Consider the following 57671-nt stretch of genomic DNA (forward strand, 5'->3'; position numbering starts at 1 on the left):
CCATTTATATCAGCGAGCTTACCCGCGCCGCCCGCTTCGCGCAGGATAACGGCCATGACCGGCTGGCGATCGACCTTGTCGACGGACGGCACATCGACCTCGATTCGCATCTGTTCGATGCGGCCGAGCTGCGCGGCCTGTTCACGGCGAGCCTAATGCCCGTCGAGACGGTCGGGCTCGATCTCTTCCACGATCGCTTCGCGCCGCGCGCCAACTGGAATCCGCCTTCGGTCTCCAGCGCGCCGATCGGCGAATGGCTCGAACGGCTCGAGCATCTCTGCGCGCATGATCCGGCATTCATCGATTTTGCGGCTCATATCCTCGTTCATGCGCGTTCGGCGTCTTGCCAGTTGCGCGATAAAACCTAATCTGCGCGCAAACAGATTCGAAACGCAGGAGCGGACCCCATGCAGAGCTACAAGCAACATTACATCGCCGGCGCTTGGGTCGACAGCGACGGGGGCACGCCGCACAACGTCATCAATCCCGCGACCGAGGAAGCCTGCACCGAGATCGTTCTCGGTAGCCGCGCCGATGCGGACAAGGCCGTCGCCGCCGCCAAGTCCGCCTTCGCCAGCTGGTCGCAGACCAGCGTCGAGGAGCGCGCGGCGCTGCTCGAGAAGATCATCGCGGTCTACAAGACGCGCATCCCCGATCTCGCCAAGGCGATGTCGCTCGAAATGGGCGCGCCGATCAGCTTCGCGGGCGGCGCGCAGGCGCCGTCGGGCCTCGGCCATTTCGCCTCGACGCTCCGTGCGCTGAAGGAATTCCAGTTCGAGGAGAAGGTCGGCAAGGCGAAGGTCGTGCACGAACCGGTCGGCGTCGTCGCGATGATCACGCCGTGGAACTGGCCGCTCAACCAGATCGCGGCCAAGGTCGCCCCGGCGCTGGCGGCGGGCAACACGATGATCCTCAAGCCTTCGGAAGAAGCGCCCACCTGCGCGGCGATCTTTACCGAGATCCTGCATGAGGCGGGCGTGCCCGCGGGCGTGTTCAACCTCGTCCAGGGCGATGGCCCGACCGTGGGCGCAACGCTGTCCTCGCACCCCGATGTCGATATGGTGAGCTTCACCGGCTCGACGCGCGCCGGCACCGCCGTCGCCGCCGCTGCCGCCCCGACCGTCAAGCGCGTGCATCAGGAACTGGGCGGCAAGGCGCCCAACCTTGTTCTCGAAGGCGCGGATCTGGGCGCGGTGCTGCCGCCGACCGTCATGGGCGTCGTCGCCAATTCGGGGCAGAGCTGCATCGCCCCCACGCGCATCCTCGTCCACAAGTCGCAGGCCGAAGGCGCGACCCAGGTGATCAAGTCGATCCTCGAGGCGACCAAGGTCGGCGATCCCGCGCAGGAAGGCGGGCATATCGGCCCGGTGGTCAACAAGGCGCAGTATGAGAAGATCCAGGGTCTGATCGACAGCGCGATCGAGCAGGGCGCGACGCTCGTCACCGGCGGCCCCGGCCGTCCAGAAGGCATGAACCGCGGCTATTATATCCGCCCCACCCTCTTCACCGACGTGACGCCCGACATGCGCATCGCGCAGGAGGAGATTTTCGGCCCGGTCGCGACGCTGACCACCTACGATAATGACGAGGAAGGGGTCGAGCTGGCCAACGCCACCGTCTACGGCCTGTCGGCGACGGTCTCGGGCGATCCGCACAAGGCTGCCGAGGTCGCGCCGCGCCTGCGCGCGGGCATGGTAACGATCAACAGCTGGGCGCCCGACGGCATCGCGCCGTTCGGCGGCTACAAGCAGTCGGGCAATGGCCGAGAGAACGGCAAGTTCGGCCTCGCCGACTTCATGGAAGTGAAGGCGATCCTCGGCGCGCCCGAGTGAGCGGCCCGACCGTCGACATCATCACGCCCCCGCCGGGCACGGCCTATGCGGGGATGACGGGCGAGGCGTTCGACGTTCTCGCCCGCCTCTTCGCGCGCCACGGGATAAGCGCGTCGGCGCGCGACTGGACCGATGCCGGCCTTGGCACCGCCGACGCGACATTGCCGCTGCTCGCCTGGGGCTATCATCTCGATCCCGTGGGCTGGGATGCGCTGCTCGATCGCTGGCCTGCCGATGCGCGGCTGATGAACTCGGCGCGGCTGCTTCGCTGGAACGGGCGCAAGACCTATCTGTCCGAACTCGCGGCGGCAGGCGTCCCGATCGTCCCCACCCATTTCGTACCGCTCGCAGACGAAACCGCGCTGGCCAGCGCCTTCGCCGATTTCGACGGCAGCGAGATCGTGGTGAAGCCGCAGGTCTCGGCGGGTAGCCACGATACGTTCCGCCTGCACCGCGGCGATCCGCCCCCCCGCACGCGCGACGCGATGATCCAGCCCTTTCTCTCCGCCGTTGCCGGCGAAGGCGAACTGGCCGTCTTCCTGATCGGCGGGCAGCTGAGCCATGGCGGCGTCAAGCGTGCAGCGGCGGGTGACTTCCGCGTCCAGCCGCAGTTCGGCGGCCGGATCGACGCCTGGCAACCCGACGCCGAAGCGCTGGCGGTGGCGCGCGCTGCGGTCGCGGCGCTGCCCGAAGCGCCTTTCTACGTCCGTGTGGACCTGATCCGCCTGCCCGAGGGCCGGCTCGCCGTCATGGAAGTCGAGGCGATCGAGCCCGATCTCTATCTGCACCTCGCGCCCGACGGCGGCGACATGCTCGCCCTCGCGCTGCGCGAGGCGATCGCCTTCGCTCAATAATCCTTCGAGACGCGGACGTTGGCGCTCGACCGTCCCATGGTCGAGATCGTCGCGAGCAGCGACAGCCAGCGGGTGAACTGGAACTCGACGCGCGTCGCCGAATAGCCCTGCCCGTCGGTGATCACCTCGACATAGATTTTGCGCGTAACATATTTGCCCGCCGCGACCGAGGTGCCCTGATTCTGCGTCGGATCGGCTTGGATGATGCGTAGCCGGTCCAGCCCGATCGCGCTGCGCACCTTGTTGATCGGGTCGAGACCACCGCCGCTCTGCAGCCCCGCGACGGCGGCGGCGAGTTGCAGCGCCTCGGGCGCCGACAGGTTGGTGATCGACGTGCCGAACAGCAGGCGCGACAGCAGCTCGTCCTCGGGCAAGGCGGGCGTGCTGGTAAAGCTGATCTCGGGATGCAGGCCGGTGCCGCTGACGCGGATCGTGGCGCTCAGGCTGTCCATCGTTGCCGAGGCCTGGATGTCGAGCGTCGGGTCGATCGGCGTACTGCCGGTGAAACGGATCGTGCCGCGATCGAGCTCGAAACTACGCCCCGCGAAATCATAATTGCCGCGCAGCAAGGTCGCCTGCCCGACGATCACCGGCGCATCGAGCGTGCCGCTGAGATTGAGCGTCGCCCGCCATTCGCTGTCGAGGCCAAGCCCCGTTACCATCATCCGGTTGCGCGCATTGGCCTTCAGCGCGAGCCGCCAGGGCGCCGGCGGTGCCTGCTCCTCATCGTCGCCGCGCTGATTGATCTCGATGACCGACAGATAAGGCACGGCGGCGGCGGCCTGTGCCATGCCCAGCTTGTAGCGGCTCCGGTTCAGCTGGACGTCTCCACCGATCACGCCGCCATTGCCTTCGGACTTGACGGTGATCGGGCCGCTGACCGTCGCGCCGATATCGTCGCGATTGATGAGTTCGGCATTATCGGCCTGGAGCGCGAGATCGATGCCAATGCCCTTGTCCGACGAGAACTCGAATGTCCCGCGCCCGCTGAGGCTGCCATCGCCGGCGCGCGCGGCGAAACTGTCGATGACGAGGCGCGATCCGTCGAAGCGCCCGCCCACCTTCATGCCCGTGAGCACGGTGCCGCTGACCGCGCTCTGCAACCGCGTGCCGTCGCTCCGCAGCGATCCCCTGATCTCGGGGTCGGCCAGCGTTCCCGTCACGTCCGCACCGATCGCAAGCGGGCCCGAAAGATCGAACAGTTCGGTTCCGGCGAGCCGCCAAAGCGTATCGGCCGGGCCGTCATAGCGAAGCTGGGCGAACAGCGGGGCGCGGCTCAGCCGGTCAAACAGGGCGCCTTCGCCAAGCGGAGCGATCCGTGCCTGCGCCCGCCCGATCGTCTTGCCGCCGCTCACCGCGATCGCGCGCACCGCCGCGCTGTCGCCCGCGAGCGCCGCCTTGACGCCGACGTCGATCGGCGTCGAGGAGAGGACCAGGCCCGATCGGCTCAGCCCGCGAATGACGATGTCGGCCTGCCCCGAAGGCGTGCCGCCGACCGGTGCGTTGTAGGAGAATTTGCCGCTCGCCAGGCCGGCAAGCCCTAGATTGGGCGCAGCGAGATCGAGCACCGCCAGCGGCAGTTTCTGCACCGTCGCCTGTGCGCTGTTCTCGCCATCGCCATAGCGGCCCGAAACCGTCGCCGCGCCACCCGCATAGGAAAGCGCGGTCGGCGACAGCCGCCATGCCTCGCCCTCGCGCGTCAGCACCGCCGGCGAAGTGAGTTTGATCGGCTTCTGGTCGACCGTGCCGCCGCCCGTCAGGCTGATCCGATCCGGGGTCACCTGCGCCGCCAGTTTGACGTCGAAGGCGCGTCCTCGTTGGCCGGTCAGCGCGGCATTGACGGTGCCGCTGCCTCCCTTCATCGAAACGTCTGCGGTCAGCGAGGACAGGGCAAGCGACCCCCGCCGCAGCCCCAGCGCGCGCACCTTGGCCTCCACGTCCAGCCCCGCCGGATCCAGCATCAGCGTGGCGTCGACCGAAAGCCGCCCGGCCGCGATCGGCGGCGGCCCGGCAAGGCGCACGCGCCGCCCGTCAATATCCATCACGATGCGCTGGATGTCGCCGACGGGATCGAATTTCAGCGATCCGGTGATCCCCGCGCCGCTCAGCGCCAGGCTCCCCTCGAACCCGCCGGGCATCGAGACCAGATCACCCTCGGCGCGCATCCCCGAAACCTCGATCGGGGAGACGCGGATCCGCGTCGGCTGGCCCGGCGGCATCAGGATCGCGCCCGTCGCGGTGAACGGCCCCAGCGTCGATCCGCCGTCGGCGCGATAGACGAAGCCCACGGCATTGGGATCGAGATGCGCACGCACGTCGGTCAGCCCTAGCGCGTCGAGCGGGCGCGGCAGGAACAGGTCGACCGTAGGCTTGTCGATCTCTCCGTCGAGCGTCAGCTTCAGCGCGCCATACTGCGCCTGCTTGCCCTGCCCTTCGAAATGGAAGCTGCCGTCGAGCCGGCGATAACCATTGCCCGCCAGCGTCATATCGGGCGCGACGATCTTCAGCCCGGCGAAATGGATGATGCCGTCGGGCGTGCGCTCCAACCGCGTCTCGAGGCGTGGTAGCCCGCCGGCCAGTCCCTTCAGGAACTCGTTGTCGAAGCGCCGCACCCAGGCCTGCCCCGCGCCGACGATGCGCGTACCCTTGCCGTTCGCGCCGGGGACGATCTTCAGGTTGCTCTTCACGTCGACGATGCCGAGGCCGGGGATCAGATAGCGCATCAGCTGCGCCTGCAACCCCACGTCGTAACGCCCCGTCGCCAGATCGACATAAAGGCTGATCAGGCTGTTGAGCTTGTTGGAGTGGAAGCGCAGCGCATCGGCCATGATCGCCTTGCCGGTCACGCGCAACTGCCCGTCGATCACCATGTTGGCGAGGATGCCGCCGGCAATGTCGCCGGCCCCGGTCACGCGCGCCGCCTTGATCTGGATGGGCACGATGACGGGCGAGGGTGACAGCCGGCCACGCCCGGAAATCTGCACCAGATCGAAGCCCGTCTGGTCGAAGGCGATGTGCGGCGAGGCCAGCAGATACTGGAACCCCGCCGTCGCGAACGGCCCGTCGAGGATGATCCGCCCCCGCACGTCGCGCCCGGTCATGTCGGGGAACAGCGCCTTGGGCTTCAGCAGGTCCAGGCTGATCCGCATGTCGTCGAACGCGCTGTGCGCAAGGTCGGCGACGCCCTTAGCGCCCACCACCAGCTCGGACGTCGCAAGCCTCAGGTCGGTATCGAGCCTGCGGTCGGCAAGCCGCGCCGCCCCCTTCACATCGACACCGCCTGCGGTCAGCCGGCCGACGATCCCCTGCATCAGCACGGCGGGATAGAGCTTGCCCTGCAACGCATAGAGCCCGTCATTAGCCGACAGGCCGAGATTGGCGACGGGACGCCCGCCGACGATCAGCCGCCCCCCGCCCTTCCAGCCATGCCATTTGCCGTCGCCCGCAACCGCAAGGGTCAGCGGCTGCTGCGTGCCCAGCAGCGCCCCGATGACGCCGCCGGCCGCCGAACGGACGTCGGCGGTCATGTCGAACCGATCGCCATCGGGCTCGGCGTCGAGATCGATCAGCGCATGGTCGGTCGTCCCGGCATCCGCCGTCAGCCGGATCATCGCGCGCCCGCGGTGAATGTCGGCCGATCCCTTGAGCGTCGCCATGCGCGCCGTCCCGGCGATCTTCTCATCAATGCGCAGCCGGTCGATACGCAGCTCGCCGATCCGGATGTCGAAGCCGGGCAGCATCGGGCCGGGCTTGCCGGGCCGCGTCTCAGGCTTCTTGCGCAACGTCGCGGCCGGCGCGGTGACGCTGTTGATGTCGAGCCGGTTGGCGAGCCACGCGAGCGGCCGCCAGTCGAGCGAGACCTCAGGCGCCTCGAACAACAGCCCCTTTATGTCATAGACGCGCACGTCGCGCAGCCGCGCCCGGTTGTAGATCGATCCGTCGATGCGCCCGACATGGAAGCGCAGCCCGGTGGCGGTCTCGATCCGGCTGATACGATCGGCGATGAAGCGATGCCCCGCGCCGGTATCGATGCCCCACAGCGCGCCGACGATCAGCAGCACCGGCAGGGCAGCGAACACCACCAGCCATTTGAGCCAGCGGCGGCGCGGCCGCGGCGCAGCGACGGCCGCCTGCTCTTCGGGCACGTCCGCGCTCAAAAGGCCTGCCCCAGCGAGACATAGACGGTGACGCGCGGATCGCCCGGTTGCGGGTTGATCGGCGTGCCGACATCAAGGCGGATCGGCCCGAAGCTGGTATAATAACGGACGCCCAGCCCGGTGCCGTAACGCATGCCCGAGAATTTGGGATAGGCGCTGCGATAGATGTTGCCCGCATCGAGGAAGGGGACGACGCCGAACGCACCGAAGCGGACGCGCGATTCGATCGAGAACTCCGCCAGGCTGCGCCCGCCGATCGGATCGTTATTGGCGTCGCGCGGGCCGATATCCTGATAGCCATAGCCGCGCACCGATCCGCCGCCACCGGCATAGAAGCGCCGAGACGGCGCGATGCGGTCGGCCGAGGCACCGACGATCGTGCCCAGCCGCACGCGCCCCGCGATCACCAAGCGATCGCCAAAGGGCTGATAGGCGCTGCCGTCGATCTGCGCGCGGCCATAACCGAAGGTGCCCGACTGGAAAGACAGTTCAGGCGACAATTGCCCGCTCAGGCGGAAGCCGCTCTTGGGATCGAGCAGATCGTCGGTGCCGTCATAGCCGAGCGTGCCCGGAACCGAGGCAATGAAGAATGTGCGTCGGCGTGGCGTCGCTTCCGGTCCGACCGTGTCGCGTTCGTCGGACAACGAGAGATTGCCGCCGACCGACCAGGTCCATTTCTTCTGGAAGATGATGTTCGTCTGGCGTTCGATCCCGGCGCCAACCGAGAATGTCTTGGCGTCATAGGCCGACCGGTCGACATGGCTGGCGATCACTTGCGCGGTCAGCACATGATCGCGCTCGTAGAAATTATTCTGCCGCAGCGTGGCGCTCAGCGACTGTTCCTGCGTGCCCGCCACGCCCTTGAAAGTCACCGCTCCCTCGGGCTTCAGCAGGTTGCGATGCTGCCAGCTCACCGCGAAGCGCGCGCCTTCGCCCGTGCCATAGCCCAACTCGGCGGCGACGGTGCGCGGCGGCGCGCGATCGAGATTGACCGAAATGTCGACTGTATCGGGCGTAGCGCCCGGCACCGGCTCGATCTTCACCGTCGAGACCAGCCCGGTCTGGATCAGCGCACGGCGCAGATCGGTCAGCCGGCTCGCTTCGTATGGCTCGCCCGGTTTGAAGCGCGCGATCGTTTGGACATGCTCGGCATTGAAGATCGATCCGTCGGGAACGATGATTCGCCCGAAATTGCGCGCGCCGCCCGTATCGACATGCAGGGCATAAGTGCCGCTGCGCGCGTCATGATCGACGACGATCCGGGGCTCGTCGAGCTTGGCGAAGGGATAGCCTTCCTCGCCCAGGCTCGTCTTCAGCGCATCCTGCCCGCTCTGCACGGCGGTGGCGTCGATCGCGTCGCCGCTCTTCAGGCCCAGCGCCGCCATCAGCCGCTGCTGCTTGGCGCCGGTGCTTTCGAGGCCGGTCACATCGACGCTGGTGAAATGATAAAGCTGCCCCGGCCGCGCGGTGAGTACGACCTTCAGTTCGCGATTGGCCTCCAGCGTGACCTCGGTCGAGACGCGCGCATCATAATAGCCCTCGGCGCGCAGCAGGCTGTCGAGCAGCTTGGCGTCTTCCTGCGCGCGCCGGTCGATCTGCGCGACGTTGGCAGCCTTCTTCTGGCCTGCCTTCAACGCCGACAGTCCGTTGAAGCGGCTTTGGATGCGCTCGACCTGCTCGGGCGGCAGCCCGGCCAGCTCGGTGCGATAATGATAATTGGCCGCCGCATCGGCCTCGATCGCGGGTTTGGCATTGCCGGAATCCTGCTCCGCCGCTCCTGCCTGGGTGGTATCGGCGGCGACGGGCGGCGCGGCGGGCGCAGGCTCGGATGGCGGCGTCTCCGCAGGCGTCGGCCCGGGCGCAGCCTGTTCGACGGGGTCGGGCGTGTTGAGATCGGGCCAGTCGACGCCCAGGTCGGTCATCGGGGCCAGTGGCGATTCGGGATCGAGCGAGGGTGCGCCCGACTGCGCCGGGGTCGGCGCTGGAACGGGCGCTGGCGCCTCGACAACGGGCGTTGTCTGCGCGCGCGCAAGCGTCGCCGGGATCGGGCATCCGATCACGGCGAGCCCGCAGAGACTATGCCGCAACCCTCTCGACCCCATGCCCCTGCTCTATAGAGACTTGTCCGGAGCCGCCAGCGCTGAAAATGGCTGAGACGCGTAGCTGCGTCGCCCTGTCGCAAGCCGGCGCCTCATTGCGGCCGCGACAGCATCTCGAACAGCCAGACGCGGATCGCGCTGGCAAGGTTGGGGGGATCGATTCCCGCTATCCGGTCGGCGTCGATCCGGGCGACCAGCGCCGACAGCGGCAAGGCCTGCCGAACCGCCTCGGCCTCGAGCGCGGTCCAGAAAACCGGCTCGAGGCTGATCGACGTCTGGTGCCCCGCGATGGTGATCGATCGCTTGACCGGCCCGCTCAATACATGTGCTGCCCGCCGTTGATCGACAGCGTTGATCCGGTGATGAACCCGCCATCCTCCGAGCAGAGGAAGGCGACGCCGCGCGCAATCTCATGCGCATGGCCGAGGCGACCGACAGGCACCTTGGCGACGATCTTCTCCAGCACTTCGGGCGGCACCGCCGCGACCATGTCGGTATCGATATAGCCCGGCGCGATCGCATTGACCGTCACGCCGAATTTCGCGCCTTCCTGCGCCAGCGCCTTGGTGAAGCCATGAATGCCCGATTTGGCGGCGGCATAGTTGACCTGACCATATTGGCCCGCCTGCCCGTTGATCGATCCGATGTTGACGATGCGCCCCCATTTGCGGTCGCGCATGCCCGCGAACACCGCCTTAGCCATATTGAAGCAGCCGCCCAGATTGGTGCGGATCACATCGTCCCACATTGCGTGCGTCATCTTCAGCATGGTGCCGTCGCGCGTGATGCCGGCATTGTTCACCAGCACCGCGACCTCGCCCAGATCCTTCTCGATCTGCTTCACGCTCTCGTCGCATGCCTCGTGCTCGGCGACGTCCCATTTGTAGGATCGGATGCCGGTGCGATCGGTGAAGGCCTTCGCCTTCTCGTCATTCCCGCAATAGTTGGCGGCAACGACGAAGCCCATATTGTTGAGCGCGATGCTGATCGCCTCGCCGATGCCACGCGTACCACCCGTCACGATCGCCACTTTAGACATCATGCTCTCCTGCCCTTTGGTTGATTGAGCCTAGGGCCGGGCGACCCAGCCTTCAAGCTGGCGGCCGATCAGTTCGCGCAGAAATTCCATGCCTTCGCCACTGTCGTTGAGGCAGGGGATGTAAGAAAATGTTGCGCCCCCGGCCGCAACAAAAGTGTCGCGCCCGCGGATCGCGATTTCCTCCAGCGTCTCGAGGCAATCCGCGGAGAAACCCGGCGCGATCACCGCGACATGCTTGACGCCGCGCCCCGGCAACGCCGCCAGTGTCGTATCGGTCGCGGGCTCCAGCCATTTGGCGCGCCCGAAACGCGACTGGAAACTGATTTCGACCGGACGACCAAGCGCTTCCCCGAGCAGGCGCGCAGTCTTCTGGCACTGGCAATGATAGGGATCGCCAAGCCTCAGCGTGCGTTCGGGCATGCCGTGGAAGCTGGCAAGGATCATCTCCGGCGGCACGTCCATCGCCGCCAGCGCCGCCTCGACGCTGGTCTTGAGCGCGGCGATATAGCCGGGATCGTCATGATAGGGCGGCAGCGTGCGCACCGCCGGCTGCCAGCGCATCGTCGCCAGTTCGGCAAAGGCCGCGTCATTGGCGGTCGCCGTCGTCGCCCCGCTATATTGCGGATAGAGCGGCGCCAGCAGGATGCGGTCGCACCCTGCCGCCTTCAGTGCCCTTACCCGGTCGCCGATCGCCGGATTGCCGTAGCGCATGGCATGGTCGACGATCACGTCGGCGCCGAATGTGCCCTCGAGCGCGCGCGCCTGCGCCCGCGTGATCGCGGCGAGCGGCGATCCATCCTCGCGCCACACCAGCCCATAGGCATGCGCCGACTTGGCCGGGCGCGTGCGCAGGATGATCCCGTGCAGGATCGGCTGCCACAGCAAGGCCGGCAGCTCGACGACGCGACGGTCGGACAGGAACTGCTTCAGGTAGCGCTGCACCGAAGGCGCATCGGGCGCATCGGGCGTGCCGAGATTGACGATCAGCACGCCGACCTTGCGCGGCGCGACGGGCGGATGATCGGCGGGGTGCTGCACCTCAGCCGACCTTCAGCGGCAGGCTGCGGAAACGCCGCCCGGTTGCGGCGAACAGCGCGTTGGCGATCGCGGGCGCGACCGGCGGCACCGCGACTTCGCTTGCCCCGCCGGGCGCCGCCGTGCTGCGCAGCAATTCGACATTGATCTCGGGGCTGTCGGCAAGGCGCGGCAGGCCAAGCTCGCCCAGCCGGCGCTCCACCGTCATGCCGCCCTCGATCCGCGCGCCTCCGCCGACGGCCCCGGCGAGGCCGAAGATCAGCCCGCCCTCGATCTGCTGCTTCACAATGTCCTGGTTCACCGCCCGCCCGACGTCCGCGACCGCGAACAGCCGGTCGACCGCGATCCGGTCGCCCTCGATCCGCGCCTCGGCCATCACCGCGACATAGGATCCGCGCGATCCGTGGCAGGCGATACCCTGCCCCGATCCTGCCGCGCCGCCCTGCCAGCCGCCGAGCGCGGTCACCGTCGTCAGGCAGCGCGCGAGGCGCGGCTGGCCCGAGAGCATCGCCATGCGGAAGGAAAAGCCATCCATCCCCGCCGCCTGCGCCAGCTCGTCGACGAAGCACTCGGTGAAGAAGGCCGAGGTGAAATCCCCCGCCGAACGCCAATAGCCCGTCGGCAGGCCGACGTCGGCCGGATGATGATCGATGGCGAGCGCCGGGATCGCGTAGAGCGGCATCGCCCCCGATGCCGCCAGCCCGTCGCCCCGCTCGGCAAGGTCCAGCCCCAGTCCGGCCAGCCCGCCACCGACCAGCCTGTCGGCCAGCGCCGTGCCCCATGCCGGCGAAGCGATCTTGGCCTGCCATCCCTCGACGCGCCCGGCGGGACCCAGCTTCGCCGCCATATGCGCGCGCGCAGGGGCGCGGAAACGATCGTGGATCAGATCCTCGACACGCGACCAGACGAGCTGGACGGGCTTGTCGATCGATCGCGCGATGATCGCGGCCTGCGCCGCCGCGTCATTCTCGATCACGCGACCGAAGCCGCCGGCCACCAATGTCGGGTGCACGACCACTTGCGATTCCGACACATTGATCGCCTCCGCCGCCGCGCGTCGCGCCAGCCCCGGCGCCTGCGTCGGCAGCCAAAGCTCCAATATGTCGCGATCCCAGCGCGCGGTCGCGGTCAGCGGCTCGGGCGCAGCATGATAGCCGGGCGCCGCCTGATAGTCGGCGACGCGGATCGCCTGCCCCTTGAACACGGCAGACAGGTCACCGCGCTTCGCCAGCCTGTGGCCCTTGCCGTCGAGCGCCGCCAGCAGCGCAGCATCGATCCGCGCATCGTCGACCAGCCCGCCCTTCGTCTCGAAGCGCGGTGCCATCGCGTCGAGCGCCCGGTTGGCGGCCCACCAGTTGACGCCGACCGCCGCCAGCCAACGCTCATTCTCGACGACTGACATCACGCCCCATATGGCGCGCGCCGCATCCTTGTTCGCCCCGACCAGCCGGCTGTCGCCGATCGGCCCCTGCCGGATCGCGGCGAAGACCATGCCCGGCAGGCGAATGTCCGACGCGAACATCGCGCTGCCGTCGATCTTGCCGGGCAAGTCGAGCCGCAGCGGGGATTGGCCGCTCAGCCGTCCTTCCTCGTCATCCTCGCGATATTGCGGTTTTGCCGGCGGCTTGAAGCCCGCCGCCTCCGCAGCAATCTCGCCGAAGCGCAGCCTGCGCTCCTCGGCGACGACGAAGCCCCCTTGCGTGTCGCAGGTCCGCCAGTCGATCCCCCAGCGCTTCGCCGCCGCCATCGACAACAAAGCGCGCGCAATGGCGCCCGCCTCGCGCAACACGGGCTCGAACCCGCGCAGCGACGTCGATCCCGCCGTCACCATCATCGCCTCGCGCGTTGCAAAATCGGCGGCCATGTCGATCGCGGATGGCGCGACCGCACCCGCCAGTTCGCGGGCGAATAGCCGGTTGGCGTAGATGGGATTGATCGGCGCAGGCTCCACCGCGATCGTCCGCCAGTCCGCGCCCAGCTCGTCGGCGACGATCTGGGGCAGCGTCGTCATCACGCCCTGCCCGGTTTCAGCCTGCGGCACGACGATGGTGACGTGCCCGTCCTCGCCGATCTTGACCCAGCCGTTGAGCACGCTCTCGCCAGGCGCCGCGACCAGATTGGGATCATAGCGGCGCGGCCAGGCGGTCCACGCGACGATCAGCCCCAGCCCCGCGCCACCGCCGACCAGCAGGCCGCGCCGGGATATGCGGCCGCTGAGATCGGGAAGGCGAAGGCTCATGCACCGGGCTTTAGCCGCCGCCTTGCCGCGAGGCCAGAGGCTGATTCCGCCGCCGCGTCGCATCGGCTCGTCGGATAGGTCGCGATCTGGACCCAGTTCGACTCGCCAAAGGTAAACACCCCGATAACCATCATATATGACCAATTTCGGTCATCAGGGGAAAGCAACATGCGACAACTTATTGGTTTTGCTGCCGTCCTATCGGCCCTCGGCCTCGCGGGCGCCGCCGATGCCGCCGATGTCACCAGCGTGTCGCAGTTGCATGGCTGGATCAACAGCGCGGGCGGGCAGGTTCTGCCGACGCCCGACCATAATATGTTCACCGGCAACGAATTTGGCATGCGCTTCAACAGCTATGCCATCTTCTACATTCCGACCGGCACCTACAGCAGCGCGACGCTCTCGGTCTCGCCGACGCCCTTCGGCAATGTCCCGCCCAGCGTGATCGGCCTCTACGACGTCTCGACCGATCTCGAGACGCTGGTGAACGACTATCACCCCGGCACCGATGCCTTCGCCGATCTCGGCAGCGGCAGCCTCTACGCCCAGCAGAGCATGTATGACACGCCGCTCAGCTTCGCGCTCGGTGGCAATTTCATCGCCGACGCCAATGCCGCTGCGGGCAGCTATCTGGTGATCGGCTTCACCAACCTCACGCTCAACGCCACGCCTTCGGGCGACGACCAGGATGACGGCATCTACATCAGCGGCGTGGGGCGCGGCTTCACCCCGCTCACCCTCACCCTGTCGACGGGCCCCGCCGGCGTGCCGGAGCCGGCGACCTGGGCGATGCTGATCGCGGGCTTCGGCATGGCCGGCGGCGCGATGCGCGTCCGCCGCCGCACCGTGGTGATGAACTGACGAAAAGGGGCCGGCCGCGCCGGCGGCCGGCCCCGATCGATCAGGCCGCTTCGGTCGCCGCCAGCGCGCGGAAGCGTGCGCGCAGCCCGACCTTGTCGATCTTCTCGGTGCCGAGGCGCGGCAGCGGATCGGGCGCGATCCAGATGCGCTGCGGAATCTTGAACGCCGCAATATGCTGCGACAGATATTCGCACAGCTCGAGCGGGGTCAGCGCGACACCCTCGGCCGGATGCACCACCGCGCCCGGCACCTCGCCGAAACGCTCGTCGGGCAGCCCGAAGACGGCAGCCTCGGCGACGCCCGGATGCTCGTAGAGCGCATCCTCGACTTCCTGGCAGCTGATATTCTCGCCGCCGCGGATGATGATGTCCTTCTTGCGGTCGACGATGAACAGATAGTCATCCTCGTCAAGATAGCCGATGTCGCCAGTGCGGAAATAGCCGTCGGCGGTATAGGCCGCAGCCGTCGCCTCGGGGTTGTTCCAATAACCCTTGAAGTTGCAGATGCTGCGGATGCAGACCTCGCCTCGCTCGCCCTTCGCCACCGGCTTTCCGGCATCGTCGAGGATGGCGAGATCGACGAGGGGCAGCGAGGCGCGGCCCGTGCTGTTGGGCTTGGCGAGATAATTCTCGCGGAAATTGCCGCAGCCCACGGCATTGGTCTCGGTCAGGCCATAGCCGATCAGCGGCTTTGAATCGCCCATCTCCTCCGACAGGCGGCGAACATGCTCGACCGGGCGTGGCGCGCCGCCGGCCGCGAAATCCTTGCAGCTCGAAAGGTCGAACTGGGCGCGGTCGGGGTGCGTCAATATCTCGAAGCTCATCAACGGTACGCCGACGAAATAGGTGATCTTCTCCTTCTCGATCAGCCGCATCGCCTCGCGCGCATCCCATTTGGGCATCAGCACCAGCTTGCGCCCCATCGCGAAGCTCTGCAGCATCACCGGGATTTCGGCGGTGACGTGGAACAGCGGCACGTTGAGCAGGGTCGAGGGCTGCAGCCCGGTCAGCTTGCCTTCCTCGGTCAGCAGCTGGAGCCCCATCAGCGAATAGGCGAGATAGTTGAAGATCGCCTGCATGATCGCGCGATGATCGGAAATCGCGCCCTTCGACCGCCCGGTCGATCCCGAGGTGAAGAGGATGGTCGCATCGTCGTCCGGCCCGATCTGCGGCAGCTCCGTCTCGCTGCCCCCGCCGTTCGCGAAGATTGGCGCAAGCGCGGCTTCGGTCGGCTGGTCGAGGTTGATCGCGATGATCTCGGCGGTGATCGCCTCGCCCGATTCCGCGATGCGCTTCACGCGCGGCAGGTCCGCGATCAGCAGGCGGGTGTCGCTGTCCCTGATCCCTTCGACCAGTTCCTCGCCCTGCCACCAGCCGTTGAACAGCGTCGCGACGCCGCCCGCCATCACGATGCCCATATAGGCGATGATCCAGGCCGGCGCGTTGCGCGTCGCGATGCCGACATGCTCGCCCGGGCGCAGCTTCCAGCCCTCGACCAGCGCGCCCGCCACCTTGCGCGCCAGCGCATAGGTCTGCGCGAAGCTCAGCCGCTCGTCGCCGTCGACAAGAAAGGTCGCATCGCCATGCTGCGCGCAGAAATGTGCGAAATAATGCGGCAGCGCCGGTGGCGCTGCGGCGATCACCGGCCAGCTGCGGCCATCCTTCTCGATGCTGCTCGTCGCCAGCGGTCCCGAAGGCCCCGTCAGGTGATTGATGATCGCTTCGATTTTAAGGTCGAGCGCAGTCGGCATATCTCTCTCTTCCGCTTGGTCTTGTCGTTTCGCGACACTATGAAGGCGCAAAGCCGAAGGGAAAAGCCTTGATCTTGCCGTTTTTCGCGGACGCTACGTCCGCCTTGCATTTCTCGTCGCTCGGCCTGTCGCCGGTGGCGCTCGATCTCGGGTTTCTCCAGATTCGCTGGTATTCGCTCGCCTATATCGCGGGAATCATTGTCGGCTGGTGGTATCTGCTGAAGCTGCTGGCCCAGCCCGGCGCGCCGATGGCCCGCCGCCATGCCGACGACTTCGTTTTCTACGCGACGCTGGGCATCATCCTCGGCGGGCGCATCGCCTATATCCTTTTCTACAAGCCCGAGATGATCGCCGATCCGATCCAGATGGTGAAGCTGTGGGAAGGCGGCATGTCCTTCCATGGCGGCGTGCTGGGCGTCACCTGCGCGATCATCTATCTCGCGCGCAAGAACGGCCTCAACTGGCTGCGCATCCACGATTACGTCGCCTGCTGCGTCCCCTTCGGCCTGTTCTTCGGCCGCCTCGCCAATTTCGTGAACGGCGAACTCTGGGGCCGCCCGACGACCGCGCCCTGGGGCATCGTCTTCCCCCGCGCGGGCGATCTGCCGCGCCATCCCAGCCAGCTTTACGAGGCGGGCTGGGAAGGCATTCTGCTCTTTTCGATCCTCTGGTTCATGTTCTGGAAGACCGACGCCCGCTACCAGCCCGGCAAGCTCGTCGGCACCTTCCTGCTCGTCTATGGCGCTGGCCGCTTCATTCTCGAGAAGTTCCGCCAGCCCGACGAAGGGCTCGAGCATCTCTGGTGGGGGCTCACCATGGGCCAGACGCTGTGTGCGCCGATGATCATCGGCGGCCTTTACCTGATCCTCACCGCCAAGGGCCGCCGCGTCCGCGTCGAGCCTGTGGCGGGCAGCGAAAGCGTCGCCTGAGGTCCGGCGATGAGCGAACTGAGCTGCGCCGACGTCCTGCGCGCCGCGATTCTGCTCGAAGGGCCGGTCTCGATCGCGCACTTCATGGCGGCCGCCAACGGGCATTATTACGCGACGCGCGATCCGCTGGGCGCTGAGGGCGATTTCGTCACCGCGCCCGAGGTCAGCCAGATGTTCGGCGAGATGATCGGGCTGTGGCTCGCCGATCTGTGGACGCGCGCCGGCCGTCCCGCCTGCCACTATGTCGAACTCGGCCCGGGCCGGGGCACGCTCGCCGCCGATGCCCTGCGCGCGACGAAGGCGGCGGGCCTCGCCCCGCCCGTGCATTTCGTCGAGACCAGCCCGGTGCTCCGCGCGCTCCAGGCCGATCGCGTTCCCGGCGCCCATTGGCACGACGACATCTCGACGCTGCCCGCCGACGCGCCCCTCCTCATCGTCGCCAACGAGTTTTTCGATGCGCTGCCGATCCGCCAGCTGATCCGTGCCGGCGGCGAATGGCGCGAACGCCATGTCGGGATGGTCGAGGGGATTTTCCTGCCGACGGTCGGCGGTCCCCTGCTCGACGCCATCGTGCCCGATGCGCTGCGCGACTCCCCGCCCGGCAGCATCATCGAAACGAGCCCCGCAGGCGTGGCGCTCGCCCGCGCCCTCGGCGAGCGGCTGGCGGCGCAGGGCGGCGCCGCGATCGTCATCGACTATGGCTATGAAGGCCCGGCGGTCGGCGACACGCTGCAGGCAGTGAAGGCGCATGCCAGTACGAACCCCTTCGAGGAGCCCGGCGAGCGCGACATCACCGCGCATGTCGACTTCGCGACGCTCGCCGAGGCCGCGCGCGCTGGCGGCGCCCGGACACACGGCCCCGTTGCGCAGGGCGACTGGCTGGCCCGGCTGGGCATCGGCACGCGCGCCCAGGCGCTGTCGAAGCAGAGCGGGCGCGGGCCGGAAATCGCCGCCGCGCTCGTCCGCCTCACCGCCCCGGCGCAGATGGGCACGCTGTTCAATGCGCTCGCGCTGACCGCGCCCGACTGGCCAGATCCCGAAGGTTTCCAATGATGATCGACTATCGCGATGCCCGGCCAGAGGATGGCGAGCCGCTCGCCGCAATGGCGCGCACCGCCTTCCTCGACACGTTCGGGCCGCTCTACGCGCCGGGCGATCTTGATGCCTTTCTGGAAACCACGTTCGGCCCTGCCGGCCTGCCCGCGCAGATCGGCGACCCCGCCTACCGTATCCGCCTCGCCGTCGACGCCGGGGGCCGGATCGCGGGCTTTGCGAAGGTCTCGGCGATGACCCAGCCAGTCGATCATGCCGAAGGCGCGATGGAGCTGAAGCAGCTCTACGTCCTCAAGGATCATCACGGCGCAGGCATCGGCCCCGCGCTGATGGGCTGGGCGATCGAAACTGCGCGCGCGCAGCAGGCCCCCGCCCTCTACCTCAGCGTCTATGCCGAGAATTGGCGGGCGCTTGCCTTTTACAGGCGCGTCGGCTTCGTCCAGGTCGGCGTCGCCCCCTTCCACGTCGGCGACAAGATCGACATGGACCCGGTGATGATGCTCGATCTGGCGGAGACGATGGCATGACCGTCGAGGTAATCCGCGCTGCGGCGCTCGATGGCGTCGCGCACGGTTTCCTCGGCCGGCGCGGCGGCGTTTCGCAGGGCCTCCACGCCGGGCTGAACGTCGGGCTCGGCTCCGACGACGATCGTGCCGCGATCGAGGCCAATCGCGCGCTTGCGGTCGATGCCGTGCTCCCCGGCGCGACGCTCGTCACGCTCCATCAGGTCCACTCGGCGGATGTAGTGCGGATCAACGCCGCGCTTCCCGCCGACGAACGCCCCCGCGCCGACGCCGTTGTCACGGATCGGCCGGGCTTCCTGCTCGGCATCCTCACCGCCGATTGCGTCCCCGTGCTCGCCGCCGATGTCGAGGCCGGCGTGATCGGCGCGGCACACAGTGGCTGGAAAGGCGCGATCGGCGGCGTCAACGCGCGCATGATCGAGGCGATGGAACGGCTCGGCGCGCGCCGCGATCGTATCGCGGCGGCGATCGGTCCCTGCATCGGCCGCGCTTCCTACGAAGTCGACGACGGCTTCGCGCATCGTTTCGAGGCGGACGATCCCGCGAATGAGCGCTTCTTCACCCCGGGCCGGCCCGGCCACCACCAGTTCGATATCGAAGCCTATGTCGCCGCCCGCCTTGCCGAGGCCGGCATCCGCCGCATCGAGGCGCTGGGGCTCGATACCTATGCCGACGAGGCGCGCTTCTTCAGCTATCGCCGCAGCACGCATCGCGGCGAACCCGATTATGGTCGCCAGATCTCGCTGATCGGCCTCGCCTGATACTCCGGTGATCGCCGATCGGTAGAAGATCGGCGGATCATCGGCATTTCATCACCTCCTCATCCTCCAGCGCCGAAGCAGTCCGCGCCACGCTGAACTCCATCGAGCGCCCTTTCGGCTGCTCGCAACTGGAGGATGAAATCATGATCAAGTTTCTGGGACTCATCACCATCGTGCTGGCCTGCCTGCCATGGGCCGGGCTGCCGTCGTCCGCCGCCTTTGCCGGGGATGGCGCATGGCGCGTCGGCAACGATCAGGTCCACATCGTCGATCGCGGCGTCGACACGCGCACGCCGGAAGGCCGCGCGACACTACTCGCCCATGTCGAGCACGCCGCGCATCGGCTCTGCCGCGACCGGCTGGGCGAGGCCGATCAGTGCGAGGCGCGGACGATCGCCGAAACGGTCAGCGCCAATCGCAATCGCTGGGGCCACGCGCTTGCGCTGGCGCTCGATGAAGCGAAGGGGCGGCAGCTGGCCGCGCGCTGAAATGCGCGCGGCCTCGCGCCAGACCCGACCGGCGCGTCAGGCGGCGCGATAATCCGGCCGGGTGCCCGATGCGGCCCAATAATCGTCCAGCCCGATCCTGCGGACCAGTTCCGCAAACCGGCTGTCGGCGCGCATCGGCCTCAGCGCGGGATTGAACAGAAACTCGGTCTCGCGATCGGCAAGCGGAAGATAGGTGCCCTGCTCGCGCGAGAAGCGGAGATCGGGCACCACGAAGCCGCGGCTGAAATAATAGGCGTCGGCAACCGCGAACGCCGCGTCCAGCCGCCCCAGCGCGGATGCGAACTGGATCGCATTCTCGGCATAGCCGCTGCCCTGATGCGCGCGCTCGGTCCACAGCGCCACCACGGCATCGACCCGCGCCTTCGTCGGATCGGCCATCGCGCGCGCGACCTCCGCGATCTTCTCGAACTCCCCAGCGGGCATGGCGAGCGGCCGGTTGTCGACATCCTCGATCATCGCGAGCGCCGCCGCCGGGCGGCCGCTGTACATCAGCATGTAGCATTGCTGGAACCACAGCGCGAAATGCGTCGGAAACAGCGAGCGCGCCTCGCGCGTCAGCCGATCGGCCTCGTCGAGCCGGCCCGCTTCCCACAGGTTCAGCACGCGCCGGTAATAATTGCCGGGATTGGGTGGATTGGGGACCGATTTCCGTTCGGTCAGTTCAGTCGCTTCCCGGATGCGCCCGACCGACGACAGCAGGATCGCCAGGCTGAATATCGCGAGATGATCGTTGGGATCGCTGACCAGCACGCGCCGGAACGCGCGCTCGCGCGTCAGCCAGTTGCCGCGCACCGGCTTTACCGAGGCTTCCGCCATCGCCGCATGCGGATTGTCCGGATCGAGCACCAGCGCGCGGCGCGCCGCCTCCACCGCCCTTTCGCGCAGCATCGCGGCTTCGGCCGGCGCCCGCCAGCGCGCCGTATAGGCATAGGTGATCGCCAGATAACCCAATGGCCGCGCGTCGCTCGGATCGAGCTCGACCGCGCGCCGGTAAAGGCCGATCGCCTGATTCTGCCCCTCGCGCGTTTCCTGCCGGACCGCGAAATCGGCCTGATCGAGCAATGTCTCGACTTCCGGATCATGGCGGCGGCGCATCATCCTCCAGCCGCCATAGCCGCCCACCGCCGCCAGCGCGCCGAGCGCTAGGCCGCCCACGACGAAGCGGCGGCGCGAACTGCCTTTCGATGGAGAGGCGGTGTCCGTCGCAGCCTCCCCCGCCGCCGCGTCGTCGCGCACCAGCCGATAACCGACCTTGGTCACCGTCTCGATGCGGAACAGTCCCTCGCCTATGCCTTCGGCGACACGGCGGAGCCGCGAAATCACGCGATTGATCGCGTCGTCGCCGACGATGCGACCTTCCCAGCAGGATTGGACGAGATCATCACGCGAGACGATCGCGCCATCCGCGCGCAGCAGGCAGACCAGCACCTGCATCACGCGCGGCTCGACAATTTCGGTAGCGTCGCCGCGCACGATCTCGCGCGTCGCGGGGCGCACGATCAGATCGCCCAGCTCGAAGGGTGGCGTATGCGCCAGATCGATCCGATCGCCTTCGCTCATGCCCCGTCCGTTCCCCGTCATCGCCACCATCCCGCAATTTGGCGCGGCAGGCCAGCCTCTCTCTTTCCGTGCAGGCGATCCTCGATCCGCTTCTGTCCTACAGGCGATGGCGGATGATAGAATGTCGCCGCATCCGCTCAGAGACGTTCCAGCCAAGGCAAGAACTCGGCCGGTTGAGACACGTTCCTGCGTGTCAACTTTGTCAACTTCGCATCAGGAAACCGCGCTTTTCCGCCATTCCCTACAAGGGCAGCGTGACGATGGGCTTCGCTTCCCGCATGGGCTAGACCGGAGTCATCCGCAGAATCAGCCAAAAGGCGAAACATCATGTCGAACGAAAACGAAGCCGATCTGACCGGCGCCACCCCCCGCCGCAAGCCCAAGCCACCGATCGAGGAAATCGGTGGCCGCAAGCTTCGGCCTTCGACGCTGATGATGGGGCATGGCTATGATCCGATGCTGTCGGAAGGTTCGCTCAAGCCGCCCATCTTCCTGACCTCGACCTTCGTTTTCGAAAATGCCGCCGCCGGCAAGCGCCATTTCGAGGGCGTGACGGGCAAGCGCCCGGGCGGCGCCGAAGGCCTCGTCTACTCGCGCTTCAACGGCCCCAATCAGGAGATTCTCGAGGATCGCCTCGGCGTCTGGGAAGAGGCGGAGGATGCGCTCACCTTCTCCTCGGGCATGTCGGCCATCGCCACGCTCTTCCTCGCGCTGGTCAAGCCCGGCGACACGATCGTCCATTCGGGCCCGCTCTACGCCGCGACCGAAACGCTCATCGCGCGCGTGCTCGGCAAGTTCGGCGTGAAATTCCTCGATTTTCCTGCGGGCGCCACGCGCGAGGAGATCGACGCGATCCTCGGCCGCGCCAGGGAAGGCGGCAATGTCGCGCTCATCTATCTCGAAAGCCCGGCCAACCCGACCAATGCGCTGGTCGATATCGAAGCGGTAGCCGCCAGCCGCAACGCCATCTTCGGCTCGGGCCCCGATGCGCCGCCGATCGCGATCGACAACACCTTCCTCGGCCCGCTGTGGCAGCAGCCGCTGAAGCACGGCGCGGACATGGTCGTCTATTCGCTCACAAAATATGCCGGCGGGCACAGCGATCTCGTCGCCGGCGGCGTGCTCGGGCGCAAGGGGCCGATCAACACCGTCCGCATGCTCCGCAACACGATCGGCACGATCACCGATCCCAACACCGCGTGGATGCTGCTCCGCAGCCTGGAAACGCTCGAGCTGCGGATGTCGCGGGCGGGCGAGAATGCGGCCAGGGTCTGCGCCTTCCTGCGCGATCACCCCAAAGTCGATCGCGTCGGCTATCTCGGCTTCCTCGAAGGCGACCGGCAGGCCGATATCTACAAGCGCCACTGCACAGGCGCGGGATCGACCTTCTCGCTGTTCATCAAGGGCGGCGAGGCCGAATCCTTCCGCTTCCTCGATGCGCTGCGCATCGCCAAGCTGGCGGTCAGCCTCGGCGGCACCGAGACACTGGCGTCGCACCCGGCCGCGATGACGCACCTGTCGGTTCCCGAGGAGCGCAAGGCCGCGCTCGGCATCACCGACAATCTCGTCCGCATCTCGATCGGCGTCGAGGATGCCGACGATCTTATCGCCGACTTCGATCAGGCGCTGAAGGCGGTCTGATCATTTCCAGTCGATGCGCTCCCAGCCCCGCTCGACGGCGAGGCTGCGGAGCGCATCATGGGCGTTGACGGCAAAGCCCTCGTCGGCCCAGGCCAGCGCCGGCTCGTCGGATGCATGGTCCGAATAAAAGCGGATATGGGCCGATCCGCGCTCGATCGCGTGGCGCGCCATCCATGCCTGGATCATGCGCAGCTTGGCCGGGCCGTAGCAATTCTCACCGTCGATCTTCGCGCTCACCCGCGAATCGAGCCCGATCATGCTGTCGGTCGCGATCACGTCGTCGAACCCCAGCTTGGCGGCGATCGCATCGACATAAAGGCGGTTCGACGCGGTCGCGAGCACCAGCCGGTATCCCGCCGCCCGGTCGGCCGCCAACCGCTCGATCGCTTGCGGATAAACATTCCCCCTCACCGTCTTTTCGGCGAAACCTTCAGCCAGCGGCACGAGTTTGGAACGGTCGATATGCGGGCCGAGCAACAACGACAGACTGATTTCCTTCAGCCGTCCCCGGTCGATGCGCTTCAGCGCATATCCGGCGCTCGCAAGGATAACGCCGGGGAGGAGCAAGGCGCGCCAGGGCGACAGCCGCACCACCGCATGGCGCAGGAACGGCCCGAAGGTCGCGACGCGCGTGATCGTCTTGTCCATGTCGTAGATTGCAATTCGGTCCATGCGCTGGTCCTAACGTCATATCGGCTTGCCGATCCAGCCAATATGCCGCAGGAGCGAAACTGATGGCCGCGACCGCAGACTTCGCCGAAGAACAAGAAGATGGCGCGAAGGCGCTACGCTTCACCGGCGCGCTCACCGTCGCGGCGCTGGGCGATCTGCCCGAACGGCTTCGCCTCGTTTCCGGCCCGCTCGCGCGGCTCGATCTCTCAGGCGTCGAGCGGATCGACACCGTAGGCGCCTGGCTAGTCTACCGCCTCGCCGCCGATCACGGTGCCGAGATCAAGTGCGCCGGCCCCGACGCCGCCTTCCTGATCGATCAGGTCCGCGCCGCCGACAAGCCGGTGCGCATGCGCCCCGATCATACGCCGACGATCGTCAAGGTTCTGGCCGAGATCGGCGCCGCGACCAACACCGCCGGGCGGACGATGATGGGCCTGCTCGGCTTCTTCGGCGCGATGATGATCTCGATCGGGCAGGTCATCCGCCACCCGTCGCGCTTCCGCGCCAATGCCGTCATCCAGCGTTTCGAGGTGGTCGGCGTCTCGGCGCTCGGCATCATCGGGCTGATGAGCTTCCTGATCGGCATCGTCATCGCCCAGCAGGGCGCGGTGCAGCTGCGCCAGTTCGGCGCCGAGGTCTTCACGATCAACCTCGTCGGCCGTCTGACGCTGCGCGAATTGGGCGTGCTGATGACCGCGATCATGATCGCCGGCCGATCAGGCTCGGCGTTCGCCGCGCAGCTCGGCACCATGAAGCTGACCGAGGAGATCGACGCGATGCGCACGATCGGCGTATCGCCGATGGAGGCGCTGGTGCTGCCGCGCGCGCTCGCATCGGTCGCGATGATGCCGCTGCTCGGCTTCTATTCGTCGATCATCGCGATGATCGGCGGCGGCATCCTCTGCTGGGTATCGCTCGATATCCCGCCGATCACCTTCATCCAGCGCATCCGCGAAGTGACGCCGATCACCGATCTCTATGTCGGGCTGGTCAAGGCGCCGGTCTTCGGCTTCATCATCGCGCTTACCGGCTGCTTCCAAGGCATGCAGGTCGAAGGCAATGCCGAGGAAGTCGGGCTTCGCACGACCGCCGCAGTGGTGCAGGCGATCTTCCTCGTCATCGTCCTCGATGCTTTCTTCGCGGTCTTCTTCACCTGGATCGGCTGGAATTGAGCACGTCCCCCGCCCCCACGCCCAATACGTCGTCCGCCGATCCGGAAATCGTGATCAGCGTGCGCGACGTGAAGAATGTGTTCGGCGAACAGGTCGTGCACGAGAATCTCAATCTCGACGTCAGGCGCGGCGAGATTCTGGGCGTCGTCGGCGGATCGGGCACAGGCAAATCGGTGCTGATGCGCTCGATCATCGGGCTGCAGACGCCTGCCGAGGGATCGATCGAGGTGTTCGGCGAATCGATTCTCGGCCGCGACGAAGCAGCGACGATCGACATCCGCAAGCGTTGGGGAATCCTCTTCCAGGGCGGCGCGCTCTTCTCGACACTGACCGTCGCCGAGAATATCCAGGTGCCGCTGCGTGAATTCTATCCGCACATCGTGCCGCCGCTGCTTGACGAGATCGCCGCCTACAAGGTCGTGATGGCCGGCCTGTCGCCCGATGCCGGCCCCAAATATCCGTCCGAACTGTCGGGCGGCATGACCAAGCGCGCCGGCCTCGCCCGCGCGCTGGCGCTCGATCCCGAACTGCTGTTCCTCGACGAGCCGACGGCGGGGCTCGACCCGATCGGCGCGGCCAACTTCGATCATCTGACGCGTGAGCTGAAGCAGACGCTCGGCCTGACCGTCTTCCTGATCACCCACGATCTCGACACGCTTTATGCCATTTGCGACCGCGTGGCGGTGCTCGCCGACAAGAAAGTGATCGCGGTGGGCACCATCGACGAGCTTCTTGCGCTGGATCACGCCTGGATTCAGGAATATTTCAACGGACCTCGCGGCCGCGCCGCGACCGCAGCCAAAGGGATGGCGAAGCGCTGATGGAAACCAGATCGAACCATGTCCTCGTCGGCGTCGTGGTGCTCGCGCTGCTGGCCGCCGTCATCGTCTTTACCGTGTGGCTGGCGCGCGTCTCCGGCGGGCAGGAGAAGGAATATGACATCTTCTTCAAGCAGGCGGTCGACGGCATTGCCAAGGGCTCGTCGGTCAGCTTCTCGGGCGTACCGTCGGGCCAGGTGAAGTCGATCTCGCTGTGGCAGAACGACCCGCAGTTCGTGCGCGTACGCATCACCGTGAAGGATGAGACCCCGATTCTGCAGGGCACCACCGCGACGATCCAGGGCGTCGGCTTCACCGGTGTGTCGCAGGTTCAGCTCGACGGCGCGATCAAGGGCGCCCCGCCGATCACCGAGATCGGGCCGGCCGGCGTCCCCGTCATCCCGACCAAGCCGGGTGCGCTCGGCGAACTGCTCAACAGCGCGCCGAAGCTGCTCGAGCGGCTGACGACGCTGACCGAGCGGCTGACCGAGGCGCTGAGCGACGAGAATCAGAAATCGCTGACGGGCATCCTCCACAATGTCGACAAGCTGTCGAAGGCGCTCGCCGATCGCGGGCCGGAGATCGCCTCGACGCTCGCCGAGACGCGGATTGCGATCAAGCAGGCGGGCGACGCGGCGGAGAAGTTCGGTCAGCTCGCCGACAGCAGCAATGCGCTGATCAACAGCGATGCCAAGCCGCTGATCGCCGATCTTCGCAAGACCGTGGCGGATGCCGGCAAGGCGATGGACGCGCTCAACAAGACCATCTCGGAAGCCCAGCCGGGCGTGGCCAATTTCTCGAACCAGACGATGCCCGAGGTAAATCTGCTGATCCGCGACCTTCGCGAAATGGCGGAATCGCTGACGGCCGTCAGCGAAAGGCTCAATCGCGGCGGGGCCAGCTCGCTTGTCGGCAGCCAGAGGCTGCCCGACTATAAGGGGAACAAGTGATGAAGCGCTCGATCCTGGCTCTCGCCGTTGCAGCACCGCTCGCCGGCTGCATCAGCATCGGCGACAAACCGCCGACCCAGCTGCTGAACCTCAGCGCGACCGCGCAGGTCGAAACGGGCAAGATATTCGCGACCAGGCCCGGTGACGCGATCATCGTCAATGCGCCGTCGGTGCCGCAGGCGCTGGCGACGGCGCGTGTGCCGGTATTCAGCAGCGGGATGGCGGTCGCTTACATCAAGGACGCACAATGGGTGGAGCCCCCCAGCCGGCTCTTCCAGCGCCTCGTGTCGGAGACGATCGAGGCACGCGGCGGGCGGGCGGTGCTGAGCGCGCGACAGGCGGCGTTCGCGCCTGCGGTGCGCGTGACGGGCGAATTATTGATCTTCGGCATCGACGCCGCGCAACAGCGCGCGATCGTGCGTTACGACGCGACCATAGCGCGCAAGGACTCGATCGAGACCCGGCGCTTCGAGGCGAGCGCGCCGGTGAGCGCGATCAAGGCGCTTCCCGCAGCAGCCGCCCTGAATGTGGCGGCCAACCAGGTGGCGGCCGAGGTTTCCGACTGGGTTGTCGGGGCAAACACGGCTTCCCGGTAAGCGAATCCGACTTTCAATGGGGTGGCGCGGAGTGATTCGCGCCACCTTTTTTTGCGCACGAATCGGAAAGCCATTCATCTGAAGTGAGCGCGAACATCCATATATCGAGAGATTGTTAGTTCTTTTGAACTAATTCTTTTGATTTATCAGTTCAAATTGGAGAGAAATACCAACGCCTTCGGGTGTAGGGTTGCTTGGTCAAAATTGCTTCGACATCAGTCGCTTTGAGTGTGAATGCGCCACTTATCGCGACAGAGTTGCAGCAATGTGACCAAATGCAATTGTTGATTAGCGCACGCATTCTTTTGAGAAATAAAATAACTCCAGAATCGCAATATAACGAAATTTTCTAGATGTTCTCAAAAGGATCTGCGGGGAGAATAACAAGATATAAAAACAGAGGCTGCCTGCAAAAGACAAAATAGAAGTCAGCAATGCAGATGGGAACGTCGGTCTCACGGTATATTTGGGGGAAATTTCATGACTCGTTCTATGAACACCCTTGGCGCCGGTTCGCGCGTCAGGATTGCCCTGCTCTGTTCAACGGTTGCATTGTGCGCCGCTCCGGCGCTGGCTCAGGAAGCCGCAGCGCCCGCCGACAGCGCCGCAACATCGTCGTCCGGCGACAATAACGACATCGTCGTCACCGCGCTCAAGCGCGCAACGAGCATCCAGGAAACCCCGCTCTCCATCTCGGCCGTGAGCGAGGCCTCGCTCGTCAACCAGGGCATCACTGACTCGCAGCAGCTGACCCGCACCGCGCCGAACCTCGTCATCAACGAGAATGCCAACGGCGGCAGCCGCGTGATCATCCGCAACCTCTATGCATCGGGCGAGCCGCTTGTCGGCCTCTATTATGACGAGGTTCCCATCACCGGCACCAGCGGCGTCAGCAACGACGCCGGTGGCACGCAGCCGGGCATCCGTCTGTTCGACGTGGAGCGCGCCGAGGTGCTGCGCGGCCCGCAGGGCACGCTCTACGGCGCGAGCTCGATGGGCGGCACCATCCGCCTGATCTTCCAGAAGCCCAACCTCACCACAGTCGAAGGCGCGCTCAACGGCCAGCTGACCGGCGTTTCGGGCGGTAGCGGCGTCGGCACCAGCTTCGACGGCATGGTCAACCTGCCGGTGATCGAGGACAAGCTGGCCGTCCGCGCCGTCGGCTACTGGGACAAGACCGCCGGTTTCATGGACAACAGCGTCCTGGGCCTGAAGAATTTCAACAGCGCGCGCAGCTATGGCGGGCGCCTGCTCGTCCGCATCCGGCCGGTGGAAAATCTGACCATCGACGGCATGGCCGCCTATCAGGATCGCACCGGTTTCAACGGCACATGGAACCTCACCGAATATAATCTGACCGGCAAGAAGTTCGACCAGAACCTGCGCATCCAAACGCCGCAGTCGGACAAGATGCAGCTCTACAGCGGCACGCTGAACTGGGATTTCGGCTTCGCGACGCTGACCGCGATCGGTTCTTATTCGAAGCGCGATCTCGCCTTCAACTTCGATTATTCGCCCTATTTCACGCGCTACGCCACCGGCAATGTCCCTGCGACGTCGGTTCCGGGTTATGCCAACTTCCTTGCCGACTGCAACCAGGGCCTGGTCAGCGGCGCCACCTCGTGCGGCAGGGACGAATATCAGCGCTTCGTGACCAGCTGGGGCATATTGACGGCCTATCAGCCGCAATCGACCAAGACCACGACGCAGGAAGTCCGTCTTGCCGACGCGCAGCATGCGCTCAAGTGGACGATCGGCTTTTTCCACAGCGATCGCAAGAACTTCACCCAGAGCCTGCTCAACACCGTCGATCCGGTCACGGGCATGCAATATTATCCGAACGGCTATTCGGCCAACCCCTATGGCTTCGGATCGCGTACCCATCTGGATCGCACGATCAACGACCGCCTGGAGCAGATCGCCGGCTTCGCCGACGCGACCTACGACTTCAACGAAAAGCTGAGCGTCGCGGCGGGTGTCCGCTACTTCGACTACAAGAAGACCACCGGCGCCCAGGTCATCATTCCCAACTATGTCGCGGGCAACGTCCGCCTGCCCTATTCGGAACTGAAGGGTAAGGAGCATGGCACGCTCCTGAAGTTCAGCGCGAACTACAAGTTCAACCGCGATCTCATGATCTATGCGCTGGCGACGCAGGGCTATCGCCCCGGCGGCGTCAACCAGACGCTGGGCCTGCCCAGCTATGCCTCGACCTATGAATCGGACAAGCTGTGGAACTATGAAGCGGGCGTCAAAAGCTCGTGGTTCGACCGCAAGCTGATCGTCAACCTCGACGTGTTCCAGATGGACTGGAGCAATCTGCAGATCTCTGCTTCCTATCAGGGCGCCTTCGGCTTCATCACCAACACGCCCAGCAAGGTCCGCATTCGCGGCGTCGAATGGGATACGTCGCTGTTCGCGGTCGACGGGCTGACGCTGCGCTATTCGGGCAGCTACACCTCGGCCAAGCTGCAGGACAATGTCTCGCTTCCGTCGGGCATCAACCTCTGCACGGGCAGCCCGCCCTATGTCGGCTGCGCGGTGCTGACCGGCATCGGCAAGAAGGGCAATACCGTGCCCTATTCGTCGAAGTGGACGATGCAGGGCTCGGCCGAATATGTGATGCCGGTCGGCAACGACTTCGAGATCCTCTACCACGCCGACATCAGCTACCGCAGCGCATCGTGGACGGTTTACGACCACACGGCGGCCAACGTGACGCCTGCGGGCATGCGCCTGCCCGGCTTCGCGTCCACCGGCCTGCGCGTCGGCCTGCAGAAGGGCGACTGGGGGATCTATGCCTTCGTGAACAATCTGTTCGACGTGACGGGCATCACCCAGAAGTCGACCAGCGCCACGAGCTCCACGCTGCTGCCGTACAACTATAACGGAGTGAACTATCCGTCGGTCTATGTGACGTCGATCGCGCCGCGCACCTTCGGCATCAGCGCCCGGACCAAGTTCTAAGATGGAGGCAATCATGAGGAAGGCGCCTTTCGCGCAGCGTTGCGCTGCCGCCGCGCTGATGATCTCAACCGTTCTTGGCGCAGGCACCGCCTGCGCCAAGGATGTGGTGATCCACGCCGGCAAGCTGATCGACGGCGTCTCCGCGACGCCCAAGACAAACGTTTCGATCATCATCAAGGACGATCGCATCACGGCCGTGCAGAACGGCTTCGTCACCCCGGCCGGGGCCGAGGTCGTCGATCTTTCGACCGCCACGGTGCTGCCCGGCTTCATCGAGAGCCACGACCATATCTCGTCGTCGGGCGATCGCCGGCCGATGAACCGCTTCACCCAGACCGAGGGCGATGCCGTGGTCGCCGGCATGCTCAATGCCCGGCGCGAGATCGAGCTGGGCTTCACCACGGTGCGCGACGTGGGGTCCGGCCCGCTGACCGCGCCGGCACTGATCCGCGCGATCAATTCGGGCAAGATCGTCGGCCCGCGCCTGTGGACCGCGCTCGAGGCGCTCGGGCCGACCGGCGGCCATTCGGACCGCGCCAACGGCATGCGCCCCGACATCAGCTTCGCCGGCCGCGACGCCGCGATCGTCGACGGCCCCGACGATGCCCGCGTCAAGGTGCGCGAGCATCGCCGCCGCGGCGCGACCGTCATCAAGATCATGCCGAGCGGCGGCGTGGGATCGATCGGCGACGACCCCAACCATATGACCATGGCCGACGACGAGATGAAGGCGGTGATCGACACCGCGCACGAGCTGGGCCTGAAAGTCGCCGCCCATGCCCACGGCAAGAAGGCGATCGACCATGTCATCCTGGCGGGCGTCGATTCGGTCGAGCACGGCACCTACGCCGATGCCGAGAGCTACAAGCTGATGAAGGAGCATGGCACCTTCCTGGTGCCCACGCTGCTCGTCGCCGACGCCATCTACCAGACCGCGATCAAGACGCCCGATCTGCTGCCGCCGACGGTGGCCGAGAAGGCGATCGCCGTCACCCCGACGATGATCGGCAATGCCGGCCGTGCCTACAAGGCCGGCGTCAAGATCGCCTTCGGCACCGATCAGGGCGCAACGTCCAACCGCAACAAGGCGGAGGAATTCGCCCTGCTGGTCAAGGCCGGGCTGCCCCCGATGGAAGCCATCTTCACCGCGACGCGTAACGCCGCCGAGCTGATCGGCACGCCGCAGGATATCGGATCGGTCCAGGCCGGCCGTTATGCCGACATCGTCGCGGTCGAGGGCGATCCGCTGGCCGACATCACCGTGCTTCAGCGCGTCCAGTTCGTGATGAAGGGCGGCGAAGTGCTCAAACAGGGCGGGAAGATGCTTCGCTGAGGCATTGGCGCGCTCGGCGGCTTGCCGGCCCCCCTTTCCCCGGCAAGCCGCTCCCTGTTCCTATCATGTGGGATGACCCCCTATGTTCGCATCCAAAACCCGCAAGCTGAGCGTCGCAGCGCTGCTCCTCGCCGCCGCTGCCGCTACGCCCGCCGCCGCCAAGGACATCGTGATCCACGCCGGCAAGCTGATCGACGCCGTTTCGGCGACGCCCCGGACCAATGTTTCGATCATCATCAAGGACGATCGCATCGTCGGCGTCCAGAACGGTTTCGTCACCCCCGCCGGTGCCGAGGTCGTCGATCTTTCCAAATCGACCGTGCTGCCCGGCTTCATCGACACGCACGACCATATCTCGATGGGTTCGGACTGGACCGTTGCGGCGCGCTTCGCGTCGACCGACGGCGACGGCACGATCGCGGCCGCGCTCAACACGCGCCGCGACCTCGAAATGGGCTTCACCGCGATCCGCGACGTCGGCTCGGGCCCGATCGAGGCCAACGCCATCCGCAACGCGATCAATTCGGGCAAATGGGCTGGCCCGCGCGTGTGGACCGCGCTTGAGGCGCTCGCCCCCACCGGCGGCCATTCCGACCCCGCCAACGGCATGCGCCCAGACATCAGCTTCGCCGACCGCGACGCCGCGATCGTCGACGGGCCGATCGACGCGCGCATCAAGGTGCGCGAGCATCGCCGGCGCGGCGCCGACCTGATCAAGATCATGCCGAGCGGCGGTGTCGCCTCGATCGGCGACGATCCCAACCACATGACGATGACCGACGAAGAGATGAAGTCGGTGATCGATACAGCGCACGAGCTGGGCATGAAGGTCGCCGCGCACGCGCACGGCAAGAAGGCGATCGACCATGTCGTGATCGCCGGCGTCGATTCAGTCGAGCACGGCACCTATTCGGATGCCGAGACCTACAAGCTGATGAAGGCGCACGGCACCTTCATGGTCCCGACGCTGCTCGTCGCCGACTGGATCTACCAGACGGCGGTGAAGACGCCCGATCGCCTGCCGCCGACCGTCGCGGGCAAGGCGATCGCCGTCACCCCCACGATGATGGGCAATGCCGGCAACGCCTATAAGGCGGGCGTGAAGATCGCGCTCGGCACCGACATCGCAGGCTCCTTTCCGCGCATGAAATCGGAGGAGTTCGCGCTGATGGTGAAGGCGGGGCTGACGCCGATGGACTCGATCCTCGCCGGTACGCGCAACGCCGCCGAGTTGCTCGGCGCGTCGGCCGATATCGGCTCGATCCAGGCCGGCCGCTATGCCGATATCGTCGCGGTCGACGGCGATCCGATTGCCGACATCACCGAGCTGCAACGCGTGAAATTCGTGATGAAGGGCGGCACCGTCTACAAGCAGGACGGCGTGATGGCGCTGCCCGACTGACGACAGACATGCGGGGCCGGGGCATGGGGGCGCCCCGGCTGACCCGCCAGGCTGCACGGCGCCCCCGCCGAACGGGGAGACGATCATGCGCGCAGCTTTGAAGGCGACCCTCAGGAGCACTGGCAGGGGTACGGGGGTGATCGCACTGGCGCTGGCGGCGGCCGCGACGCCGCTCACCGCCCAGTCGATGGGTGGGCAGGCGGGCGGTGGTCGGCCCGAGATCAAGTTCACCACCAGCGACGCCTTCTCGATGGCGCAGATCCCCGCCTACAAGGGCGATAATCGCGACGTCTACGCCTATATCGAGGCGCACAAGGCCGATCATATCGCCAATCTGCAGCGCTGGGTGCGCCAGCCTTCGATCAGCGCGCAGAATGTCGGCGTCAGGGACATGGCGGCGCTGGTCGCGGCCGACCTGAAGCGCATCGGCTTCAAGGAGGCCGAAGTCGTCCCGACCTCCGGCCATCCCGGCGTCTGGGGCTATTATGACGCGGGCGCCAAGAAGACGCTGGTCGTCTACATGATGCTCGACGTCCAGCCGGTCGAGCCCAAGGACTGGAAGGTGCCGCCCTTCGACGGCGCGCTGGTCGACGATCATCCGCTCGGCCGCGTGCTGATGGCGCGCGGATCGACCAACACCAAGGGCACCGAACGCGCCTTCCTCAACACGATCGAATCCATCCTCGCCGTGCGCGGCAAGCTGCCCGTCAATCTGATGATCCTCGCCGAAAGCGAGGAGGAACTGGGATCGCCGCACTATCCCGAGATGATCGCCAAATATGCCGATCGGCTGAAGACCGCATCGGGCGTCATCTATCCCGCATCGGGCCAGTCGCCCGCAGACGGCGCGGTATCGCTGACGCTGGGCAACAAGGGCATCCTCTATGTCGAGCTGGAGGCGAAGGGCAATCCCGTCACCGGCGGCCCGATGAAGGCCGAGATCCACAGCTCGTGGAAGGCGACGACCGACGCGCCGGCCTGGCGGCTGGCGCAGGCGCTGGCGACGCTGACCACGCCCGACGGCAACACCATCCGCATCCCCGGCTATTATGACGCGATCCGCCAGCCGACGATCGAGGAGCAGAAGCTGTTCAACGGCACGCTGGCCGGCTGGGAGAAGCGCGAAGTCACGGTCCGCAAGGGCTTCGCGATCGATCACTGGTACGATCATATGGACGCGCGCCAGTCGCTCTTGCGCTACCTGTTCGATACCACGCTCAACATCGACGGGATCGCGACCGGCTATGACGGGCCGGGGATGAAGACCATCCTCCCCCACCGCGCCTACGCCAAGCTCGACAGCCGCCTGGTCCCCGACCAGACGCCCGATCAGGCGCTGGCGCTGATGCGCAAATATCTCGACGACCAGGGCTTCAAGGACATCGAGATCCGCAAGCTCTCCGGCTATCCGCCCTCGCAGACATCGGTCAGCGCGCCGCTGATCCAGGCGGTGCTGGGCACCTACAACAAATATGGGCTGACGGTGGACGTCTCGCCGCGTTCGGGCGGCAGCACGCCGGCCTATGTGTTCACGCAGACGCTGGGCCTGCCATACGTGACGATCAGCATCGGCCACGGCGCGGATGCCCATGCGCCCAACGAATATCTGCTGATCGATCCCAAGCCGGGTTCGAAGATCTTCGGCCTGACCGGGATGGAGGGCTTCTACGCCGACGTCCTCTACGCCCTCGCCGCGACCAAATGACCAGACACAGACCAACAAGGGGGAAGCACAGTATGAAGTTCCGTACCCGCAAGATCGCGCTGCTCGCCGCCACCGCCTTCGCGGCGGCGCTCGCCGGCGCGCCGGCCGCCGCCAAGGACGTGGTGATCCACGCCGGCAAGCTGATCGACGGCGTCACCAAGACGACGCGCAGCCAGGTGTCGATCATCATCAAGGACGATCGCATCACCGGCGTGCAGAACGGCTTCGTCACCCCGGCCGGGGCCGAAGTGATCGACCTGTCGGCGGAGACGGTGCTCCCCGGCATGACCGACGTGCACGATCACGTCACCGGCGGCGGATCGCGGCGCGACCGTTTGCGCGGCACGCCCGAGCAGCAGGCTTTCCAGTCGACCTGGAACGTCAATGCCATCCTGCTTGCCGGCTTCACCAGCGTGCGCGACGTGGGCGGCAATATCGAGGTGCTGAGCGCGCTCAAGGGCGCGATCAATTCCAACCTCATCCACGGCCCGCGCCTGTGGATCTCCGGCCCTGCCATCAGCCCGACCGGTGGCCATTCCGATCCCAGCAACGGCATCGATCCGCGCTGGGAGCGCACCGACGACTGGAAGATGACCGTCATCGACGGCCCGGTCGAGGCGATCCACGCGGTGCGCGAGCTGCGCAAGCGCGGCGCCGACGTGATCAAGATCCACTCGTCGGGCGGCGTCGCCAGCGTCGGTGACGATCCCACGCTCCAGCTTCTGCGCGACGACGAGCTGAAGGCGATCATCGATACCGCCCATTCGCTCGGCATGAAGGTCGCCAGCCATGCGCACGGCAAGGCCGGCATCGACGCCGCGATCCGCGCCGGGGTCGATTCGATCGAGCACGGCACCTATTCGGACGCCGAGACCTACAAGATGATGAAGGAGCGCGGCACCTACATGGTCCCGACGCTGTTCGCGGCGAACGAGATCTACGAAGTCGCGATCAAGACGCCCGAGTTGCTGCCGCCGACCGTCGCGGGCAAGGCGATCGCCGTCACCCCGACGATGACCGGCAATGCGATCAACGCCTACAAGGCGGGCGTGAAGATCGCGCTCGGCACTGATCAGCTTGGCTGGAAGCCGCACGGCCAGAACGCCAAGGAACTCGAATATATGGTCAAGGCCGGCATCCCGCCGATGGAGGCCATCTATGCCGGCACCCACAATGCCGCCGAGCTGCTCAACCAGTCCGACAACATCGGATCGATCCAGCCCGGCCGCTACGCCGATATCATCGCGGTGAAGGGCGATCCGATCGCCGACATCACCGAGATGCAGCGCGTCCAGTTCGTGATGAAGGGCGGCACCGTCTACAAGGCGGACGGCAAGCCGCTCTACGTCAACTGAGAGCCCACCACCCTGAGGCCCGGGCCGTCCTCGTGGCGGTCCGGGCCGCTTTTTGTCTGGGCCGGAAGGGTGGACGTCCTCGCCGCCCAGAACAGCAGCGGCCATAGCGCCAGCGCGCCGAGCGCGATCCCGGTCAGCGACGCCAGCGAAGCGGCGAACAGCGGCATGACGAGGGCAAGCGCGATCCGGCCCCTCCCCTCCGCGGCCGCCAAAGCCCACAGCCACGCGGCGGCAAGCGTCAGCATCACGCAGTCATAGTCGCTGACATAGGGCGAGGCGACGAGCATCGCGACGACGAGCAACGCCATCGCCCGCGACGACGGACCTTCGCGACGCCAGCAGCGGATGACGACGAACAACGCGCCAAGGCTCGCGGCAAGCTGCACCGCATAAGCGAAAGCGAGCGGCGCCCCCAGATGCCGCGCGAGGATGAAGAGCGAGACCATCCGATGCCAGGTGCCGCTGCCATCCTCGAGGATAACGGCCTTGAGCATCGCCGCCTGGCGCGCATAGGCGAGCCATGACTCGACGCCGAACAGCGGCAGCGTCGCGATCAGCATGAGGCAGGCGGACGCCGCGAACGCAGCCAGCGCGCGATAGCGCCCGGCGGCGATCAGCGCGAAGGGGATCAGCCAGCCGAGCTGCGGCTTGACGACGAACAGCGCGAGTATCGCGCCGGCGAGCAACGGCCGGCGATCGAGCAGGATCAGACCCCAGCCGATGATCGCCGCCATCCAGCAGCCATTCTGCCCCCCGATTGCATTGACGAACACCGCCGGCACCGCGAGCGCGACGAGCGGCCAGCCGGCCGGGACGATCCGCCGTAGCGCGAGTGCGAAGGCGGCCCATCCGCCGATCTGCCAGACGGCCCACGCCGCCACATAGGGGAAGAAGCCCAGCGGCGCGCTGACCAGCCACATCACCGGCGGGTAGCTGGCATGATAAAGGTCGATGGGCGCGCCGACGACGCGCGTCTCGAAGGCATGGAAGCGCGCGAGATCGTAGATCGCACCCGCCTGCCCCGAAATGGCGAGCCGCGCCGCCGCCCAGAAATTGAGGAAATCCTCGCCGAAAGGCTTGCCCGCCCCGTCGGTCAGCCCAAGGCGCGTCTGGCGCGCGAGATAGGCGGCAAGCAGCAGTCCCGCGACGCCGCACCAGACCAATGCGATGCGCCGCAGCCGCGCGGGATCGATCGACCCGGCTATCGCGAAGGCGCGGGACAGCAGCATGGGGCGGGTCTAGCCCGCAACGCTGAAGAAGCGCTTAAGCCTTGCCGCGCGCGGATGCCGCCAGATAGCGCTGGATATAGGTCGCGAACTTGCCGACGAAGATGCCCGCAAGGAAGCCCGACAGGCCCAGATCGAGCAGACGGAAACCTGGATCGGCCAGCGTCTGCGGCAAAATGGCGGCGATCACACCGAAACAATATTTGATCCCGAAGGCGATCAGCACCAGCGGCAGCACCGAATAGTCGGCAGGACGCAGGATCACGCCGCGCGCAGGATCGGCCCCGATCGGCCGCCTGCGCAGGATCAGCCAGCCGAGCGCCGCCCCCACGAGCAATGCGATCAGCCAGGGGCCGAGGCTCCCGACGCCGACGCCGTAGAGCCGCACCAGATCGTAGAGCCCCCAGCCCGCGAGCAGTACCGGCACGATCGCGAGCTTGGCCGGCGTCACTTCGGCGGGCTTGAACGCCTTGATCCCGCGCGAGACCAGGAAGGCGAAAAGCACCCACACCCAGACGGGCGTGTGGCTGACGATCTGGACGATCCATTCCATGCTGCAGTCCCCCTGTCCAAATCCGCGTGGACACCGCCCGCCGCGTGGGGCAAGCGCTTGCGCCATGCACGGAGCACGGACATGACGCAATCGGTTCAGATCGGAAAAATCGAACTGTTCTTCGACACTTTCGGCGAAGCGGACGCGCCGCCCGTGCTGCTGCTGATGGGCAACAGCGCGCCGGGGCTGGTTTGGCCCGATGCCTTTTGCGCGATGCTGGCCGACAAGGGCTATCATATCGTCCGCTTCGACCAGCGCGACACCGGGCTTTCGACCTATGTCGACTATGACGCCGATCCTTACACGCTCGATGCGCTGGTCGAGGATGCGTTGGGGCTGCTCGATGCCCTCGGCATCGCGCGCGCGCATCTCGTCGGCCTGTCGCAGGGCGGCGTGCTTGCCTGCCGCATGGCGCTGGCCGCGCCCGAACGCGCTGCCAGCCTCGTCTCGATGATGTCGTCGGCGCGGCTGCGCCCCAAGACGGCGGCCTTCACCGGCGCGGAGCAGACGCCCGGCGATCTCCCCGCCCCCGCGCCCGATTATGTCGCCGCAGTGATCGCGCTCAACAGCACGCCCGCCGAGGGCGTGGAGGCGCAGGCGGCACGCTTCGTCGACAATTTCCGGCTCGCCAAGGGCCCCGCGTCGCCGTTCGACGAGGCGGAATGGGCAGTACTCGGCCGCGCCTTCGCCGAGCGGCCGCTGGCGCGGCGCGACGCGCTGACGGCGGCGATCGCCAACAACAGCAATCACAGCCGCGCGCAGGCCGCGACGCCCGATCTGGAAGCCGCCGATCTCGCGCGTATCACGGTGCCGACTTTGGTGCTGCACGGCGGCGGCGACCCGATCTTCCCGCCCGATCATGCGCGCTGGACGGCGGCGGCGATCCCCGACGCGCGGCTCCGGATCATCGAGACGATGGGCCACGCGCTCGATTCAGCCTTCTTCGCACCGATTGTCGACGATCTGGCGCGATTCTGGTTCGACGCAGCCTGAACGCGGCGGCTTCCGCCTCCCCGATGCGCTATGCGCCGCCGCCGGCCTCGATGATGCGGAATTCGCCGCTCAGATGCATCAGGCTCATCAGATAGAGCATCCCGTCGAAATAGCGTTGTTCGCCCGACGGCACCGGCATGTCCCATAATTGCTTGAGGAAAGCGGTCGAAACGTCGCCCGGCGTCGCGGCAAGGCTGCCGACCGCCGCCGCCGCGACCATGCCGGGCGAATGGCGCTTCGAGAGCGGCTGGCCGTCGAGCGTGTAGCGATCGGGGAAGCTGTGGATGCCCTGCGAGAAGAGGAAGCCCTGAACCCGGTCGCTCAGCGTCCGCTGGCGCGGATCCTTGCCCCACCAGCTGTGATCGACCGACCAGTTGCTGACCGTGCGCCAGCTGTCATAGCCGAATTGCGAGGGCTTGCCGTCCCAGCCGGTCGCGGGCGCCAGATCGAAATTGCTGCGATCGGGCGCTAGCCCGGTCTTCGGCCCCGTCACGCCGACGAACAGGTCGCGGCTGACCGCCGCCGCCTTCGCCCAGAAGGCGCGATCCTCGACCGGCCCCCAGCGCGCCCAGAGCTCGTAGAAGGCGGGCAGGTGATAGGAAGCGTCGGTGCCCGGAATATTGGTTTCGGGCACGAAGCGGATCATATTGCTCGCCTCGTCGACCATCGGCCCTACCGTTACCGGGCGCGGCGCGCGATCGGGGCGGACCGGCGGCCAGGGTTTGCCTTCGGCCGCGGCCTCGGCGGCGGCGGTGCGATTGTTCGGACTCGGCCAGGGCTGATCAGGATCGACGACGGGCGGATCATTCGGATGCACGCGGAAAGGCGGCGTCGCGGTCGTCAGCGGATGATGGCGCATCCCGCTCAATATCCGGTCGGCCTCCGCCTTATAATTATAGATGCCTGCGCCATTGCCCCAGCGATGCGCGGCGAAATAAAGCGCCATCGCATAATATTCCTCGCCGTCGGGCGCGGCGCTGGTCGAGCGCGGGGTGCCGTCGGTATTCATCGACCAGGCATAATAGCCGACCGAGGGATTTTTCGGATCGGTGTTGAGCATATGCGTCTTCGACCAGTTCCACAGCGCATCGAACTCGCGCTTCCGGCCCAGTTGCACGGCGATCATCATGCCATAGCTCATGCCTTCCGAGCGGGCATCGTTGTTTGCCCAGTCGGTGACGTAGGCGAGCGGACCGTTCTCGTTGGCGCCGGTTTCGAAATAGATGCGCTCTTCCTGCCCGTCACCGTGGAACAGCTTCTGGAAAGCCCGTTCGATCCTGGCGTGCGTCTCGTCCGGCGTGCGGCCCAGGCGCTCGACGAACATGTTGCGATAGGCGCGCGTCTTATAGGCGCCTGCGCCATCGTCGAGCGGTGCGGCGGGCGACGATGCAGCCCCGGCGGGCATGGCGGCGAAGGACAACGGCGCCAGCGCAAGCGCGGCTGCCAACAGGCGGTACGTCACGAATCTCTCCCTGCCACTGATTTTGTCTGACTATAAAAACCAGCGGGAGAAGCGTTGCAACGCATTTGGGCAGGCGCGGGCGCGCCGATCCTGCCTAGATCGGCACGCCCGGCCGGCGCACGATCGCCTTCAGCGCGAAGCTGGAATTGATGTGCGCGACATTGGGGATGCGCGCCAGCTTGGTCACCAGCCCCTGATAATGATCGAGGTCCCGCACCACGACGCGGACGAGATAGTCGAAGCTGCCCGTCATCATGAAGCAGCTCGTCACTTCGTCGAGCAGCGCGATCTGCGTCTCGAACGTGCCGAGCGTCTCTTCCGACTGCTTTTCGAGCGTCACCGAGACGAAGGCGCTGAGCGATCCGACCAGCCGATGCTCGTCGAGCAGCGCGGTATAGCCCTCGATATAGCCCGACGCCTCGAGCCTGCGGACGCGGCGCAGCGTCGGGGTGAGCGAAAGACCGATGCGGTCGGACAGATCGCGCCAGCTGATCCGCCCGTCCCCCACCAGCGTGTGGAGGATCTTCATGTCATAGGCGTCGAGATCGCTGGGCTGCGCAGGCGCATCGCCACGCACGGGCGGCGCGCGGTCGGCTATGCCGCGCACGGTCAAAGCACCGACAGGAGCTGTCCGTCCGCAATGCGGTAGAACACGCCCCCCTGCTTGTCGTCGATCAGGTTGAGCGTGCCGCGCAGCACCAGCGGACGCCCCGTCACCTTGATCGGCTTGTCGGTCGTCACCTCGATGAAGTGGGTGGGGCCGAGCGTCATGTGGAACAGGCAGTCCGGGGGTGACTGGAAGAGGATGAAGCGCTTTTGCGTCGGGCTGTCCTCGTCGATCGGCATCATGTAGCCGGCGATCGTCACGGGCTTGTTCCGCAGTTCGGCGACCTCGGCGGAGAATTGCGGCTTCAGATGCTCGATGCCCGCCGCATCCTGCCACGCGACGGCGTTGGACGAAGCAAGCACATCCCATGACAGCCCGCCTTCGGGCGTCGGCGCGACCGGCGCATCGTCATGCGCATAGGCTGCTCCCGTCAGCGCGCAGGCGGCGAATGCCGCTACGACGCGCGAGCCGAATCCCAACATCAGCTGTCCCCTTGCTGGCCCCCGTGCGACCCGGATGGGCCGGACTTCAGAATGAAACGAAGGCTGGCAGAAACGCGCGCGCATGGGAAGATGATAGCCGACATTGGAACAAGTCCGGCATTAAAATTGGATCGTTTGCACTAATCGTTAGCGATATCGATGACGATATTGCTCAAACGCATCGCGCCCGGCGCGCCGAAGCGCGCCGGGTTAGTCTGACAATATCGGGAATCGGTCAGCCCAGGCTTTTCGACGCCTGTTCAAAGACATCCTTGGAAAGCCCCGGCGTCGCGACGATGCGTTCCAGCTCGCCCCTCATCAACGCAGCGCGGGCGGCGTCGAAGCGACGCCAGCGGCCGAGCGGCGGCACCATCTTCGCCGCCGTCTGCGGATTGAGCCGGTCGAGCGCGATGATCTGGTCGGCAAGGAAGCGATAGCCGCGACCGTCGGCGGCGTGGAAGGCACGCTGGTTGACGGTGAAGGCGCCGATCAGCGCGCGCGCGCGATTGGGGTTGGCAAGCGTGAAATCGGGATGCTTCGCCAGCGCGGCGACCAGCTCCGCCGCATCGGCGCGCGTCGCCAGCGCCTGCGTGGTGAACCATTTGTCGAGCACGAGGTCATTGTCGTGCCAGCGCCGGTAGAAATCGGCCAGCGCCTGCTCGCGCGCCTCGGTGCCGGTGTTGGCGAGCAGCTGGAGCGCCGCCAGCCGGTCGGTCATGTTGTCGGCATCGCGATACTGGTCGGCGGCGGCCGCGACCGGCTCCGCATCATGCTCGGCGAGCAGATAGCCGAGCGCGACATTCTTGAGGCGTCGGCGGCCCTTGGCTGCGGGATTGAGCTGATAGCCATTGTCGCGATTGGCCGCCCACAGGTCGCGCCAGCGCTCGCGCCCGATGCCGTGCAGGATGGCAAGGCGCAGCGCGTCGCGCGCTTCGCCGATCGCGTCGGGATCGACCTCGCCGAGCTGGTCGCCGATGAAGGATTCGCTCGGCAGCAGCAGCGCCTCGCCGACGAAGGCGGGATCGAGCGCGGGATCGTCGATCGTCGCGCGCACCGCCTCGATCACCGGCGCCGGATCGGCGTCGCCGCCCGTCACCGCCGCGATCAGCCGGTCGAGCATCAGCTGCTGCATCGCTTCGTAGCGCGCGAAGGGATCGTCGTCATGCGCCGACAGGAAGGCGAGATCGGCCGCCGAACGGTCGGTCTCGAGCACGATCGGGGCGGAAAAGCCGCGATTGATCGACAGGATCGGACGCTCGCCGACGCCGTCGAAGACGATCTCTGCGCTCGCATCCTCGAGCACGACCAGCCTCTCCTCGCCGATCTGCGCTCCGCTCGCCTCGCCGAACAGCGCGACACGCAGCGGCAGCGGCTGGGGCAGCTTCTCGTCCTGCCCCGGCGTGGGCGGCACCGTCTGCGACAGTGACAGCACCGCGCGGCCGGTCGCCGGCGCATGAGTCAGCGACGCCTTCACGCGCGGCGTGCCTGCCTGCGCATACCAGCGGCGGAAGCGCGTCAGGTCGATCGCGCCACCATCCTCCATCGCCTTGACGAAATCCTCGCAGGTCGCCGCCTCGCCGTCGTGCCGGTCGAAATAGAGATCGGTACCGGCGCGGAAACGTTCCTTGCCCAGCATCGTCGCCATCATGCGGATCAGCTCGGCGCCCTTGTTGTAGACGGTTGCCGTGTAGAAGTTGGAAATCTCCATATAGCTTTCGGGGCGCACCGGATGCGCGAGTGGCCCCGAATCCTCGGGGAACTGCGCGGCGCGGAGCAGGCGGACATCCTCGATCCGCTTGACCGCGCGCGATCCCTGATCGGCGCTGAATTCCTGATCGCGGAAGACGGTGAAGCCTTCCTTCAGCGAAAGCTGGAACCAGTCGCGGCAGGTGACGCGATTGCCCGACCAGTTGTGGAAATATTCATGCGCGACGACGCCGGCGATCGCATCGAAATCCATATCAGTCGCGGTTTCGGGATCGGCCAGAATATAGCGCGAATTGAAGATGTTCAGGCCCTTGTTTTCCATCGCGCCGAAATTGAAATCGGCCACCGCCACGATATTGAACACGTCCAGATCATATTCGCGGCCATAGACGCGCTCGTCCCACGCCATCGCCGCCTTCAGCGCCTGCATGGCGTGGCCGGTGCGCGGCAGATCGCCCGCCTTCACCCAGATGCCGAGATCGACCTTGCGCCCGCTCATCGTCGTGAAGCTGTCGGCATTGACCGCCAGATCGCCGGCGACGAGCGCGAAGAGATAGCAGGGCTTGGGGAAGGGATCGCGCCATTCGGCCCAATGGCGCCCGCCGTCCAGATCGCCGCCGCCAACATGATCGCCATTGGCCAGCAGCACGGGGAAGCGCGCCTTGTCCGCGCTCATCCGCACCTGATAGCGCGACAGCACGTCGGGCCGATCGGGGAAGAAAGTGATGCGGCGGAAACCCTCGGCCTCGCACTGGGTGCAGAGCAGCCCGCCCGAGGCATAGAGCCCCATCAGCTGGGTATTGGTTTCCGGCGAAATCTCGACCTCGGTCTCGACCCGATGCGCCGCGCCGGTGAGCGGGACGACGAGCTGGCTGCCTTCCATCCGCCAGGCGGCGGGCTGGCCGTCGACGCGGACCGCAACGGGCATCTGCCCGCCGCCGTCGAGGCGCAGCGGTCCCTCCCCCGCGTTGCGCTCGACCGACAGCGTGGCACGCACATGCGTGCAGGCGGGATCGAGATCGAAATCGAGCGCGATGTCCGGAACGAGCCACTCGGGCGGATGATAATCCTCGCGACGGACGACATGCGGGGCGGCGGAACCGGTCTGGGCGTCAAGCATCCATCCGGCTTACGACGCCCGCCCGCGCCTGACCAGCCCGGATGGGGGCGGCGGCGGCCCATGCCGGTCGCGCCACCGCGCCCCGGCCCGACGCCGCCTTTCCGTCATTGCGAGCGCAGCGAAGCAATCCAGTCCGGCGCCCGGCATCCACTGGATTGCTTCGCTGCGCTCGCAATGACGGCGATTATCGGCCGAACGCCTCGACATAGAGATCGGGCTTGAAGCCCAGCAGCCTGCGGTCGCCCAGATCGAGCAGCGGCCGCTTGATCATCGAAGGCTGCGCGACCATCAGCGCGATCGCCCTGGCCTCGTCCAGCCCCTCGCGATCGGCTTCGGGCAGCTTGCGGAAGGTCGTCCCCGCACGGTTGAGCAGCTTGTCCCACCCCAGCTCGGCCGACCAGCGCGCGAGCGTGGCGGCATCGATCCCTTCCGCCTTGTAGTCGTGAAAGGCGTAGGCGACGCCATGCGCCTCAAGCCAGTTACGCGCCTTCTTGATCGTGTCGCAGTTAACTATACCAAACATGGTTACCGTCATTCGAACCTCTAATTGTTACCTTGGAGCCATCGGCGCGGTCATTCTGGACCGTAGATATCGAGGTCAATCTGCAACCCTCGTTCCGCCAGCCTCAGAACCGTGCTTGCCTGCAACGTCAGTCCCTCATTACCTTCAGTAAGAAAGAGGCCGCAAAACACCCTGCCCCGATAGCGGCTCGCGAGCGTTCGCCATGCAGAAAAGTCATCTGCCATTCGATCCAGCAGCTCGTTAATCTGGCCGTCGAGATCACCCGGCGCCCGACGCTCTGCGATGAGCCGCCAAGAACCAATGGACGCCGTTTTCTCCGCGCCTCCTGAGGTCTGCCAAGTGCCTCCCTTCGAAACTCCTACGGTCGGCTCTGTGCCTAACAACCTAGTTAGCTCTGCCGGTTCAAGCTCATCACCGTAAAATCCGATCGACGCAGCAGATTTGCTCAAAATGCCCATCGTAACAACCTAACAGACGGAGCAGTCAACGACAGAAATCCGTCGGATTACAACGGCTGGCTCTCGCCGAGCATCTGCGCGCATTGAAAATAATTGCTCGCAATTCTTGATGCCGTACATGGTGATCATCACGCACCCTCGCCCGCCATGCCGAGGATCGTCGCCCATTCGTCGTCGGCGATCGGGGTGACGGAGAGGCGGAACTGGCGGAACATCGCCATGCCCTCGAGCTTCGGCTCCGCCTTCATCGCGGCGAGCGTGACGGGGTGGGCGATCTTGCGCACCGGGGCGACCGAAACCGCCGGGAAGCGGCCCTTGGGGTCGGTCGGATCGATATAATGTTCCCTGACGATTCTGGCGATCCCGACGACCGCCAGCCCCTCGTTGGAATGATAGAAGAAGATCTCCTCGCCCAGCTTCATGCTGCGCAGGTAGATCGCCGCCTGATTGTTGCGGACGCCGTCCCACACCGTCTCGCCGTCGCGGATCAGATCGTCGAAGCTGTATTTGAACGGCTCCGACTTCACCAGCCAATGCGCCATCGCCCTGCCCCTCAGAACGCGGCGGTGAGCGGATCGGGGCCGATGCGGTTGCCCGCGCCGTCGAGCGCGTCGATCGCCGCCAGGTCCCCGGCATCGAGCGCGAAGCCGAACACGTCGAAATTCTCGACGATGCGCGAGGGCGTGACCGATTTGGGGATGACGATCAGCCCCTGATCGAGGTGCCAGCGGATGATCGTCTGCGCGGGTGTGCGGCCATGCTTAGCCGCGATCCGCGCGATGACGGGATCGGCGAGCAGCTTGCCCTGCCCCAGCGGGCTCCAGCTTTCGGTACGGATGCCGAGATCGTCGTGGAGCGAGCGCAGTTCGCGCTGCTGGAAATCGGGGTGAAGCTCGATCTGGTTGAGCACCGGGGTCACCCCCGTCGCGTCGATGATCCGATCGAGATGTTCGGACGCAAAGTTGGACACGCCGATCGCGCCGACCCGGCCTTCCTCCTTCAGCCGCACCAGCGCCTTCCAGCTGTCGACATAAAGGCCGCGATGCGGCGACGGCCAGTGGATCAGGTAGAGGTCGGCCTTGTCGATCCCCAGCCGTCCAAGGCTCTTGTCGTAGGCCTTCAGCGCCGAATCATAGCCCTGATCGTCGTTCCACAATTTGGTCGTCACATAGATGTCGTCGCGCGCGACGCCCGAGGCGCGGAGGCCTTCGCCCACACCCTTCTCATTCTGGTAGATGGCGGCGGTATCGACATGGCGATAACCGGCCTTGATCGCGGCGCTCACGGCGGTGACCGCAACGTCGTCGGGCGTCTGCCAGACGCCGAGTCCGATCTGCGGGATAGTGGTGCCGTCGACGAGGGGGAGAAGGGGCTGGTCTGTCATGCCCCACTTCTTAGGCGGCGGCGCGCCCGATCGTCAAAGCCCGAGGTCGGACAGGCCGGGATGATCGTCGGGCCGCCTGCCCAGCAGCCAGTGGAACTTGCGATCGGCTTCGGCGATCGGCAGGTCATTGATGCAGGCGAAGCGGCGCTGCATCAGCCCCTCGGCATCGAACTCCCAATTCTCGTTGCCATAGGATCGGAACCAGTTTCCGCTGTCGTCGCGCCATTCATAGGCGAAGCGCACGGCGATGCGATTGTCGGTGAAGGCCCACAGCTCCTTGATCAGCCGATAATCGAGTTCCCTTGCCCATTTGCGCGTGAGGAATGCGACGATCTCGGCGCGGCCGTTGACGAATTCGGCGCGGTTCCGCCAGTGGCTGTCAGGCGTGTAGACGAGCGAGACGCGCTCAGGATCGCGGCTGTTCCAGCCATCCTCCGCGCCGCGAACCTTCTGGATGGCGCTTTCGAGGGTGAAGGGTGGGGCAATCGTTGCCATGGTCATGTCTCCTGCTGCTGCCAACATGGACCGGCCGGCACCGCCGCCCACCTATACCTGAGTTTGGCATACCTGCGTTTGATTGTTTCGACGCCCCTCCCCACGCGATGAGGACGGGGCCAGATCGGGGGCAGCCATATCGGCGCGGCCCGCGCTGCACAGCGAAGGACAACGGGGATGAAGAGCAGGCCCACGATCGGCGCCCGGCTGGACCAGTTCGGCGCATGGTTCAATTTCGCGCGCAACCAGGGCGGATCGCTGGCCGTGATGCTCGCGACGCTGGGCGTCAGCGGCACGGCCGCCGCGCTTGCCTTACTCCTGGCCCACCGCCTCGCGACAAGCGGCGCCTCAGCGCAGCCGACGATATGACCGGGCGAGGTAGCCGAGTGAGAGGAACATCGCCGAAAGCGCAAGCCCGCCCGAAATGACGCCCGCCGGCGTCATCCGCGCCTGCGCCTGCAACACCGCGCGCTCGCCAATCCGCAGATTGACCGCCGCGCGCATCTCCTCGGGATGATAGTCGCCGGGCGGCGGGGACGGATCGGAAATCACGACGGGCTCGGTCATCGGCATTCCTTTCGCGTTGGTTTCCTCAATCCATTCCGGCGAGACTTGGAATGACGATTATCGCCTGTCCCCCGGACAGGCGTTGATCGTCACTCCCACTCGATCGTGCCCGGCGGCTTTGACGTATAGTCGTAGACCACCCGGTTGATACCCTTCACCTCGTTGATGATCCGCGTCGCCACGCGCGAGAGGAAGGCGGCGTCGAAGGGGTAGATGTCGGCGGTCATGCCGTCGACCGAAGTCACCGCGCGCAGGCCGCAGACCGAGTCATAGGTGCGGTGGTCGCCCATGACGCCCACCGTCCGCACCGGCAGCAGCACGGCGAAGGCCTGCCAGATCGCATCGTAGAGCCCGGCATTGCGGATCTCTTCCAGATAGATGGCATCGGCCTTTCGCAATATGTCGCAACGTTCCTTGCTCACCTCGCCGGGGATACGGATGGCGAGGCCCGGCCCCGGGAAGGGATGGCGGCCGACGAACGCCTCGGTCAGCCCCAGCTCGCGGCCAAGCAGGCGGACCTCGTCCTTGAACAGCTCGCGCAGCGGCTCGACCAGCTTCATGTTCATCCGCTCGGGCAGGCCGCCGACATTGTGGTGGCTCTTGATCGTCACTGAGGGGCCGCCCGAGAAGCTGACGCTCTCGATCACGTCGGGATAGAGCGTACCCTGCGCGAGGAACTCGGCGCCGCCGATCTTCTTCGCCTCGGCCTCGAACACCTCGATGAACGTCTTGCCGATGAACTTGCGCTTGGCTTCTGGATCGGTGACGCCCGCGAGGCCGCCGAGGAACAGCTCCTCCGCATCAACATGGATCAGCGGGATATTGTAATGGTTGCGGAACAGCGAGACGACCTGCTCGCTCTCGCCCGCGCGCATCAGGCCGTGATCGACATAGACGCAGGTCAGCTGGTCGCCGATCGCCTCGTGGATCAGCACCGCCGCAACCGACGAATCGACGCCGCCGGAAAGCCCGCAGATCACCCTGCCCTTGCCGACCTGCTTGCGGATTTCCTCGATCTTGGCGGCGCGGAAGCCGGCCATCGACCAGTCGCCGCCCAGCCCGCAGACATGATGCACGAAATTGGCGATCAGCCTGCTGCCGTCGGGCGTGTGCGCGACTTCGGGGTGGAACTGCACGCCGTAGAAGCGGCGGCTCTCATCCGCCGTAATCGCGAAGGGCGCGCCTTCGGAAACCGCGATCGGGTGGAAGCCTGCGGGCAGGCGCGTCACCTTGTCGCCATGGCTCATCCACACCTGATGGCGCTCGCCCTCGTTCCACAGCCCGTCGAACAGCGCGGAGCGATCCTTGATCTCGACGAAGGCGCGGCCAAACTCGCCCCCCTCGCCCGAAACGACGACTTCGCCGCCCAGCTGCTTGCACATCGTCTGCTGGCCGTAGCAGATGCCGAGGATCGGTAGCCCCGCCTCGAAGAAGCGTTGCGGCGCGGAAGGCGCATTCGCTTCGGTGACCGATGCGGGCCCGCCGGAAAAGATCAGCCCCTTGGGCTTGAGCCGATCGAAGGCGGCGTCGGCGGACTGGAACGGAACGATCTCGCAATAGACGCCCGTCTCGCGCATCCGGCGTGCGATCAGCTGGGTCACCTGGCTGCCGAAATCGACGATGAGGATCGTGTCGTGCGCTTGGTCGGTCATGCGCGCTGTTAAGCAGATGTCACGCGCGGGGGAAGGTGATTCTTTGCCGGGGCGCGCGCGAATATGGAGAGTCGGCGCACCGATCGGGCTCGGTGGCCGCTCTGATCGAACCGCATGAGCGCTCGTCACTCACCCGTTCGTCCCTCGACTGCGCTCGGGACGAACGGCGATCTCAGATCGAAATGCTGTCCTACAGTCGCCGCGCAATGCTATCCTGCGGCCGGGGCACCAGCCCCCGCTCTTTGACATCGCCCGATCTCCGAAGTTGAGAAGACCGCTCCAGCCTCTCAACTTTGTCAACTTTCAGAGACCGGAATCGCGCTTTTCCGCCATTCCCTACATCAGGCAGCGTCACGCTGCCTGCACCGTCATTGCGAGCGCAGCGAAGCAATCCAGCAGTGCCCGGCGCCGAACTGGATTGCTTCGTCGCCATGCTCCTCGCAATGACGGGTCGGCGGCGCCTGAGCCGTCAACGCGCCCGCGTCACGGCGGCCGATGCCGTCGCGACCGGGCGCACCTTCATCCCCGTCCATTTGCCGATAAAGGCCCACTGGTCGGCGGCCTCGTCGATCATCTTGTCGGTCGGCTTGCCCGCGCCGTGCCCGGCGCGCGTCTCGATGCGGATCAGGTGCGGGCGCGGGCCGATCTCGGCGGCCTGCAACGCCGCGGCATATTTGAAGCTGTGGCCGGGGACGACGCGGTCGTCGGTATCGGCAGTCGAGACGAGGATCGCCGGATAGTCCTGCCCGCCCTTGATGTTGTGGTAGGGCGAATAGGCGTAGAGATTGTGGAAATCCTCTTCCTTCTCGGGATAGCCATAATCGTCGACCCAATAGCGCCCGGCGGTGAAGCGGTCGAAGCGCAGCATGTCCATCACCCCCACGGCGGGGAGCGCCGCAGCGAACAGATCGGGCCGCTGATTGACTACCGCGCCCACGAGCAGCCCGCCGTTCGATCCGCCCTGGATGGCAAGCTGGGCGGGCGTCGTGTAGCCGCGCTGGACCAGATATTCGCCCGCCGCGATGAAGTCGTCGAACACATTCTGCTTGTTGGCGAGGCGGCCGCCGTCATGCCACGCCTTGCCATATTCGCCGCCGCCGCGAAGATTGGCGACCGCGAGTATGCCACCCTGCTCCATCCACGCGAGCCGCGCCGCCGAGAAGCCTGGCGTCAGCGAGATGTTGAACCCGCCATAGCCGTAGAGCAGCGTCGGCGACCCCTTCGAGAGGTTGATGCCCTTCTTGTAGACGATGAACATCGGCACGCGCGTGCCGTCGCGCGAGAAGAAGAATTGCTGCTCGACCCGGTAATCCTCGGGATCGAAGCTGACGCGCGGCGCCGCCCAGACGCTCGCCTTCCCCTTCGCCGCATCGTAACGATAGATGGTGCTCGGCCGCGCGAAGCTGGTGAAAGCGAAGAAAGTCTCGCTGCTCCCCGGTTCGCCCCGGAAGCCCGCTGCGCTGCCGATGCCCGGCAGGTCGACCCTGCCCATCTTGCGGCCGTCGAGCCCGTAGCGGCGGACCTTGCTGCGCGCATCGACCAGATAGTCGAGCACCAGCGTGTCGCCGACCAGCGCCGCGCCGTCGAGCGTCGCCAGATCCTCCTCGACGATCACCTTCGCCTTGGGCTCGGGCTGCGACACGTCGATCGTCACGATGCGCAGGCGCGGCGCACCAGCATTGGTCGCGAAATAGAAGATCGGCCCGCGATTGCCGATGTAAGACCAGTTGTTGACGAGGCCGGGGATCAGCGCGCGCGGCTTCGCCTTCGCGTCCTTCAGGTCGACGAGCGTCACTTCGTAGCGATCGTCGGTCCCCTCGGACGTGGTGACGACCAGCCAGCGCCCGTCGTCGGAGACGCGCGCGCCATGGTTCAGCTTCGGCCGGTCGGGCGTCGCGTAGATGAGAACGTCGTCGGCCTGCGGCGTACCGAGGCGGTGATAATAGACCGCCTGATTCTCGTTGACCGCCTGGAACTTCGCGCCGTCGGCCGGGGTCGGGAAGCGCGAATAATAGAAGCCCGATCCGTCGTCGGCCCAGTCGAGGCCGGAGAATTTCACCCAATCGACATGATCGGGCAGAAGTTGCCCGGTCGCGACATCGAGCACATGGATCGTCCGCCAGTCGCTCCCGCCCTCCTGCACCGCATAGGCGACATGCGTACCGTCCTCCGACGGCTGCCAGTCGGCAAGCGCATTGGCGCCGTCCTTCGCCCAGCCATTGGGATCGATCAGCAGCCGTTCCGGCCCGTCGAGGCTGTCGCGTACATAAAGCGGCGACTGGTTCTGCAGGCCGCTGTTATGCGTGTAGAAATAGCGGCTGCCCTTGCGCACGGGCAGGCCGTAGCGCTCATAGTCGAACAGCTGGATCATCCGCCGGCGGAAGACGTCGCGGCCGGGCAGCGTCGCCAGATAGGCGTCGGTCACGCGGTTTTCGGCCGTCACCCAGTCGCGCACGCGCGCATCCTGCCGCACGTCATTTTCGAGCCAGCGATAGGGATCGGAAACCGCAATGCCGAACTGGGTATCGACGATCCCGTCGCGCTCGGTATCGGGATAGGTCAGCTTTGCGGCGGCGGAGGCGGGCGTCTGTGCGTCGGCTTGGGTCATGGCGCTGGCGAGAAGAAGGCTAAAGAGGAACGCACGACGCATCAACGGCTCCGGACATGGAAAGAGGCCGCGACCCTAGCAGTCACGACCTCTTTCTCAAGCCATCGATGTAGCCGCGCGTCGAGCCCGGCCTCGCAGGATCGGCTTACGCCGCGTCCGCGAAATCGTCCTCGGCCTGCACCGGGCCCGAATCCTGGCCCTTGGCGCTCACGTCGCGATCGACGAATTCGATGATCGCGATCGGGGCGGCGTCCGAAGCACGGATGCCGGCCTTGATGACCCGGGTGTAGCCGCCGTTGCGATCGGCGTAGCGCTTGGCCAGCACGTCGAACAGCTTCACCAGCTGTGCGTCGTCGAGCAGGCGGGCGTGCGCCAGACGACGGTTGGAAAGGCCGCCTTTCTTGGCGAGCGTCACCAGCTTCTCGACATAGGGGCGAAGCTCCTTCGCCTTGGCCGTGGTCGTGGTGATCTGCTCATGCTTGATGAGGGCCGCCGCCATGTTGCGGAACAGGGCCGCGCGATGCGAGGCCGTACGCTGAAGTTTCCGTCCACCGACGCGATGACGCATGTTTCTTACTCCGTTCGTTCGAGGGCCGTGTCAGGCACCCTGGACCAGGTGAGGACGGTAAGCTCACCCCGATATTTCCGTCGCGCCTTTTGATTGGCGCCTCTTAAACTGTTCCGTCGCGGCCAAGCCGCGCCGTCGGTCGGGCAATGCCCGCCGGCCGGACCCGGCGATCAACCCGGAATTAGCTGCTCGCCAATCCCGGACGCCGGGTTCAGCCCATGATGTCCTGCTCGAGCTTCTTGGCCATTTCCTCGATATTCTCGGGCGGCCAGCCCGGGATTTCCATGCCGAGGCGGAGGCCCATCGACGAGAGCACTTCCTTGATCTCGTTGAGCGACTTGCGGCCGAAGTTCGGCGTGCGCAGCATCTCGGCCTCGGTCTTCTGGACCAGATCGCCGATGTAGATGATGTTGTCGTTCTTGAGGCAGTTGGCCGAACGCACCGACAGTTCGAGCTCGTCGACCTTCTTGAGAAGGTAGCGGTTGAGCTGGTTCGAATCGCCCGCGCTTTCGGTCGCGACCGGCGCGGCATGGCCGCCTACCGGCGCGGCGGCGGCCGGCAGGCCGTCGTCGAAGTGGACGAAGAGCTGAAGCTGATCCTGCAGGATGCGCGCGGCATAGGCGACCGCGTCTTCCGGCGTGACCGTGCCGTCGGTCTCGACGGTCAGCGTCAGCTTGTCATAGTCGAGCTCCTGCCCGACGCGGGTGTTCTCGACCTTGTAGGCGACCTGGCGCACCGGCGAATAGAGCGCATCGACCGGGATCAGGCCGATCGGCGCGTCCGCCGGACGGTTGGCGGTGGCGGGCACATAGCCCTTACCGATATCGGCCGTCAGCTCCATGTTGAGCGTCGCGCCATCGTCGAGGTGGCAGATCACCAGCTCGGGGTTCATCACTTCGATGTCGCCCGAAACCGCGATGTCACCGGCGGTCACCGCACCGGGGCCGGTGGCCGAGAGCTGGAGGCGCTTCGGCCCCTCGCCCTGCATCTTGAGCGCGACACGCTTCACGTTGAGCACGATATCGGTCACGTCTTCGCGGACGCCCGCGAGCGACGAGAATTCGTGCAGCACATTCTCGATCTTGATCGAGGTGACGGCGGCGCCCTGAAGCGACGAGAGGAGCACGCGGCGCAGCGCGTTGCCGAGCGTCAGGCCGAAGCCGCGCTCAAGCGGCTCGGCGACGAAGGTCGCCTTGCGCTTGCCATCGCCGCTCGGCTTCTTCTCGAGGCCGTTCGGCTTCTTCAGTTCCTGCCAGTTCTTGGAATTAACAGCCACGGTATTCCCCTCGGGCAGTTGGGCGGGGGCGCGTCCGCCCCGGCCGGAAACATGGGAGGCGGCCTCCTGAGAGGCCGCCGGCGGCCGCGTGATCAGACGCGACGACGCTTCGACGGACGCACGCCGTTGTGCGGGATCGGCGTCACGTCGCGGATCGAGGTGATCTGGAAACCGACCGCCTGCAGCGCGCGGAGCGCCGACTCACGGCCCGAACCGGGACCCTTGACCTCGACCTCGAGCGTGCGGACGCCGTGGTCGGCAGCCTTCTTGCCGGCATCCTCGGCCGCGACCTGCGCGGCGTAAGGGGTCGACTTGCGGCTGCCCTTGAAGCCCATCATGCCAGCCGAGGACCAGCTGATCGCATTGCCCTGGGCGTCGGTGATGGTGATCATGGTGTTGTTGAAGCTGGCGTTCACATGAGCGACGCCGGCGGTGATGTTCTTGCGTTCGCGACGGCGAAGACGCTGGGGTTCACGTGCCATATCTGCTGATCCTACCTGAGTTACGGACCGGGAGCCGGACGAGCCGGCTCAACCAGTCTGCTTACTTCTTCTTGCCGGCGATCGGCTTGGCCTTGCCCTTGCGGGTGCGCGCATTGGTATGCGTGCGCTGGCCACGAACCGGAAGGCCCTTGCGATGGCGCAGGCCGCGATAGCAGGCGAGATCCATCAGACGCTTGATGTTCACCGCGGTCTGGCGACGCAGGTCGCCTTCGACGGTGTAATCGGCGTCGATCGCCTCACGAATACGCAGCACTTCCTGGTCCGAAAGGTCCTGGACGCGGCGCTCGTGCGTGATGCCGAGCTTGTCGGCGATCTCGAGAGCCTTGGCGCGGCCGATGCCGTGGATGTAGGTCAGCGCGATGATAACGCGCTTGTTAGTGGGGATGTTGACCCCCGCGATACGTGCCATTTAAGTCTTTCTCCTGCTCCACGGGCCGCTTGGCAGGCTGCCCATCTCATAGCGTCAGCTCCAAAACGCACGCACCCGGCGCGCGCACAGAATCGCCGCCGGGATATGTTGGGTTTCAGAGTGGGGGCGATCTAGGTGTGCGAATCGAGTCTGTCAAGCCGCACACCCCGACGATCGCACCGTCCATAAGGACATAGCATGAAAGAAAGCGGCGACACCCGGGTCGAGGTGCCGCCGCTAAGTCCGACATAGGGAATTGTCATGCGCGGCCGGGGTTGCCAGCCGTGAGTTCCGGATAGCGTGGCCAGACCGCCGAGCGCGTGGGCGGCGCGTGAACTCGCGTTCATGAAGCCCTTCAGCGCGCGGTCTCGGCGGCCTTCTTCAGCCCCTCTATCTGTTCGCCCATCACGGCGTCGACCGGCGCGGCGAGCTTGGCCGCCCCGCCGCGCACATAGCCGCCGACGACATAGCTCATCGTGACGACCGTCCCGCTGGTCTGCGCGTCGAGCTTGAAGGTCAGCGTCCCCGCGACCGCTTCCGCCTGCAGTGGCCCGAATGCGCCGCTGAGACGCAACAGCTTGCCCGGCGCAGCGAAGATGACGCGCGCGTGCTGCACACTCCCGCCGCCCGGCAGCGCTTCGCAGAAGCAGCCGCCCGCGATCGCCTCGAAGCTGAGATTGGCGGCCTTGCCCGAATAGCTATGCGCGCCGCTCCACCATTCGGCCGGCCGCGCGAGCAGGCCGTAGACCCGATCGGCGGGCGCCGCGATGGTGACCGTGCGCGAAATCTCGAACCCGCCGTCGCTCGCCGATTTCACTTCGGCGAGCGCGGGGGCGCCAGCCATGATCAACGTTGTGAGGAGGATCGTCCGCATCGGCTGCTTCCTTTGTCGCTCGCGCCGACTATCCGACGGCGGAGCGACAAAGAAAAGCATCCGGAAGCATGTGTCCGCCCGCAGGTGGAAATCAGCCGCCGATCTTGGGTCCGTCGAGGATGCCCGCAATCGCCGTCGCGACATGCTCGATGTCGGCCATGCCGTCGACATGGCTGACGAGTCCGCGCGCCTCGTAGATCGGCAGGATCGGCGCGGTCTTGGCGCGATATTCGGCCAGGCGCGTCCGCACCGTCTCGGCATTGTCGTCGGGGCGGCGCTTGAACTCGGTCGATCCGCACACGTCGCAGACGCCGGCGACCTTCAGCTGCTTATACTTGTCGTGATAGCCTTCGCCGCACCTGGCACAGGTGTAGCGGCCCTCGACCCGGTCGATCAGCGCCGCCTCGTCCACGACCAGCTCGATCACATGATCGAGCTTGCGGCCATGCGCGTCGAGGATCTGGTCGAGCGATTCAGCCTGTGCGGCGGTACGCGGATAGCCGTCGAAGATCGCGCCCTGCCCCGGCGACATCGTGTCGAGCTTGTCGCCGATCAGGTCAGAGACGATCGCGTCCGAAACGAGCTCGCCCGCGTCCATCACCGCCTTGGCCTTAAGGCCGACGGGCGTGCCCGCCTTCACCGCAGCACGCAGCATGTCGCCGGTCGAAAGCTGCACCATGCCGCGCTCGTCGACGAGCCGGCCCGCCTGGGTCCCCTTCCCCGCCCCCGGCGGTCCAAGCAAAATGATGTTCACCAACACCCCTCCCGCAACCTCTTTATGAGACTCAACGCAGCCTCCCGCCCTTCAGCTTCGCCTTCTTGATGAGGTCGCCATATTGGTGCGCGAGCAGGTGGCTCTGGATCTGCGTCACCGTATCCATCGTCACGTTGACGACGATGAGCAGGCTGGTGCCCCCCAGGTAGAAGGGAATGCCGGCGGCCGAAACCAGATATTCGGGCAGCAGGCAGATCAGCGTGAGATAGGCCGCGCCGATCACCGTGATGCGGGTGAGCACATAATCCAGATAGTCGGCGGTGTTCTTGCCCGGACGGATGCCGGGGATGAAGCCGCCATAACGCTTCAGATTGTCCGCCGTCTCTTCGGGATTGAAGACGACCGCGGTGTAGAAGAAGCAGAAGAAGATGATGCCCGCCGCATAGAGCGCCATGTAGATGGGCGATCCGTGCTGCAGATACTGGTTGAGGGTGATGATGAAGTCACCCCACTTGCTCTCGCCCTGCACGCGCTGGCCGGCGAACTGCGTGATCGTCAGCGGCATCAGCAGCAGCGACGAGGCGAAGATCGGCGGGATCACGCCCGAGGTGTTGATCTTCAGCGGCAGGTGGCTGCGATCCGCCTGCATCAACCCCTGCTGGGTCTGGCGCTTGGGATACTGGATCAGCACGCGGCGCTGCGCACGCTCCATGAAGCAGATGAACGCGACGAGGCCGAGCGCGACGACGACGATGCCGCCGATCAGCAGCGGCGAGATGTTGCCTGTGCGGCCACCCTCGAACAGATTGCCGAGCGTCACCGGAAGCTGGGCGACGATGCCCGCCATGATGATCAGCGAGATGCCGTTGCCGACGCCGCGGCTGGTGATCTGCTCACCCAACCACATCAGGAACATCGTGCCGCCGACCAGCGAGACGACGGCGGTCACGCGAAACAGGATGCCTGGATCGACGACCGCGGCCACGCCCTGCGAGGCGCCGAAGCTCTCGAGGCCGACCGCGATGAAATAGCCCTGAATCGCCGCTAGGCCGACAGTGCCGTAGCGCGTATACTGGTTCAGCCGCTTGCGGCCGCTCTCGCCTTCCTTCTTGATCGCGGCGAGCGCCGGCGACAGCGAGGTCGAGAGCTGCACCACGATCGACGCGGTGATGTAAGGCATCACGCCCAGCGCGATGAGCGACATGCGCGCCAGCGAGCCGCCCGAGAAGGTGTTGAAGAAGTCGAGAACGCCGCCCTGCGTCTGGCGCGCGAGCGCCGAAAGCGCGGTCGGATCGACGCCCGGCAGCGGCACGAAGCTGAGCAGGCGGAAAACGACCAGCGCCCAGAAAGTGAACCACAGGCGCTTCTTGAGTTCGGTCGCCTGTCCGAACTTGGACAGGTTGATGCTGGTCGCCAACTGGTCGGCCCTGGATGCCACGTGCGATACCCCGAAATCGGCCCGGCAATGCTGTCGCCGGACGCTTGAAACGAAAAGACGGCGGGAAGCGTTACCGCTCCCCGCCGCCTCATATAGTGTCCGCGTCGCGCTTGTCTAAGCCCGATCGCGCTGACGCGAGCGGCGGGGCTTAGCCCTTGGCCTTCTTCGCGTCGCGAACGCTGTTCTTCTTTGCAGCGGCCTTCTCGGCAGCCGGCACGACGACGATCACGTCGACCGA

Annotated in this window: 52 protein-coding genes (2 of these 52 only partly in view); 21 read left to right on the plus strand and 31 right to left on the minus strand. The window is 66.1% G+C overall.

Going from position 1 to position 57671, the window contains the following annotated elements; translation table 11 throughout:
• The 3 genes in view from AC3WT0_RS03480 to AC3WT0_RS03490 are tightly spaced (at most 39 nt apart) and all read left to right on the plus strand, a layout consistent with a single transcriptional unit that may run on beyond the window.
• Positions 1-368 carry the final stretch of a class I SAM-dependent methyltransferase gene (locus tag AC3WT0_RS03480; RefSeq protein WP_492751491.1) on the plus strand. 583 nt of this gene lie to the left of the window's left edge, so the window shows 368 of its 951 coding nt (coding positions 584-951); the start codon falls outside the window, past its left edge; its stop codon occupies positions 366-368.
• 39 nt (positions 369-407) lie between these two features.
• Complete coding sequence (locus tag AC3WT0_RS03485) at positions 408-1832, plus strand: aldehyde dehydrogenase family protein (protein WP_492751493.1); 1425 nt, start codon at positions 408-410, stop codon at positions 1830-1832.
• A complete protein-coding gene (locus AC3WT0_RS03490; protein ID WP_492751494.1) occupies positions 1829-2686 on the plus strand; it encodes an ATP-grasp domain-containing protein in 858 nt (285 codons plus the stop codon). Before AC3WT0_RS03485 ends, AC3WT0_RS03490 begins: the two co-directional genes overlap by 4 nt.
• Here the strand turns inward: AC3WT0_RS03490 and AC3WT0_RS03495 are convergent.
• From AC3WT0_RS03495 to AC3WT0_RS03520, 6 genes are all read right to left on the minus strand, one after another.
• A complete protein-coding gene (locus AC3WT0_RS03495; RefSeq protein WP_492751496.1) occupies positions 2680-6843 on the minus strand; it encodes a translocation/assembly module TamB domain-containing protein in 4164 nt (1387 codons plus the stop codon). The two genes, AC3WT0_RS03490 and AC3WT0_RS03495, sit on opposite strands and share 7 nt — an antisense overlap.
• On the minus strand, positions 6840-8930 hold the full coding sequence (locus AC3WT0_RS03500; RefSeq protein WP_492751499.1) for an autotransporter assembly complex protein TamA: 2091 nt from the start codon (positions 8928-8930) through the stop codon (positions 6840-6842). Before AC3WT0_RS03500 ends, AC3WT0_RS03495 begins: the two co-directional genes overlap by 4 nt.
• A gap of 104 nt (positions 8931-9034) precedes the next feature.
• Positions 9035-9262: a ribbon-helix-helix domain-containing protein gene (locus tag AC3WT0_RS03505; RefSeq protein ID WP_492751500.1), complete on the minus strand. Its 228-nt coding sequence runs from the start codon at positions 9260-9262 to the stop codon at positions 9035-9037.
• Positions 9259-9981 carry an acetoacetyl-CoA reductase gene (gene phbB, locus AC3WT0_RS03510; RefSeq protein ID WP_492751501.1) on the minus strand — a complete coding sequence of 241 codons (723 nt, stop codon included), beginning with the start codon at positions 9979-9981 and terminating at the stop codon, positions 9259-9261. Before phbB ends, AC3WT0_RS03505 begins: the two co-directional genes overlap by 4 nt.
• A gap of 30 nt (positions 9982-10011) precedes the next feature.
• Positions 10012-11019, minus strand: a complete 1008-nt coding sequence (gene hemH / locus AC3WT0_RS03515; RefSeq protein WP_492751503.1) for a ferrochelatase — start codon at positions 11017-11019, stop codon at positions 10012-10014.
• Position 11020: 1 nt separating this feature from the next.
• Complete coding sequence (locus tag AC3WT0_RS03520; RefSeq protein WP_492751504.1) at positions 11021-13255, minus strand: xanthine dehydrogenase family protein molybdopterin-binding subunit; 2235 nt, start codon at positions 13253-13255, stop codon at positions 11021-11023.
• 168 nt (positions 13256-13423) lie between these two features.
• On the opposite strand from AC3WT0_RS03520, the gene AC3WT0_RS03525 reads away from it, so the two are divergent.
• Entirely contained in the window at positions 13424-14116 is a 693-nt protein-coding gene (locus tag AC3WT0_RS03525) for a PEPxxWA-CTERM sorting domain-containing protein (protein WP_492751505.1), read from the plus strand.
• 40 nt (positions 14117-14156) lie between these two features.
• On the opposite strand, the gene AC3WT0_RS03530 is transcribed toward AC3WT0_RS03525, so the two are convergent.
• Positions 14157-15866: a class I adenylate-forming enzyme family protein gene (locus AC3WT0_RS03530; RefSeq protein WP_492751506.1), complete on the minus strand. Its 1710-nt coding sequence runs from the start codon at positions 15864-15866 to the stop codon at positions 14157-14159.
• Positions 15867-15934: 68 nt separating this feature from the next.
• On the opposite strand from AC3WT0_RS03530, the gene lgt reads away from it, so the two are divergent.
• From lgt to AC3WT0_RS03555, 5 genes are all read left to right on the plus strand, one after another.
• On the plus strand, positions 15935-16795 hold the full coding sequence (gene lgt, locus AC3WT0_RS03535) for a prolipoprotein diacylglyceryl transferase (protein ID WP_492751507.1): 861 nt from the start codon (positions 15935-15937) through the stop codon (positions 16793-16795).
• A 9-nt stretch (positions 16796-16804) separates the two neighbouring features.
• Entirely contained in the window at positions 16805-17848 is a 1044-nt protein-coding gene (locus AC3WT0_RS03540; RefSeq protein WP_492751509.1) for a class I SAM-dependent methyltransferase, read from the plus strand.
• A complete protein-coding gene (locus tag AC3WT0_RS03545; RefSeq protein ID WP_492751510.1) occupies positions 17848-18375 on the plus strand; it encodes a GNAT family N-acetyltransferase in 528 nt (175 codons plus the stop codon). The genes AC3WT0_RS03540 and AC3WT0_RS03545 overlap by 1 nt, the downstream gene beginning before the upstream one ends.
• Positions 18372-19133, plus strand: coding sequence for a peptidoglycan editing factor PgeF (gene pgeF, locus AC3WT0_RS03550; RefSeq protein WP_492751511.1), 762 nt, complete (start codon positions 18372-18374; stop codon positions 19131-19133). Before AC3WT0_RS03545 ends, pgeF begins: the two co-directional genes overlap by 4 nt.
• Positions 19134-19276: 143 nt before the next feature.
• Positions 19277-19621, plus strand: a complete 345-nt coding sequence (locus AC3WT0_RS03555; RefSeq protein WP_492751512.1) for a UrcA family protein — start codon at positions 19277-19279, stop codon at positions 19619-19621.
• Between the two features lie 36 nt (positions 19622-19657).
• On the opposite strand, the gene AC3WT0_RS03560 is transcribed toward AC3WT0_RS03555, so the two are convergent.
• A complete protein-coding gene (locus tag AC3WT0_RS03560; protein WP_492751513.1) occupies positions 19658-21202 on the minus strand; it encodes a winged helix-turn-helix domain-containing protein in 1545 nt (514 codons plus the stop codon).
• Positions 21203-21529: 327 nt separating this feature from the next.
• On the opposite strand from AC3WT0_RS03560, the gene AC3WT0_RS03565 reads away from it, so the two are divergent.
• Positions 21530-22843 carry a cystathionine gamma-synthase family protein gene (locus AC3WT0_RS03565; protein WP_492751514.1) on the plus strand — a complete coding sequence of 438 codons (1314 nt, stop codon included), beginning with the start codon at positions 21530-21532 and terminating at the stop codon, positions 22841-22843.
• Here the strand turns inward: AC3WT0_RS03565 and AC3WT0_RS03570 are convergent, their stop codons facing one another.
• A complete protein-coding gene (locus tag AC3WT0_RS03570; protein WP_492751516.1) occupies positions 22844-23515 on the minus strand; it encodes an HAD family hydrolase in 672 nt (223 codons plus the stop codon). It abuts the gene before it with no gap.
• 62 nt (positions 23516-23577) lie between these two features.
• Between AC3WT0_RS03570 and AC3WT0_RS03575 the strand changes: the two genes are divergently transcribed.
• The 9 genes from AC3WT0_RS03575 to AC3WT0_RS03615 all read left to right on the plus strand — a co-directional run bounded on the left by AC3WT0_RS03575 (position 23578) and on the right by AC3WT0_RS03615 (position 35813).
• The gene (locus AC3WT0_RS03575) at positions 23578-24687 is read left to right on the plus strand and encodes an ABC transporter permease (protein ID WP_492751518.1); all 1110 of its coding nucleotides are present in this window, start codon (positions 23578-23580) and stop codon (positions 24685-24687) included.
• Positions 24684-25508 (plus strand): ABC transporter ATP-binding protein, encoded by an 825-nt coding sequence (locus AC3WT0_RS03580; RefSeq protein ID WP_492751519.1) that lies wholly within the window; start codon positions 24684-24686, stop codon positions 25506-25508. Before AC3WT0_RS03575 ends, AC3WT0_RS03580 begins: the two co-directional genes overlap by 4 nt.
• The gene (locus AC3WT0_RS03585; protein ID WP_492751521.1) at positions 25508-26455 is read left to right on the plus strand and encodes an MlaD family protein; all 948 of its coding nucleotides are present in this window, start codon (positions 25508-25510) and stop codon (positions 26453-26455) included. Before AC3WT0_RS03580 ends, AC3WT0_RS03585 begins: the two co-directional genes overlap by 1 nt.
• Positions 26455-27051, plus strand: coding sequence for an ABC-type transport auxiliary lipoprotein family protein (locus tag AC3WT0_RS03590; RefSeq protein WP_492751523.1), 597 nt, complete (start codon positions 26455-26457; stop codon positions 27049-27051). Before AC3WT0_RS03585 ends, AC3WT0_RS03590 begins: the two co-directional genes overlap by 1 nt.
• Before the next feature lie 492 nt (positions 27052-27543).
• On the plus strand, positions 27544-30018 hold the full coding sequence (locus tag AC3WT0_RS03595; protein WP_492751524.1) for a TonB-dependent receptor: 2475 nt from the start codon (positions 27544-27546) through the stop codon (positions 30016-30018).
• 13 nt (positions 30019-30031) lie between these two features.
• Positions 30032-31351, plus strand: coding sequence for a metal-dependent hydrolase family protein (locus tag AC3WT0_RS03600; protein ID WP_492751526.1), 1320 nt, complete (start codon positions 30032-30034; stop codon positions 31349-31351).
• Positions 31352-31433: 82 nt separating this feature from the next.
• On the plus strand, positions 31434-32753 hold the full coding sequence (locus AC3WT0_RS03605; RefSeq protein WP_492751528.1) for a metal-dependent hydrolase family protein: 1320 nt from the start codon (positions 31434-31436) through the stop codon (positions 32751-32753).
• Between the two features lie 85 nt (positions 32754-32838).
• The gene (locus AC3WT0_RS03610; RefSeq protein WP_492751529.1) at positions 32839-34458 is read left to right on the plus strand and encodes a M20/M25/M40 family metallo-hydrolase; all 1620 of its coding nucleotides are present in this window, start codon (positions 32839-32841) and stop codon (positions 34456-34458) included.
• A gap of 32 nt (positions 34459-34490) precedes the next feature.
• Entirely contained in the window at positions 34491-35813 is a 1323-nt protein-coding gene (locus tag AC3WT0_RS03615) for a metal-dependent hydrolase family protein (RefSeq protein WP_492751530.1), read from the plus strand.
• Here the strand turns inward: AC3WT0_RS03615 and AC3WT0_RS03620 are convergent.
• Together AC3WT0_RS03620 and AC3WT0_RS03625 are read right to left on the minus strand one after the other, a co-directional pair.
• On the minus strand, positions 35801-37042 hold the full coding sequence (locus tag AC3WT0_RS03620; protein WP_492751531.1) for a glycosyltransferase family 87 protein: 1242 nt from the start codon (positions 37040-37042) through the stop codon (positions 35801-35803). The genes AC3WT0_RS03615 and AC3WT0_RS03620 overlap by 13 nt on opposite strands.
• A gap of 34 nt (positions 37043-37076) precedes the next feature.
• Entirely contained in the window at positions 37077-37592 is a 516-nt protein-coding gene (locus AC3WT0_RS03625; protein ID WP_492751533.1) for a DUF6622 family protein, read from the minus strand.
• 81 nt (positions 37593-37673) lie between these two features.
• Here AC3WT0_RS03625 and AC3WT0_RS03630 point away from each other — a divergent pair, with 81 nt between their 5' ends.
• Positions 37674-38585, plus strand: coding sequence for an alpha/beta fold hydrolase (locus AC3WT0_RS03630; protein ID WP_492751534.1), 912 nt, complete (start codon positions 37674-37676; stop codon positions 38583-38585).
• Positions 38586-38613: 28 nt separating this feature from the next.
• Here AC3WT0_RS03630 and AC3WT0_RS03635 read toward each other — a convergent pair whose 3' ends face one another.
• From AC3WT0_RS03635 to AC3WT0_RS03675, 9 genes are all read right to left on the minus strand, one after another.
• Entirely contained in the window at positions 38614-40047 is a 1434-nt protein-coding gene (locus AC3WT0_RS03635) for a family 8 glycosyl hydrolase (RefSeq protein ID WP_492751536.1), read from the minus strand.
• 94 nt (positions 40048-40141) lie between these two features.
• Complete coding sequence (locus AC3WT0_RS03640) at positions 40142-40654, minus strand: Lrp/AsnC family transcriptional regulator (RefSeq protein WP_492751537.1); 513 nt, start codon at positions 40652-40654, stop codon at positions 40142-40144.
• A 2-nt stretch (positions 40655-40656) separates the two neighbouring features.
• Positions 40657-41136, minus strand: a complete 480-nt coding sequence (locus AC3WT0_RS03645; RefSeq protein ID WP_492751538.1) for a hypothetical protein — start codon at positions 41134-41136, stop codon at positions 40657-40659.
• Positions 41137-41371: 235 nt separating this feature from the next.
• Positions 41372-43963, minus strand: coding sequence for an aminopeptidase N (gene pepN, locus AC3WT0_RS03650; protein ID WP_492751540.1), 2592 nt, complete (start codon positions 43961-43963; stop codon positions 41372-41374).
• A gap of 184 nt (positions 43964-44147) precedes the next feature.
• Positions 44148-44498 (minus strand): ArsC family reductase, encoded by a 351-nt coding sequence (locus tag AC3WT0_RS03655; RefSeq protein ID WP_492751542.1) that lies wholly within the window; start codon positions 44496-44498, stop codon positions 44148-44150.
• Between the two features lie 38 nt (positions 44499-44536).
• Positions 44537-44944, minus strand: coding sequence for a DUF4279 domain-containing protein (locus AC3WT0_RS03660; protein WP_492751545.1), 408 nt, complete (start codon positions 44942-44944; stop codon positions 44537-44539).
• A 128-nt stretch (positions 44945-45072) separates the two neighbouring features.
• Positions 45073-45486 (minus strand): EVE domain-containing protein, encoded by a 414-nt coding sequence (locus tag AC3WT0_RS03665; protein WP_492751547.1) that lies wholly within the window; start codon positions 45484-45486, stop codon positions 45073-45075.
• A gap of 11 nt (positions 45487-45497) precedes the next feature.
• Positions 45498-46328, minus strand: coding sequence for an aldo/keto reductase (locus tag AC3WT0_RS03670; protein ID WP_492751549.1), 831 nt, complete (start codon positions 46326-46328; stop codon positions 45498-45500).
• Between the two features lie 33 nt (positions 46329-46361).
• Positions 46362-46823: a nuclear transport factor 2 family protein gene (locus AC3WT0_RS03675; RefSeq protein ID WP_492751552.1), complete on the minus strand. Its 462-nt coding sequence runs from the start codon at positions 46821-46823 to the stop codon at positions 46362-46364.
• Positions 46824-47000: 177 nt separating this feature from the next.
• Between AC3WT0_RS03675 and AC3WT0_RS03680 the strand changes: the two genes are divergently transcribed.
• Positions 47001-47192, plus strand: coding sequence for a hypothetical protein (locus tag AC3WT0_RS03680; protein WP_492751554.1), 192 nt, complete (start codon positions 47001-47003; stop codon positions 47190-47192).
• On the opposite strand, the gene AC3WT0_RS03685 is transcribed toward AC3WT0_RS03680, so the two are convergent.
• The 11 genes from AC3WT0_RS03685 to rplO all read right to left on the minus strand — a co-directional run.
• Positions 47172-47390 carry a hypothetical protein gene (locus AC3WT0_RS03685; RefSeq protein ID WP_492751556.1) on the minus strand — a complete coding sequence of 73 codons (219 nt, stop codon included), beginning with the start codon at positions 47388-47390 and terminating at the stop codon, positions 47172-47174. The genes AC3WT0_RS03680 and AC3WT0_RS03685 overlap by 21 nt on opposite strands.
• An 89-nt stretch (positions 47391-47479) precedes the next feature.
• Entirely contained in the window at positions 47480-49042 is a 1563-nt protein-coding gene (guaA, locus tag AC3WT0_RS03690) for a glutamine-hydrolyzing GMP synthase (protein ID WP_492751557.1), read from the minus strand.
• Between the two features lie 469 nt (positions 49043-49511).
• Positions 49512-51692: a prolyl oligopeptidase family serine peptidase gene (locus AC3WT0_RS03695; RefSeq protein ID WP_492751559.1), complete on the minus strand. Its 2181-nt coding sequence runs from the start codon at positions 51690-51692 to the stop codon at positions 49512-49514.
• A gap of 103 nt (positions 51693-51795) precedes the next feature.
• Positions 51796-52218 carry a 50S ribosomal protein L17 gene (gene rplQ / locus AC3WT0_RS03700; protein ID WP_492751561.1) on the minus strand — a complete coding sequence of 141 codons (423 nt, stop codon included), beginning with the start codon at positions 52216-52218 and terminating at the stop codon, positions 51796-51798.
• A 211-nt stretch (positions 52219-52429) separates the two neighbouring features.
• Positions 52430-53494, minus strand: a complete 1065-nt coding sequence (locus tag AC3WT0_RS03705) for a DNA-directed RNA polymerase subunit alpha (protein ID WP_492751563.1) — start codon at positions 53492-53494, stop codon at positions 52430-52432.
• Positions 53495-53586: 92 nt separating this feature from the next.
• A complete protein-coding gene (rpsK, locus tag AC3WT0_RS03710) occupies positions 53587-53976 on the minus strand; it encodes a 30S ribosomal protein S11 (RefSeq protein ID WP_293854988.1) in 390 nt (129 codons plus the stop codon).
• Positions 53977-54037: 61 nt separating this feature from the next.
• Positions 54038-54406 carry a 30S ribosomal protein S13 gene (rpsM, locus tag AC3WT0_RS03715; protein ID WP_492751569.1) on the minus strand — a complete coding sequence of 123 codons (369 nt, stop codon included), beginning with the start codon at positions 54404-54406 and terminating at the stop codon, positions 54038-54040.
• A 355-nt stretch (positions 54407-54761) separates the two neighbouring features.
• Positions 54762-55280 carry an SRPBCC family protein gene (locus AC3WT0_RS03720; protein ID WP_492751571.1) on the minus strand — a complete coding sequence of 173 codons (519 nt, stop codon included), beginning with the start codon at positions 55278-55280 and terminating at the stop codon, positions 54762-54764.
• 91 nt (positions 55281-55371) lie between these two features.
• Positions 55372-56034 (minus strand): adenylate kinase, encoded by a 663-nt coding sequence (locus tag AC3WT0_RS03725; protein ID WP_492751573.1) that lies wholly within the window; start codon positions 56032-56034, stop codon positions 55372-55374.
• 31 nt (positions 56035-56065) lie between these two features.
• Positions 56066-57433 carry a preprotein translocase subunit SecY gene (gene secY, locus AC3WT0_RS03730; protein ID WP_492751574.1) on the minus strand — a complete coding sequence of 456 codons (1368 nt, stop codon included), beginning with the start codon at positions 57431-57433 and terminating at the stop codon, positions 56066-56068.
• A gap of 148 nt (positions 57434-57581) precedes the next feature.
• On the minus strand, positions 57582-57671 hold the final stretch of the coding sequence (rplO, locus tag AC3WT0_RS03735) for a 50S ribosomal protein L15 (protein WP_492751576.1). The gene runs 438 nt beyond the window's last position; only the last 90 of its 528 coding nucleotides appear in the window; the start codon falls outside the window, past its right edge; its stop codon occupies positions 57582-57584.

This window comes from Sphingomonas sp. EU05-FHT14C10, assembly GCF_058790595.1.

Excerpts from the sequence above, each read along its gene's own strand:
- AC3WT0_RS03630 (WP_492751534.1), top strand. The coding sequence starts at position 37,674 with ATGACGCAATCGGTTCAGATCGGAAAAATCGAACTGTTCTTCGACACT.
- AC3WT0_RS03520 (WP_492751504.1), bottom strand. The coding sequence starts at position 13,255 with ATGAGCCTTCGCCTTCCCGATCTCAGCGGCCGCATATCCCGGCGCGGC.
- AC3WT0_RS03585 (WP_492751521.1), top strand. The coding sequence starts at position 25,508 with ATGGAAACCAGATCGAACCATGTCCTCGTCGGCGTCGTGGTGCTCGCG.
- AC3WT0_RS03670 (WP_492751549.1), bottom strand. The coding sequence starts at position 46,328 with ATGACAGACCAGCCCCTTCTCCCCCTCGTCGACGGCACCACTATCCCG.
- rpsK (WP_293854988.1), bottom strand. The coding sequence starts at position 53,976 with ATGGCACGTGAACCCCAGCGTCTTCGCCGTCGCGAACGCAAGAACATC.
- AC3WT0_RS03685 (WP_492751556.1), bottom strand. The coding sequence starts at position 47,390 with ATGACCGAGCCCGTCGTGATTTCCGATCCGTCCCCGCCGCCCGGCGAC.
- AC3WT0_RS03625 (WP_492751533.1), bottom strand. The coding sequence starts at position 37,592 with ATGGAATGGATCGTCCAGATCGTCAGCCACACGCCCGTCTGGGTGTGG.
- phbB (WP_492751501.1), bottom strand. The coding sequence starts at position 9,981 with ATGTCTAAAGTGGCGATCGTGACGGGTGGTACGCGTGGCATCGGCGAG.
- guaA (WP_492751557.1), bottom strand. The coding sequence starts at position 49,042 with ATGACCGACCAAGCGCACGACACGATCCTCATCGTCGATTTCGGCAGC.
- AC3WT0_RS03540 (WP_492751509.1), top strand. The coding sequence starts at position 16,805 with ATGAGCGAACTGAGCTGCGCCGACGTCCTGCGCGCCGCGATTCTGCTC.
- AC3WT0_RS03645 (WP_492751538.1), bottom strand. The coding sequence starts at position 41,136 with ATGTTGGGATTCGGCTCGCGCGTCGTAGCGGCATTCGCCGCCTGCGCG.
- AC3WT0_RS03680 (WP_492751554.1), top strand. The coding sequence starts at position 47,001 with ATGAAGAGCAGGCCCACGATCGGCGCCCGGCTGGACCAGTTCGGCGCA.
- AC3WT0_RS03660 (WP_492751545.1), bottom strand. The coding sequence starts at position 44,944 with ATGGGCATTTTGAGCAAATCTGCTGCGTCGATCGGATTTTACGGTGAT.
- rpsM (WP_492751569.1), bottom strand. The coding sequence starts at position 54,406 with ATGGCACGTATCGCGGGGGTCAACATCCCCACTAACAAGCGCGTTATC.
- AC3WT0_RS03620 (WP_492751531.1), bottom strand. The coding sequence starts at position 37,042 with ATGCTGCTGTCCCGCGCCTTCGCGATAGCCGGGTCGATCGATCCCGCG.
- AC3WT0_RS03545 (WP_492751510.1), top strand. The coding sequence starts at position 17,848 with ATGATCGACTATCGCGATGCCCGGCCAGAGGATGGCGAGCCGCTCGCC.
- AC3WT0_RS03615 (WP_492751530.1), top strand. The coding sequence starts at position 34,491 with ATGAAGTTCCGTACCCGCAAGATCGCGCTGCTCGCCGCCACCGCCTTC.
- AC3WT0_RS03720 (WP_492751571.1), bottom strand. The coding sequence starts at position 55,280 with ATGCGGACGATCCTCCTCACAACGTTGATCATGGCTGGCGCCCCCGCG.
- AC3WT0_RS03570 (WP_492751516.1), bottom strand. The coding sequence starts at position 23,515 with ATGGACCGAATTGCAATCTACGACATGGACAAGACGATCACGCGCGTC.
- AC3WT0_RS03610 (WP_492751529.1), top strand. The coding sequence starts at position 32,839 with ATGCGCGCAGCTTTGAAGGCGACCCTCAGGAGCACTGGCAGGGGTACG.
- pgeF (WP_492751511.1), top strand. The coding sequence starts at position 18,372 with ATGACCGTCGAGGTAATCCGCGCTGCGGCGCTCGATGGCGTCGCGCAC.
- AC3WT0_RS03675 (WP_492751552.1), bottom strand. The coding sequence starts at position 46,823 with ATGGCAACGATTGCCCCACCCTTCACCCTCGAAAGCGCCATCCAGAAG.
- pepN (WP_492751540.1), bottom strand. The coding sequence starts at position 43,963 with ATGCTTGACGCCCAGACCGGTTCCGCCGCCCCGCATGTCGTCCGTCGC.
- rplQ (WP_492751561.1), bottom strand. The coding sequence starts at position 52,218 with ATGCGTCATCGCGTCGGTGGACGGAAACTTCAGCGTACGGCCTCGCAT.
- AC3WT0_RS03575 (WP_492751518.1), top strand. The coding sequence starts at position 23,578 with ATGGCCGCGACCGCAGACTTCGCCGAAGAACAAGAAGATGGCGCGAAG.
- AC3WT0_RS03695 (WP_492751559.1), bottom strand. The coding sequence starts at position 51,692 with ATGCGTCGTGCGTTCCTCTTTAGCCTTCTTCTCGCCAGCGCCATGACC.
- AC3WT0_RS03530 (WP_492751506.1), bottom strand. The coding sequence starts at position 15,866 with ATGCCGACTGCGCTCGACCTTAAAATCGAAGCGATCATCAATCACCTG.
- AC3WT0_RS03600 (WP_492751526.1), top strand. The coding sequence starts at position 30,032 with ATGAGGAAGGCGCCTTTCGCGCAGCGTTGCGCTGCCGCCGCGCTGATG.
- AC3WT0_RS03565 (WP_492751514.1), top strand. The coding sequence starts at position 21,530 with ATGTCGAACGAAAACGAAGCCGATCTGACCGGCGCCACCCCCCGCCGC.
- AC3WT0_RS03555 (WP_492751512.1), top strand. The coding sequence starts at position 19,277 with ATGATCAAGTTTCTGGGACTCATCACCATCGTGCTGGCCTGCCTGCCA.
- AC3WT0_RS03665 (WP_492751547.1), bottom strand. The coding sequence starts at position 45,486 with ATGGCGCATTGGCTGGTGAAGTCGGAGCCGTTCAAATACAGCTTCGAC.
- AC3WT0_RS03560 (WP_492751513.1), bottom strand. The coding sequence starts at position 21,202 with ATGAGCGAAGGCGATCGGATCGATCTGGCGCATACGCCACCCTTCGAG.
- AC3WT0_RS03605 (WP_492751528.1), top strand. The coding sequence starts at position 31,434 with ATGTTCGCATCCAAAACCCGCAAGCTGAGCGTCGCAGCGCTGCTCCTC.
- AC3WT0_RS03595 (WP_492751524.1), top strand. The coding sequence starts at position 27,544 with ATGAACACCCTTGGCGCCGGTTCGCGCGTCAGGATTGCCCTGCTCTGT.
- AC3WT0_RS03655 (WP_492751542.1), bottom strand. The coding sequence starts at position 44,498 with ATGACGGTAACCATGTTTGGTATAGTTAACTGCGACACGATCAAGAAG.
- AC3WT0_RS03485 (WP_492751493.1), top strand. The coding sequence starts at position 408 with ATGCAGAGCTACAAGCAACATTACATCGCCGGCGCTTGGGTCGACAGC.
- AC3WT0_RS03525 (WP_492751505.1), top strand. The coding sequence starts at position 13,424 with ATGCGACAACTTATTGGTTTTGCTGCCGTCCTATCGGCCCTCGGCCTC.
- AC3WT0_RS03590 (WP_492751523.1), top strand. The coding sequence starts at position 26,455 with ATGAAGCGCTCGATCCTGGCTCTCGCCGTTGCAGCACCGCTCGCCGGC.